We start from the raw sequence: 40,944 nt of genomic DNA on the forward strand, positions 1-40,944 counted from the left end.
GGTTCAGCAGGTGCCCGCTCCTGCAGCTTCTGGGGCTGCTGAACGCACCCCGCGAGCAGCGCAAGCGGTAAAGCGGCAAAGACGGCGTTAAATTTCATCTGAAAAGTTCCTGAACAGTGAGAACAGGCTTCACTGTGCGCAACTCTTCAGCAGGCTTCTATCAACAACTCTTTTTGCGATTTCAAAAAAAAACGCCGACCGGAGTCATAATGCCGATCAGTTAAGACAAAAATGATCGGTTGAACGATCCGGCAGTTCTGCAAAAATCCGTAATCTCTCAGGGATTACGGATTTTTTTATGCTTCTCAGTCAGGCTCTCGATATCGTTCATCACTTTACGCCTCAGGAATTCTCGGCGCTTTCTGATCTCCTTTCTCCTGAGCTCATTGATGAGTGTCTTGCTGATACCGGCACAGTGACGTTACGGAAGCGCCGGTTATCGATGGAAATGATGGTCTGGGCTGTGACCGGCATGGCACTTTTTCGCTCCCATTCGATGACCCAGCTCGTCTCACACCTGGATATCCTTCTGCCGGGGAAAAAGGCCCTTTGTTGCGCCCAGCGCGGTTGTGCAGGCCCGACAGCGATTTGGAGAAGATGTTATCCGGTTAATGTTTGAGAAAACGCAGCGCCTGTGGTTTGAAAAGACACCGCTGTCGCACTGGAACGGACTGACTCTGATGGCGGTGGATGGCACCGTATGGCGCACCCCTGACACACCAGAGAATGATGCCGCCTTCGGGCGAACGGCCAATATTAATAAGTGCTCTGAGTGGCCGCAGGTGCGAATGGTCTGTCAGATGGAAGTCACCAGTCACCTGCTGTCAGCAGTAGCGTTCGACAGCGTCTCAGCTGTCGGCGAAGCCGATCTTGCCGCTCAGCTTATCCCACAGACCCCCGACCACTCTTTGACTCTCTTTGATAAAGGTTTTTATGCGCTGGGTCTGCTGCACGCCTGGCACTCAGCGGGAACGGAAAGACACTGGATGCTGCCGCTGCGCAAAGGAGCACAGTACCGTGTAGTCCGTAGCTTAGGAGCCGGGCAGGAGTTGGTGGAATTACAGCTGTCGCCGCAGGCGAAGAAAAAATGGCAGGGTGCTGGAGACACGCTGACGGCAAGGCTTATCAGCAAAGAACTCAACGGAAAAACGGTTCAAATCCTGACATCTATGTGCGACCCCCTGAGGTATCCCAAAGCAGATGTCGTGGATTTATACAGCCATCGCTGGGAAATAGAGCATGGGTTCCGCGAGATGAAACAACACCTGCTGAATAATGAGCTGACGCTGAGAAGCAAAAAGCCAGAACTTGTGCGTCAGGAGCTGTGGGGCGTGGTCCTGGCCTATAACCTTCTGAGGTTCATGATGGCGCAAATGGCGTACAGTCTGAAAGGCGTGGAACCTTATCAGATGAGTTTTAAGCAGTCCGCACTGTATCTGAGAAGTCATCTGAGCCTGCTACCGGGCATCTCACCGGGAAAAATACCGCGGATAATGGAAGAGATAATGGCGATGGCGCCAGGGCTGGTGTTGCCGGAAAGAAGAGTGCGGCATTACCCAAGGGCGGTAAAAAAGAAGCCGCAACGTTATCCGTTGCGGCCTCCATTAAGATCTTAACTGACAAGCATTACGACCGGAGTCAGCGTTTTTTAATCAGCACCTTCAGGCGACCTGATGAGGCGGGTGCGTTACATCACCGCGCCCCTGTAACAGGCCATCGATTGAGATATCTTCGTCCAGTGCGTCCCAGTGGATACCACGGGGAGACAGTTCGTAATCTTTCAGCTGTTCGGCAGACGCGTTGCGAAGCCGGGGAAACCATGAAAGCGGTACGCCGATTATCCGCTCGTCCGAGAGTTCGACCCACATAATGTGATGATCGAACCGAACGTTCTTAGCTGAAATAATCATTCCAGGCCTCCAGAAGCATGGGTTGGTGTTGCCTTATCACTGTCATCAGCTCTTTTAACGTCCGGGAGTCAAATCCATCGTTACTTGCCAGTTTTACAACCGGCTCCAGCCAGAATTTTGCTTCTGTACCGGCCTTTATCACATGAATATGAGCAGGTTCGCGCGGATTGCCTTCGTTGGAGTAGAAAAAGAACCGAAAACCGTTCAGCCGTAGTATGGCAGGCATCGTCAGTAACCTTTAAAGGATTATGGTGAAATTTAGTGCAGCAGTCAAAACACAGCGGAGGGTCAGAGAGAGGATGAAGCGTGTTTCGCCATGCCGTAACCGTGTCCGAGGAACGGTATGTCATCATCCCATTCTCCAGCAGGCTGCGACTGTGGCGCAGGCTGCTGGGGCGCGGGCTGAGCGGCATTGTTACGCTGCGAACCACGATTACCTTTCCCGTTATTTCCACTGTTTTTCTGTTGCGGAGCGGGATCAGGCTGTGACGGCGGCTGCTGAGGCTGCCCCCGGTTACCACTGTACTGCTGCTGATCGCTGTTTTGTGTACGGCCACCCAGCATCTGCAGGGTGCCGCCAACATTCACGACGACTTCCGTCGAGTATTTGTCCTGTCCGCTCTGATCCTGCCACTTGCGGGTGCGCAGCTGACCCTCAATATAGACCTGAGAACCTTTGCGAAGGTATTCGCCGGCGACTTCTGCAAGCTTGCCAAACAGCACAACGCGATGCCATTCGGTAATTTCACGATTTTCGCCGGCCTGCTTATCTCGCCATGACTCCGACGTTGCCAGTGAAATGTTAGCGACAGCGCTGCCGTTAGGCATGTAGCGGATTTCCGGATCCTGACCGAGATTGCCAACGAGAATGACTTTGTTTACGCCACGTGAGGACATAAGAATGCTCCTTATGAGGGGGACGCCTGCTCAGAAGAGAGCAGGCTATGGTAAACAATCAGAATGAGTTTTCTGCGTAGGATTGCTGCTGGGAAGCGGCGCTCTGCGCATGCTGCGGTTCGGCGCGTTCAGTCTTAAAGACCATGTCCTGGCCTATTTTGATCCAGTCCACCCTGATCAGGCGGGCTTTCAGACTGACGCGGCTTTCACCTGCGTGCTCACCATTTTTCAGCTGAAAAATGTCCGTTGATGGGTTGCTCAGAACAAAGCCAATCAGCACTTTCTTATCCTCATCCACCGCTTTCTGACAGCGGTTTATGAGACTGCTGGCTTCTTTGCCGGCAACGGTGACGTCAAAACGCACATAAGAAGGGCTGTCGCTCGGACCTGACAGTGCGTTGATAACGCAGCTGATAAAGGTGCCGGACTGAGCATTAACCTGGCGAACGTTGCTGAGATAGCCCAGTCCGTTGATGGTCAGGTTGAAGTAGTCTTTAGATTTACCGGTGTTACTGGCATTAGAGGTGTTGTTTACAGACATGATGTTTTCTCCATGGAGGTCAAATTTGGTTCGACGGAGAAAACTTCTGCCCGGACGGGAGAAGTATTCCCGTCGGGGAGTCAGAATCAGCTAAATTCTGACTGTCTTGATAGTTGAATGTACCTTCATCGCCAGGCAGTAGGAGCCGTAATTGACGATATCTGCTTCCAAAGGCGGGCAGATTTACCACACTGATGTGTTCTCCCTTGCAGGCTACAGGAGTGTTATGTTCAGCCACCCGAAGGCGATTCTCTCAGGCCGGTGAATCATTGGTGGTCGTCAGAGACGACGGACAAGCGCGTTTATTTTTAAGCCAAATGTAACTACTGTCAACCTTTCTGGCTCTGCAGATTGAGGGCAGCCGGCGCAGAAGCTGGGCTTTTCCGGCCCTTAACTGAGCCCCGTTTTTTCCCCGCAGTCTGGCGTCGTGTTTTACGGTTTGTTTCACCAACGATCCCCTTACAGTCAGGATACTTCACGCAGCCCCAGAATTTCCCTTCCTTACCCTTGCGCTGATGGGTCTGTCCGCCACACAAAGGACAGTCAGGGCCGACCGGAACCGTGACCGTAAAGGCAGTGTCCCGCCCTTTTTCGACCAGATGCCGGGTCCACTGGCTTTGCTTTTGCATAAACTCGCTGAGCCCGCTTTTTCCCTGTGCAATATCATCCAGCGCCTGCTCCCACAGAGCCGTCATGCCCGGACTGGTCAGCGTCTCTGGCAAGGCAGCGATCAGTTCCTGCGCCATCTGCGTGGCAACGATGAATTTTCCTTTTTTCTCCAGGAAGCCCCGTTTAAACAGCGTTTCAAGTACGCCGCTGCGCGTCGCTTCCGTACCGAGCCCCGCGTTATCACGCAGCACCTTCCTGAGCTGGGGATCCGTTACCAGGCTGGCGGCGTTTTTCATGGCGGCAATAAGCGATCCTTCCGTGTGGTGCGGCGGCGCTTTTGTGACATTATCTTTGACGTCTGCACCGGTGACGCTGCAGACATTACCCTGTTCCAGCAAGGGCAGCTGCGCGGTGGACTCCTTATCACCCTCTTCCTCTTCAGCCAGCTCCCCCCTGAACAGTGATTTCCACCCGGCATGAACCATTACGCGGCCACGCGTGCGGAAAAGCTGATTACCAATATTGAAGGTGGCATCCGTCACGTCGGATTCCTGCAGCGGCATAAACTGAGCCAGATAGTGAAGGCGGATAAGAGAGTAGACTTTGAGCTCTTTCGCGTTCAGCTTTGCTATGTCGAATGGCTGTCGCGTCGGAATAATGGCGTGGTGCGCAGTAATTTTCCTGTCGTTCCAGACGCGTGAGGTAAATGCGGTATCAAGTCGGGAAAGCTCGCTGCCGATAGCAGGATCCGAATGCTGTACAGCCTGGAGAACGTCTTTGACCTCTTCCCGCATCGATACTGGCAGATAACCGCAGTCTGTTCGCGGATAGGTCGTCGCTTTATGCGTTTCATACAGCGACTGGGCTATAGACAGCACCTCATTAGCGCCAAGCCCCCATTTCTGATTGCAGACTTCCTGAAGATCGCCGAGGGAAAAACAGAGCGGTGCCGGCGTTTTAGCCCGCTTTTTCTCAACGGAAATCACGCTGCCGTTCCCGGCTTTCAGGCAGAGCTGCTGTACAGCCTGTGCAATCTGCTGATTTACACACCGTTTTTCATCATCACAGTATTGCTCCGCAGCAACCCATTCAGCCTCAAAACGGACACCGTCTTTTTCAAGCTGCGCTCTGACTTTCCACCAGGGCTTTGGTGTGAAGCCGTCAATTTCAAGATCCCGGTTAACCACTATAGCGAGCGTGGGCGTCTGCACCCTCCCCACGGAAAACACCTCCGATAACCCGGCTTCACCGGCCTTAAGGGTATAAAGCCTCGTCAGGTTCATTCCGATAAGCCAGTCCGCCCGCGAGCGGCCAATACCCGCCTGATACAGTTTTTCGGTCTTGTCGCCTGACAGCATTTCACTGAGGGCTTTTTTGATGCTGGCCTCATCCAGCGCGGAAAGCCACAGCCGGCGCACGGCACCGGTGTAATTGCAGTAATCCATCAGCTCACGCGCGATCACCTCACCTTCGCGATCGGCATCGGTGGCTATGACTACCTCACTGGCCTGTTTCAGCAGTTTTTTGATAACGACAAACTGATCGGCAGTGTCTTTCTTGACGGTCATCTGCCAGCGGTCCGGGATGATTGGCAGCACCTCAGTGCGCCACGGGCGACCAAACTGCTCGCCATAGGTTTCGGGCGTGGCCGTTTCCAGTAAATGGCCTATTGCCCACGTGACCGTAATATTACCGCCGGTAATACTCCCCTGGCCGCGCTGGCTGACGCCCAGCACGCGGGCAATATCTTTGGCCTGAGAGGGTTTTTCACATAGATAAAGCTGCATGCCGGCCTCCGGTTTTAGCGTGCCTGACCAGAAGCAACCTGGCGCACCTGAGACATAACGTTGTTGAACGCGCTACCGGTAAGGTGCGATGCGACGGGTGATTTGTATGTCACATATATCCGCGTACCGGAACCGTTCTTTTCAAGCTCAATATCCATATGGTCGTTGTCACCCACGTCGCTACCCATACGATAGGCGCTCCCCGGAACGGCTTCCCACACTGGATGGGCATCTTCAATGGCAGCGGCACTCCAGCGGCTGTTACGATCTCTGGAGCGAATACGTTCAATTTCATCCGCACTCACATAGCCATAGTGGCGCTTTAATCGCGCGGCAGCCGTATCGATATCTACCGGCACGCTGAACTGTTTACTGGCACTTTTCCCGCCAGATCCTGATGCTTTTGTCAGTACCGGCATACCGTTGCCGGAATCCATGGAATCCGCATCACTGCCGCGCAGGGTTTTACTGATACTGAAAGCGGTATCGCTGATATTTTTGTTGATGCTGGCAAAGTCAGTACCTGCACAGCCGCTGAGAAGGGCGCAGATAACACCCGAAGTCATCATCCGGTTCACATTAATCGTCCTCTGAGGTAACAGCAGAAAGTGGAGAGAATGAAGAACGTTTTTTACCCGACATAACGGCAGGATCGGGTTCACCCAGACGCTCTATAGCAGCCAGACCCCGCGCCGTTTTATGACGGATATCCTCATATGTCACCGGCACGGTCCGGTAGTTCTGAATCACCCCGTAGACGACACGTATCGCTTTACTCCCTTTTTCTAGGAAATCATCGCGTTGTGAACGTGAGATCAGGCCGTAATGGAATGCCCGGAAGGCTTTAAGCGCCAGCTGATCGTAATGCACTAACAGCCAGACACAGCGATAGCCGAGGGGGGAACGGCTGAACACATCAAGGTTCAGCGGCTCGGAAGATGTAACTTCAGATAGGGTGATACCTGCCGGAATGGCGGCGGTGATGGTTGCTATCTTTTTGACTTGCCCTTCCACCTTCTCAGTCGCCAGCTTAATGGCCTCTTCAAGATTGACCAGCAACTCATCACCATAGGGATTGCCGGCCGCAGCATCACGTCCGGCGAAACCTGCCCGCGAAATCGCTTCCGGCATCCCCAGAATTTTGGGGCGTTTTTCAGCCTTTGATCTCTCATCTGATCGATTGCGCCCTTCCCAGAGCCTGATTGCATAATGCGAATGCAGCTCGACAGTCAGCGTGGATACTAATCCGCCAGATCGCCGGGGCGCTGTTTGAGAGGTTGTCTGTTCGGCCATAGCTGTCTCCTGATTGGCAAAGGCTTTCGTAAGTTAAGTGGCGATCCTCATTCCTGAGAGGACCGTAAACAATTCGAAATCAGATATTCGAAAAGTAAAATTTGTTCGCTGCCTGTAACGCTTATTTAATGCCCCCTGTTGCACGGTGCATTACTGCTCGTTTTTTAGCCTCTGTTGCACCGCGCAACACTGCTCACTTTTTAACCGCTGTTGCGCGGTGCAACAGCGCTCACTTTTTGAACATGCATTGACCGGCTAATCATTTTTTTGAGTTCCAACAGACACCCGCAGGCTCTGAACAATTTCTTTTACGCGCTCTTCACTGCACGTCTGCCGGCTTTCAGGACGATAAGGCTTAAAGGGGCGCAGTTCAGGGCGTGATGACGGGCCCATGTGATCAGGTACTTTTCGACCGTTTTCTGCAGGATAAAGCTCACCCTGCCGGGCCTTTTTGAGCACCGTCAGCAACCAGCCAAGCGGGTTTTGCAGGCTGCCTTCACGCTGTGCACGCATAACATTCGACAGCACCAGGGCGGATCGCTCAGGCGACAGCGCCTGCAGCTGGCGGTTAACCATGTCCCGGTCTTCTGGTTTCAGCAGTGAGCCGAAATCATCTGGCAGGGAAACCGAACCGATTACGTATGTTTTATCTGTATTGTTAGTAAAACTACGTACGTAACTGTTCGGATTCCGAACCCGGCTGTTATTCCCGGTACTCTCACTGTGTTCGGAATCCGAACCGGGCTGCTGATCAGGCATGTTTAAGCTGAGTTCGGATTCCGAACCCGGTGAGCGCCCTGTCTGGCCGGGTGCGGCTCGGCAGGTCAGTTCTTCAGGACTTTGGGCCGAGCCCAGACGGGCTTCAATCATCTGGAGATGACTGCGATGATGAAGCATTGTGGGATCAAGCCGGATTTCACTGATGATTGTTTTTGCGGTAGCGCTGATGGTGCGGTTACTGCTCAGGCAGGATTCAGCCACCGTTTTAAGCCAGTGTGGGTCGAACATTTCTGCATCAGCAAATGACAATGGCTCATCATGCTGCGCATAAATATTTCCTCTTACCCTTCCCTTTTCATCCCTGACGCGTTTGCAGAGACTGAGCCAGCCCGTGATGCGTAACATCAGAAGTATCCGGCTGATGGTCTCTTTTGATGCCCTGTCTTTTCCCGGCGTTGCCAGCTGCAGCTGCAATTCTTCATAAGAAGGAAAAACAGCACCATCGTTGCTCAAAGCGTGCAGGCGGATAATTATCCAGCCCATTTTATCAAGCGGAGAGAGGCGCTGATCGAGAAGCAACCGACGCGGCATGGAATCGTGTATGTTACCCGTGAACAACAGACCACCACGGACATAGCTGTTCTGTTCATCCGGTAAACGAGCGGTCAGCCGATCAGTTAATTTTGTGACTGCCTGATGGATAAGGCTGTCATCCGGTAATGTCATTCTTCACCTTCTGAATACAAAAAAAATGCTGAGCAATGTGCCGCTAAAGGCTCATCGCTCAGCATTCTGACTACGATTCAGTTTCGCATAGCCGTGTTGTAACGCTCATGGTTCATCATCTCCCAGGTGCGCCCTTCATCACGGCTGAGCAGTCGCCAGAACGGGCCAAGATCAATCTTGTAATAGCCCGTCCGGTTTTCATTCAGACGCTTATAATTACGCTCTCCGTGCCAGAATCGTCGTACCGCGCCGGCCGCTTTTTTAGCCAAGGACGCAGGAACAGTCGTTGGAGCTTTCAGACCCGGAATGATCTCTTTAAATCGCATTCTGCCCCCTTCTGATTACAGTGAACGATCTCTGCAGATTAATAATCATGCTCTTCTCCGGGTGGCCACTGTCAGATTTTCACTTTCCCACCTGAGAACAGTGTTCCAGACTGCAGTGAGAGAAATATCCATTTGTTCGGCAGCGAGCAGCATCAAATCCAGCCCCTCATCGGTTTCGCTGCGAAGTGTTTTACTGTCATTTGCTGCCCAGATTTCCCACAGTTCGGTACTCTGCTCATCGCTAAGAACGCTTCCACGACCTGCACGAATTTTTATGCCGGCGATCCTGCGACGCGCCGCTACGTCATTACTCATCAGCCCGAAAAAATGCTCCATGAGTTTGATTGAGCCGCCCAAAGCAAGCGCCCGGTCGATGCGCTGTTTTCGTGTTTGCTCAAGTCGCGCCTGTATGACCAGCCGGGAAAGGTTGTCCTGGTTTATGGCAAACGTCAGCACGGATACTTCGCTGTTGATGATGTAGTGAATGTCTTCCACGGTCATGTCCCTGAGCATGGCAATGTCGTCGGAATTCAGGCCCATTTTGTCGCAGCGGCGTATAAAACCGTTCTTCAGCTCCATAACCAGATCGAGCAGGAAACCGTTAGCGGCGCGTGAGAGGTTGGTGTTCATCATTTACCCTTCATTGACAGGAACAACAGGCGCAGCATTTAAACGCTGCAGTTCTCGTAGGCGACGAAGGATCCTGATAAGTCGGAAGAGGGTCAGGGTCTGCTCGTCATTAAACAGCGGTGAGTCTGATTCGGATGACCCGATCAGCAAAACCGTCGAAAGCCTTACGTCTTCGGCGTGATGAGTTGCTCCGGTAAGCGAGTCCAGAAAGATGGCCACATCAGATGCGTGACTGGCAGAAACCATCCGGAAACCCGGTGAAGTTTCACTGTCACAGGCAGGCTCAAGATCATCGCCGCAACCATGGGCGCTGGCAATTTCCCAGCTCAGGCGCCATGAGAGGTTCTGAAGATGGTCGATGTCGTCCTGGAGAGCATTAACGTGCCACAGCGAGTCAGTTACGGCGTGTTCCTGTGGCTCAGAAACTTCAGCCGGGTCTTTTACGAGGGATGGCTGTATATCTGGTTGAGCACAGAAATAATCCGGGATGACGCTGGCCTGGTCAGAAGGCTCCTGACAACTGCTTCGCTTTTCGGTGCGTGCCTCCTGGTCATCCGGATTTTGAAAATCGGGTGAATTATTGTCAGAACTCTGGTGAGGCTCAGACTGCTGAAGTTCAGTCTCGATTGAAATATCCCGGCCACCTTCCTGTAACTCTGCTTCCGGCACTGTTTGTTCCACTGTAGCAAACGATATGCCGTTTTCCGGCTCCATGGCGTCAGGTATGGAGTTACCTTTTAACTCAAGCAGCCAACCATCGTAGTTGAGACCTTCACAGGGAAACGCTTGCGTGAGATCGCCGATTAACTCATCCCTGAACATCTCAAAAGACCACAGCTCAGGATCGTCAAATTTGCTGCAGCACGCGCCAAATACCGGAGTAAAATCTGTATCAGTTTCAATAAACTTTTCTGCCTGATACTTTTCCCAGATTGATTCAGCGCTTTTACGAAGCTTGAGCAGCTGTCGAAGTTCCTGCCCGCCAAACCCTGAGCACAGAAGTTCAGGCATCCACGGATAGATGTGCCTGACGACATCCTCCATACGGCAGACGCTGGAAAAATGGACGGGTAACCCATTTTTTGTCAGCGCGGTCGCCAGCTCTCTTAACGATACTTTCTTACCTATTTCCTCTTCCAGCAGCCGTCTGGCTTCCTGAACTGAAAGGGCTTTATCAATGAATGTCAGCTGGCCGTGCGTTTCATTTTCTGCCAGATGGCCCGTCAGGCAATCGAAGCGTCCCGCCCATGGTTTCACCACGCAGGTCATCCGGTAAAAACGCTCATCTCCGGTTTCGTCCCACAGTTCACGCATAATGGCATAACGGGTGTTTCCGCCATCGCTGAAGGTCCATACACCTTCAGGAAGTCGCGGGTCGCGGGTGACCAGTGGAACGGAGTCGAGACCACGCGCGCGGATTGACGATTTAATGTCATCGTAGCGGGGGTTACGGGTTTTGCGTGGATTATCGGGATTGGCGCACAGCTGGTCCAATGTGAACTCATGGGCGATGTTTACTTCCTCAGGCACTGCGCGTTTACCTGGCTGATCCTTTTTCACTGTGCAGGCCTCCGGTAATCATAACCGAGGTCATATCCCCCTTCCGGGTATTCACTGAAGAGAGTAAATTTACCCTCAAACTGCGTTTTGATGGTGCCTGTTGGCCCCTGCCGCTGTTTACTGATGATGATTTCGGCCTGGCCGGGATGTGCCGTATCGGCGTGATAAACCTCATCACGATAAATAAAAGTAATCAGATCGGCATCCTGTTCGAGTGCCCCTGAATCACGAAGGTCACCATTATTAGGACGCTTGTCCGCACGCTGTTCTACCTGGCGGTTGAGCTGTGACAGTGCAAGAACGGGACACCCCAGTTCCTTCCCTAATGCTTTGAGCGAACGGGATATCTCTGCAATTTCCTGCGTGCGATTTTCCATGTCCGGACAGCGCATCAGCTGAAGATAATCCACCATAATGAGAGACGGCTTACCGTATTTACGGACATATCTGCGGGCACGGGTGCGAAGGGTAGCTGGCGTTTGGCTGCTGTTATCATCAATAATCAGCCTTTGCCGCCACTGCGCCATTTCCTGTGCGCCCATACTGATCCGGCCCCAGTCTTCGTCACTGAGATTTCCACTTCGCAGGCTGTTGAGTTCTACTCTGCTGCGCATCGACAGCATCCGCATGGTCAACTGGTCGGTGGGCATTTCGATACTGAAGATGATCACGTTCTCTTCCGGTCGGCTCAGCAAAGCACCGATGCCCCAGCTGAGTGCCAGCGAGGTTTTACCCATGGAGGGACGCGCGGCGAGTATGATCAAATCGCCGGGCTGCAGTCCACACGTCATGAAATCAAACTCAGCCATTCCGGTCGGCGTTCCCGTAATTCCATTGTCTGCAGCTGTGGCCACTTCCAGCTTGCTCAGCAGCTGATCCAGCGCGTGCATGATTTCCGTTTCGCACTCGCTAGCATGCTGTCCCTGCTCACTTAACCGGAAAAGCGCATCTTCTGCGAGGACGGCAACACTAAGGGAATTCAGCCTGCTACTGCCAATATCTGCCAGAAGAGAGTTGCCAATGATCTGTAGTTGTCTGAGCCGGCTCTTTTCGAGAACGATCCCGGCATAGGAGAGGATATTTGCCGCCGAAGGGGTGTTCTTGCTGAGTTCTGCAAGATAAGCAAAGCCGCCAGCCGTTTCGAGCCGCCCTTCTCTTTCCAGCGTTTCACTGAGGGTGATAAGGTCAAAAGGCTGTAATCGCGACGACAGCCCACTCATGGCTCGAAATATCGCCCGATGGGCGCCAACGAAGAAATCGTCTCCGGTAAGCAGGAGATTGATATCGTCCCATCGTTCATTATCGAGCATCAGCGCACCCAACACGCACTGCTCGGCGTCGGTATGGTAAGGAATACTTTCTGTTACTAATGGTTTTTCAGGCATGAGATGATCCCTCCACAAATTAACGTGGATTAGCATTCGTTTGATGAATGAGGTGCTAGCTGTTAACTGACTGAGCCGCTAACTCTTCTGTATAAATGTCCAGATAACGATCAATGAGACCCTGTACAATTTTTGATGCGCTCACCACCCGGCCTGAAGACTGAGTGAGCCTGACGGCACAGCTTTCAGTTTTCATACGTCTGACTGGACCTATGTAAACGATGGGTGCAGGGTTTTGGGCATCAGTTACTGAGGGCATAGTCTCTCCGGCTTAAGTCAAAGTGTGGATTTCTTCTTAACTCAAATTATTACTTTCAGGCCCCACTGTTCTGGCGCCCTCATTGATCCCGAATGCTCAGCAGCAACACTCATCATGCAAGTAGCGAAAATTTGACCCGACTTATGAAAACCATGCCAGCGCTGATGAAAGAGTATGAAATTCTTTAACGTTTTATTTATAAAGTCTTTAAATATTACCATCACTTAAGACTTTGGTGCAAATATTTCCCATTTAATGGTATTTATTCCCACATCGAAAGCTAATTTTTCCTTTAGAATCATGTGTATTGTTTTCGCCCAGGACGTGCACATGCTTGACACAATTGAGAAGAGGCTGAAATGTTGCCGCGCGGCAACCGGAACGTCGCCTCAGGAAGTGGTAAACTACGTTCAGCAGAAGAACACAGACCTCTCCTACACGACTTACACTCGCTGGGAGTCTGGCGGTACCGTACCGCCACGACGCATTGATGTGATCAATCTGATTGCAGGCTTTTTCAGCGAGAGCGGTCTGAAGGTTGAAGGTGACTGGATCATGACGGGTGCGGGATTTCCGCCGCAGTTCACTGAATACACCAAGCTCGATGAAGATACCCTTTTCATACTGGCCAGCCGCCAGTTACCCGACGTTGAACTCATACAGGTTGGCGGCACATACGGCGAGCCTTATATAAGTTTCGGAGAGTTCTGTATTGTATCCAATGAGCGAACTCTGGACCCTAATAACAACAAGCTATGCCATGTAAGGCACAAAAACGGCTTGGTAATTGGGGTGGTCAAAATAGTTGACGAGGATAACGTCACTATTGAAGGTGTAAAAAGCACGGCCATTAAGAAAGAAGATATTCTCGAGTGCCGGAGAGTGAAGTGGATCCAAAAGAGGTAAAGCTAAATTTTCATCGCTGCAGTACTGAGGTCATAAACTTCCTTAACAAGCTGGAAAAAACGACCTATATATCCACGTTGCTGATTGAAAAAAACACTATTTCAGCCCATCAGAGCAATGGTTATGCGGACTGGGATAACAAGTTTTATTACGATGGGAAATACAAAGACAGCCTTCTCATTAAAATTGGTATTGAGCTGACGAAAATCAAAAAAGGGGACGTCAGTACAGTGGTCTGGGATGACGCTCTCCGCAATGACAAAAATAATGTCATTGATGAACAACGTCGACAACACAACATTTATCACGGCATCAGCTTTATCTATGGAATTGAAAATGAGTTGAGTATGGCACTCAACATCTGTACCGGGGCTGACACCTCGCAAAAGGAATTTGAAAATCTGATACTGCCTATGCGGTTTGCGCTACTGAACTATTTTAAGGACTTATGATGTTTACCAAAACCTATTCCGTAGACGAAAATCACGTTGATTTTCAGGGTGTTGTGGATGGACTGTACTATCCCTTCTACATGGAGTGGACGCGCCACGCTTTTATGAAAGAAGAACTTGGACTGGATCTCGAACAGGAGTTTGCTGAAGGACGCCTTCACATGATCCTGGAATACACGATGCGCTTTAAAAAGAGCCTGCAGAAAGGAGATGAAATGCAGGTAACATGTGTCCTCCAGGCAAACGAGAAACGCAGCCGCGTCAATTTTGTTCAACAAATACTGGTTAACGATGTTGTGTATGCGGAAGCAGTATTCACCGCTACGTGTATCGCAAACGGCAGACCTTGTGTTCCTGATGCAGTTAAAAATGCTATTCCGGCATAAGTTGTCTGAGGGAACCCTGCCGGGTTCCCTCGTCAGTTCTCAATAAGAAGATATCGGCTGTCTTTCACCTTATCCTTTCCTGTCTGATAAAATAAAGAGAGACGGACTAAATACCCACTCCGCTTCTGATATTTACCTTCCAGATCTTCAGATTCATATATGCGCACTCTGAAAAAACGTTTATCGTTGCGCATATGCAACACGCCGTTCTTTTCAAATGACGCCTGCACAGCCCTGCGATCATTATCAATACCTGTGGCCTCGATGAATTTAAAGGCCGCGCCCGGCAGGGAAATAAACATAAACCCACTCACTGCATGAAGCAGACTATCTTTCTCATTTACGCTGAGAAACTTATTATTAACCGACTCTTTGAGCCACAATAAAAATTCCTCTCCGAGATTATTTACATCTTTGCTTTCAGGTGCAGAGAGAACAACGGGATTTTCCAACGCAACTTTTTCTTTATTGGTTTGTTCCAGCATTGAATCAATGACAGGCAATGTCTCCTGCGCCTTTTCATCGGGAATAAGTTCCAGGCTTTCATCCGGGACCGCAAATTCCTGTTCATTCATATCCTGTACAGTTAAACACCCATCTGCTGTAGCCGTAACTGCTCTCTCCGCCTGTTCATCCACATTACTGTCCGCCGGTTCAGCTACAGTAAACATGCTGAGAAGGACGGTTGTATCGTCATCAGCCGCTTTTTCAGCCACTGACTGCTCAGTTACTGCGCCGCAGTTTTCTGAAAGTGCTGAGGGTAAAGACCCGGCTTCATCATCCGCAGTTAACGGAGGTTCATCGTTCACTGGTGCAAGACCGGAGGCCAGATCCACTGCACTTTCCGACCCGATACCGGCGAGTGCAGAGGCAGCACTGATGATATCGCCAGGGAAAATCGTCGCCGGCAGCCCCGGATCCGCTATCGGCACTGCAGCGGCCATTTCAGGCAAGCCTGCTGGCGGAGAACCGGCGGGCGAACCGCTGATGCCTCGCGCTTTTTCGAGAATTTCTTCGATAAGCGGCATGGCCGCCATATCCCCGCCGGCCAGAGAAGCCATCACCCGCATGGCCTGGCGATCGCCACAAAGCCAGGTGACCCCGTCATCAGGCAACAGCCTGGCGGCCATTATTGCCGCCGTACCGGCATCAGCTGCATTGCTTATCCGGAATCGATAGGGTGCACCCGGCGATGACATACCGGGGATCCAGCATTGCCCGTCCAGTAATTCACCTTCAATCTTGGTCAGTTGTGGCAAATGCGCGGTAAGCGCTGACCAGAAAACAATCGCATTCCAGAGCGTGTTTTTAGCGGCCTGTTCCTCAGGTGTCGCGCCCGGAGGAAACATATGCCCTTTCGCCAGCCTGACGCTGCAGGCGGTAAATTTCAGGGTGAGATCGATGTATCCGCCCTCTTCACTCCATTCGCCTTCCGCGCTGGCCGGCACGTTCTGTACGCCTTCAGCGAGTCTTTTCAGCGGCGCCAGGTAAAGCCGGTTATAAATCTCCTCAGGCAAGGACGTGTTGTCCCAGATTTGCCTGAGAAGGAGCTTACGATGCGGGGAAGAAAACAGCTCTGCGGCTTGCTGCGGCGCGAAATATCCCGGCGGAACCTTACCGCCAGCCTGCGCTGGCTTAGCCGCGGTTTGCCCCCCGGATATCATGGTTATGAGCTTACTGAACATTCTGGCTCCCTGATAATTCAGCTTCATTGCTGATATTAAGCGCAGCCTCTGCGCTCTCTGAGTCCTTTCGGCCCGGCGTTTCAGAGTCTTCGTTCAGTGCATCGAGGCAGCCGGTCACGATACCGACCAGCTCATTCGGCAACAGAATTTTGCGCGCGCGCGTCACCGATACGTACAGAAGATTCAGCTCATCTTCTTTTTCGCGCGGGTTTAAAAGGGGATCGGTAATATCAACAAAATCGTCGCTGATTTTGACCGCGTTCCACTCAAGCCCTTTACTGCGGTGCGCCGTCACGACCGTCACATCAGCATCGCTTTCGCGCGTCACCGCCTGCTTTTTTAACACGGCCAGCAGCATTGGCAGTGGGAAGTACATGTCCAGCAATCGTACACCCTGCCCCATTTCCGGATCTTTTGTGGCTTTGGCAATGGTTCGATATTCTTCAAAGTCGCGATAATCGCGCGTCAGCTGCGGCGACTGAATGCGATCGGGCATATCGACCGAAAGCCAGTACAAATCTTCCAGTTCACCAATGCGGTATCCTTCCATGCCGCCCACCCAGTACACCTTTTTACCCGTCAGGCTCTCTATGAGGGCTGAGCCAATCACGCCCGCTACCGTCCGGCTGATAACGCAGCAGTGCGCGGTTCCGGCGGGCAGTTCGGGTACAACCTGGTCCTTACCGCCAAGGCCACAGACCCGGCGGGTTTCCCCCGCCTCGGCAAGCAGGGCATTCGCAACGTCTGCAATCGCCGGACCAAACCGGAAGCTGTTCGTCAGCCACAGCCTGTCTGCAGCCTCCAGCTGCGGCGAAACGAGGGCGTTTTCCGCCCCCCTGAAGCGATATATCTGCTGATAACGATCGCCGACAAGGATGATGCGACAGGGCTGGCTGAGAACAAACTGACTGGTCACCGGATTCGCATCCTGCGCCTCATCGAAAAGGATCACGTCCCATTTCATGTTCAGCTCCGGCACTGACAGCTGATAAAGTTTAAGATAGGTGTCATGCGTCACCGGAAAATGTGAATCCATCCGGGTCATTTCGTGCCATACGACCTGTGCAGCGCCGAGTATTTTGCCCGCGTCCAGTCCGCCCCGATCGCTCTCATCGGGCAGATGCAGAAATGAGATTTCCCCGTCGGCTCTGTACAGAAAGGTGTTAAGCGTATTCAGCGCAGTCCGTGCCAGCAGCCAGTGACGGGTGTTGAGCAGCCGCGCAATATCCGTTACGCGCAGAGACGTGGTAAGCCGTGCCTGGAAGTGCCGTCCGAACGTCGGCCATGCAAGCTGATGAAACGTCCTGCATTCCACGTTAAAAGGAAAACGACGCTCGGACTCCTCCCTGATCGCGCGATTGTAGGCGAGATAAAGCATCCGCTCCTTGGGGTTTGCCAGCGCGTAGGCTTCAAGCGTGGACGTTTTGCCCGTGCCGGCAAACGCCGTAACGACAAGTTTTCTGCCTTTCCAGGCGATGATCTGTGCCTGCTCCTGCGTGGGTTGCATGTAATCAGTACCTCCGTCAGCGTCAAGCCATGAACCATGCCCTGCCTTGGAGGCGGTATCCACCGCAAACTCTATACTGGCCCGCAAAAAAAAACGCCTCCGGAGAGGCGTTATGGTCAGGCTGCGCGTTGCTCTGCGCGGCTGAGTTTTGCTGCCCACCTGGCGGTGTGGTGCAGCGGGGTGTAAAGCGTGCGACGCCGCTCAGGCGTCAGCGCGTTTCCGGTCACAACCTCTGCCGCAATGCCGCAGAGCGAGATCCATAAAAACGCTGCCGAGAAAATCACAACGTTCCTGATCGAGCGCCATCACGACATGACCCAGTAATTCAGCCATCCGGGTGACGTCTTCCTTCTCGTAGCCGGCAATTATGCTCAGATACTGCTTTTCCAGCTCTGCATCGTGCGCAACGCCATTGTGCAGCGCAATGACCGCGCAGCTGACGAAGTCCTCAAACACCTTGTGCCGGTGATGATAACGGGCCGTGGTGTTGAAAATCTTCAGGAATGCGCTGCGATGGTTGATAAAAGTCATGCGTGTTCTCCATAAAAAAGGGGAACACGCCCCCTAAGGAAGTGTTCCCCTCAGGGTGTGAGGCAAGCCTTACGGCCCGCCTTTTTTGGTTACCAGCTGTACGTGGTGAATCCTTCCGTTTCCGGAGCCCCTGATTCAAAAATCAGGATTTCCACAGCATCCGAACGCATCATAGAAGCGATCACGCGGCGGGCTTCTTTCGATAGCCCGGCTTCTTTCAGCCGCAGAACCGGCGCGGTACACGCGGTTAACCGCAGAAGATAGCCCCCGCCGATATAGTGGATCCACTCACCGTTACCGACTTCACGGGTCGTGATTTCATCCAGCAGCGCATTGTCTTCTGCGCTGAGGTGAGCCGTCGAAATAACGCGGCAGCGAAGGTACTCACTGTTGCCGCTCATACCTGTACCGCCTGCTGAACGGATGTTGCACCTTCTGGTTCATGAGGTTCAACGACCGGCACCAGATGAAGCCCGGGCCTGCCGTCGTCCAGCTCGTCAATAATCGCCTCAGCACTGCAGACGTGCTCGCCCCGATCGTAACAGTCATAACCATCCAGATCGTGAACCGGCTCGCTGTACCAGTGCCGAATTTCACAGTCAAAGGTAGATGACAGTGCCGCGATGACCTCTGCTGCCGGCGGGAACCAGGCGGAATCAAACGCAAGTTTTATGCTGCTGACGCCATCACGTTCCCAGCTGACGTTGTGACCTGCCGGCCACTCCATACCGTACTGCCGGCAATAGAGGCTGCAGGACGTAGACGCCCCGGACAGGAGTCCGCCACTTCCGTTCAGTTCGGCAGCCAGCCGGCTCGGGATTATCTGCAGCATATCGCAGGGTTGCGCCCTGTCAGGCAGCTGACTCAGTCGTTCCCAGCACTGACCCGGATCGATTTCCCGGGAAAGCGTGGCAATACCAAACCAGTCTGCATAGCGTTCCTCAATGAGTCGCGCGATATGTCTGCGTGAAACGTCCGGAATACTGTCCCAGCGGATCGCGTCGATACCCGACTGATGGTAAAGCCGCTCAATTTTGCGCAGATGCTCCCCGTCAAGCGGTACGTCATTGCGCAGTAAACCGAGCCACTGATCAAACGCCAGGTTGGCTGGCGTGCCCTGTCCCGTTCCGCTCTGCATTAACCCGGGAAACGGCGGAAAAGACTCCGTTTTAACCGGGCGTAGCAGGCCACCACACCCCGCCAGAAACAGCTTTATGCTGCGCATGACGGCGTGACGGTAAAGCGGTACGGCTTCACCGCTGATCCACTCCTCCATGATGCTGATGAGCGCTGATTTTCCGATGATTTCTAAACGGTTATGGCACCAGTCTGACATGGTTAATTCCTCTTCTTTCAAAAAGAAGAGGGCACTGTCCCGTGAGGAACAATGCCCTCACGGGACGGCAACGTGTTTACTTAACGATGCCGGGTTGGTGTGTTATGCAGCTTCAGCCGCACGTTGATCTAACTGCAGTAAAAACTCTGACGCTTCTCTCGCGTGCCGGCAGGCACGAAAGAGTGCTTTTTTGTCCGACTTCAGTACCTCAAGCCACGATTTTATGTAGCTGTCGTGCTGAACATCGCCAAACACACCGAGCTGGGCGCAGAGAAACGCGCTGCCCATCTCCGCTATCAGCTCCTCAAACGCATACACCGGATCGCCGAACGTTTTCGACGGTTTGGTTATGCCTTCGCGGTTCAGTCGTGACTCATGGCCGGTGGCGTGTACAACTTCATGCAGCAGCGTGCTGAAGTAGTCGGCGTGGGTAAAAAACTGTTCAGCCTTCGGCATCAGTATGGAATCAGTTTGTCTGGCGTAACAGGCCCGGTTCTGTAATCTGAACTCAACCTTAACGCCCGCCATATGCACAATCTCACATATCCGTTTTTCCGTCGGCCAGTCGATCGTGCCGGGGTATTCAGCTACGGGAGATTCATGCGGTACAGCCGCAACACTGTCCGGTAAACCGTCACACTGCCCGACGTTAAACAGGAAGTTAGGCTTGATCATGGCCCGCGATTCCATCAGCGGCTTACCGTCGGAATCAAACAGCTTGTTTCCGCTGGCATCCTCAGCCTGCTTTTCAAAAGGTCTGAAGATGATGGCCTCTGATGACGTTTCACCTTTGCGAACCTGACCACCCAGCTCCTGCGCCTGACGATACGTTACCCAGCGATCGGTGCTGTATCCTTTTTCCTCTGCGGCCAGCCATAACAGCAGCACGTTTACGCCGCTGTAAGGTCTACCGGTTAAAGCATTAACCGGTAACGGACCCGCTGCGGCGTAACGGCCGGCAGTGCGCCACGGTTTTTTCCATGGCGCCACGCCGTTCTCCAGTGCCTCAACGATACGGTCAGTGACCTTCTGGTACAGATCGACGCTCTCAGTTTTCTTCGTGCGACGGGTTTTGGTTGGTTTGGTCATGGGATGTTCCTTAAATGAAAAAAGGGCGCATCCCTCCCCTGACGGGCGAGAAATACGCCCGTCAGGGAAAGTGGTTAACGCACCGGAGAAATAATCTTTCCGTCGGCGGTTATGCTGTTCAGCCGCAACCGAAGTTGCCGCCTTGAATGATAGAAAGCGTGGCGGTCATGCCGCTTACTGTCAGTAAACATTGCTTCTTCAAGCATTGAAGCTGCCGAACCGAACCACCGGGCCCGCTCTTCGTCGCAGCTGCAGTCACAAAAATCCGAAGTCCTCATCAGGTCGATCCGTTCACAGAACAGCGCGAGTTTACGCTGACTGAGCCAGCTGATGGTTTTGCGCTTCAGCTGATAGAGTGAACGGACAGACAGAACAACCACCCTGTCTGCCGGCGTTATGGGATTGAAAAAGGCCGGGTCATCTACAGTCAGATCGAACGTCTCAGAGATCTGACCAAAATTCAGTTCTACCTGCACGCCCGGGTCTGTACTCCCGCCGCTGTATTCAAGGGCATAAATGCGCTCTTTGCGGTAGAAAAGCTGACCGGGTAATCCGTTCCTGAACTCCAGGAACAAACCTTCCTGCGAACAGATAACAAGCCTGGCTGACATAGCCTGATGGTAAGTTTCATGAAACAGCTGCGCGAGCGCGTCACTGTTGAAAGTAAACATAGGATCACCTGCTGTAATAGCGGGATCTGTCTCCTTCCGGAGAGCAAATCCCGGAAGGATGGGTATACAGGTCAGCTGTTGTGCTGCTGAGCAAGCCAGAACTCAATGCCTGATATGGCTTCCCACTCTTCAGTGGTGACCTGCTTGCCGGGACCGGAGGTTTTTACCAGCAGCAGGTGTTCAATTGCACCGGGTATAACAAACGATGCCGGTATGGTTTCAGGTGCTCTGGTAAACATATCCATATTCCATGCCAGCCATCGCTGCGCGAAACGCCAGCTTTGCGGACAGGAACTGGTTATGTAATAGCTTTCGGGGCATAGGTTATGCAGAAGAACCAGCACGATGCGCACGAATAAATCCTGTCTGCATCGCTGGCTTTCCACTTTGCGGTATGGCCGAAAATTATCCGAAAGCGTCTGCCTGAGATAGAACGGATTGAGGCAGTAGCCTTCGCCGTCCTTATGGTTGAACGTGACCGAACCCTCTTCGTCAAAAAGCTCTGAAGCGCGGTTCATGTTAAAACCCAGCTGCTTATAAGGCCGGAGCTGAGCGGGAAGAAGCCAGAAGGCTTCTTTAACTGCGTCGGTAAATCTGAACCACTGTTCATCATTTATGGACGCTCCCTGCTCAAACTGGTAAACGCCCGGAAGGACCAGAGGTTCGGTTGGTGTATGTGTCATGGTAAATCTCCATTAAAAAGGGGATCTACCGCCCACAGGGAGGTAAATCCCCGTTGGGTTAAGTTAGATCGATTGCCGGATCAGCGTTTGCCGGTTTTCAGTTCTTCGAGCGCGAACTCAAGTTCTGAAATCAGCCCCCAGTCAGCCGTCGTAAACGGACGTTCCCCCCCGGAAACGCTTCTGATGAGCAGTTCATCAGCTGCGCCGGTAATGAAACCTTCCGTGCTGAAAGGCTGAGGAGTATCACTGTCCGCAATCAGTTGGTGCCGTATTGCCCAGCGAACCGGAAGCGCCCAGCTGAGGCCGCCGGCTGATGACGTTATCTCAAAGCAGCCTGAACAATGGTGATACAGCATCAGCAGCGCAATCCGCGTGAAGAAGTCGATGGGCTGACCTTCCGTTTCAATACGCAAATCAGGGTTCATATCCAGGGTAAACATCACGCTACTGGAAATGTAATTCCCTTCGTCTTTTCCACCGAATTCAAATGCCTCGGGGTGAGGAAACATCATGGAAGCGCGTTCCAGACGAGTACCGTCAATTGGCGAGCACGGGCGGAGATGTACCGGTAACACCCAGAATGCTTCAGTGACTGCCAGAGTAAAACTGTGCCACTGGCTAGGGGATATCCATCCGCTCTGCTTCACGGTATAGGTCACATGTTGGGGCGGTACGGAGATTGGTGTCATGATAAATCCTCAAAAAAGGGGATTTATCCCCCTTATGGGGAATAAATCCCCACAGGGTTACGTCAGATTAGAGAGATTCTAATCTGGCAATTTCCAGATCTCCCAGACCGTCATTATGACCATCTGAAGAAATCCGTTCATGCAAAGTGCGGTCGAGCCTGATGCTCATGGCACGGATGGAGTCAACCAGGTCAGCACAGCCAGGACTGATAAAGCGGTCCTGAACCATACCGAACTCAAGATTGTAAATAACGTTAATCTGAACAGCAATCGTGACGGGCAGCTCACCGTAGAGGTGCACCTGCTCGTCAAGGTCGTCCAGACCAAATCGCTGATAGGCTAATGCCGTAAGCATGTCGCCCTCGTATTTAGCTAACTGCAGCATATCTGCCAGGTTCGTTGAAACAGTCATATTCGACTTTCCCTTACTGATATGCATAACGCAGGTTTGCCATCTGATCCGCCAGCTTCAGTGCAAAGCGGCGAGCCTGACGGTAAGAGCGGAATACCTCATCCGGCTTTTTCAGAGAACCAAACCGGTGATTACCGTGAAACGTGCCGGAACGTGTAAGTATGCCAGCCGTCCATTTTCCTGAAGGTAACTGATGAACCTGAACCTTAAAGCTGAGTGAGCCAGCCCGGTTCATAATCCACTCTTCTTTTCTTTTACCGGCAGCGGCGAGATCCCGCAGGGATGACGCCGCAGCAGAGGCTGCTGAAAAGATGCCTTTTATGGAAAAGGAGGTTGGTAATAAAAGGGTATGCATGGTGTTTCTCCTGTTGAGCGGGAAACACCTGCCCTGTCGGGAAGATGTTTCCCGAGGGGCATTCGCATAGCGAATGTATGGTTCAGACGACTGTGCTGTTACTTCTGAGCGGTGAACACCCTGAAAGTTGCAGCATCAGATGCGGCATGCTGAGCGGCTTTCGCTGCAGCTTTGTGTGTAAAATGCTTACCGTGCCGGCTGAAAACGAACTCATCGCCTGGCTGGCCTGCAATCGACGTTCTTGCCATAACAATGGCGTGATAACGTTGATCGTCAAACCAGACGCGGGAACAAAATTCATAATGACCGGAAGGTGAAGCAAGCCACGGTGTTCCCCTGAGTGCAGCCTTAAGGTCAGGACATTCAGATGCAACACGGGTTGCAACGGAAAGGACCAGATCGAATGGCGTACGCAACTCATTCAGAAACGAGCGGGTTATGGACATAGTTTCTCCAGAAAACAGAGAAACATTTGCCCTGTCGGGAATGTTTCCCCGAAGGACGAAGGCCGGAGCCGGATGGTTGAATGTACCTTCATCGCCAGGCAGTAGGAGCCGTGATTGACGATATCTGCTTCCAAAGGCGGGCAGATGTACCACACTGATGTGTTCTCCCTTTCAGGCAACAGGAGTGTTGTTTGCAGCTACCCGAAGGCGGTCATCTCAAGCTACAGACCATTGGTGGTTGTCCGAAGACAACGTAAGAAACGTTTTAATAATAGCGTCTGCTTAAGGCAAATTACAAGAGCCCGTTATTCATCAGACTCATCAAGCCGGTTATAAACCCGTGCAACATAAGCTCCTCGCCCGTCACCATGTCCAAGATCCATTGAAACTAGAGCCTCAGCCTCTTTGCGACTCATGCCATTTTCTAAATGATGATTTACGGCATCCTTAGAATAGGCATACCTGAGACTATGTGGCGCATGGATTCCGGTCATTCCACTTTCACGTAATACGTTATGATAACGATCAAGCGCCTGATGAAGCGTTGGCTTATCGATTAACTTGCCGTTATTTTTTTCTATGTACTGAATAGCTTCATTTAACAGGTTAACAACCTTCTCTTTATCAAAAACGGTGGCATCACGTGGACGCCCTCCTTTAGAGCCAAACACAACGCGTACATTATTATTTCCGGATTCCAGACTTTTTCGCCAGGTATTTAATGACTTTGCCGACTGAACCGTTTCCTCCGCGCGCAACCCGATATATCTGGCAAGCTGCACACCTAAAGCAACCCCCCTGTCTTTCTCTGAAACCGTCAGGACAATTTCTTTAAGACGTTCGTCAGAAATGGCAACTTTAGTGCCTTCGCGGCTGGATCCGGAAATATTCAGTGCCTGATTACTCAATTTATCATGCGCGGGATTAGCCAGAACGTTACGTCCGCCTTGTGACATGATTGAACGTAATGCGGCCATTTCATTTTGCAGCGTCCGGGACGAAATATTTTCATCCTGACGACTACGAATATAGTTCTCGATATGTTTGGTTTTAATATGGCTTACGTCCCGAATCTGAATATTAAGGGTTGCCAGTCGCTCCGAGAAGCGACTGGCAATCTTTGAACGATCAGAAACCGTTTTAAAACTTCCTCCGCCCTGACGTGCGAGCGTGACGAGCTGCTTACCTAATTTACCAGACAATTTTTATCTCCTTCAGAACCTACAGCTGTAAGCCCATAAACCCACAGCTGTATGACTCTGAATCTGTACTTCTCTTCCCCGATGACATGGTTGCTTTTGCGCTTCCTGCGTCTCGACTGGTATCTGTGCATCGGGGCGGCGAAATGTTGAGTTCTTGCGAGGCTCCCCAGGTCTCTGACCTGTTTGCGGCTTGCGCCGTGCTGACGTTAGTCAGTCTGCCTCCGTACACCAGTTTCCTGATGTCGCCATCGATACCGAGTCGATCATTCTCCTTCTAATAAAACGCCCTTAACGGGTTGTTCGTTAACGTCGCGTCATGGTTGATAAATAGCCAGTTGTGCATCTGAAAACACGTTATACGTGCACGTCAGAATGTACCGGCATGCTGAAAACCGCACTGTACGTGGGTTTGGTCGTTATGCGCTGCGCGCGTCACTTTGTTCTCGTTTCACTCGAACCAAAGTGACGCCGCGCAGCTTCATGCTCCTAATGCGTCTTCCGCAAGCGCCCAAATGTTCCAAATGGGCTTATGCGTCATAGCAAAAGTCGTATGCAGCACAGGGCGTATCCCTGCAAATATTCATAACGTTAGTGAAGAAAAGCATCATTGTGGATGCCTGTCTGAGGGCGTGAGGCGTATGTAAAAGCCATGCTTTGGTGTGATTAATGTACCCCCATCGTCGCGTCGTAGGTGCGCTTGTTTTGACGATATCTGCTTCCAGGAGCGAGCAGATTTACCACACTGATGTGTTCTCCCTTTCAGGCTACAGGAGTGTTTTCGTAGCTACCCGAAGGCGATCCTCTCAAGCTACCGGACCATTGGTGGTTGCCATAAGGCAACTTATTGCCAATGAACCTTATCAATACATGAATGTTATTGTCAAAATCAAACTATCATATTTTGTTGATACTAGGCTTGATCAGCTTACTAACATGGAGAGAGAGATGGAAAGTATCAGTAATGCCACTATTCTAACCTTAGCAGTGACAATATGTTTAGCTGCTCTTAATTTTTTCTTTGGTATTCACGGAAGGTTGAAGAAATTTACTAACGAGAGAATTTCAGTTTATAAAGAGATATTGTCTCTTGAAGATAGCAATGAGGAGTTATCTGATGCTAGAAAGATTGCAAAGAAAAAATTAAAGGAGCAAGTTTTTTATGAGCTTACTAAAATAAAATGCACCCTGCATGCCACGTTAATGCTGGAAATCATGAAAAATAACCCCTACCTAGACACTAAGAAAGAAGCTTCTGTCAGAACAATAATTGACTGCCTCGATAAGAAAGTCGTTAATCTGAGCCCATCAATAACTAAAACAACATTATCACTGAACCGTGCAAGATTTCGAAGCAAACAGAATAGAGGGATATTTTGCGTAGTTTTTTATATCATTCTTGCAATCATTTTTTCTCAAGCTTCATTTTCTTTATCTGAAAATAAAGAACACATCCCGCTGGCTGTAGTTACAGGATGCATATCGATATTTATGCTAATAAGATACACTTTTAACTTAATATATTACCCTGTACTGGGCAGCTTTAAACATTACAAAAAATTGATTTCGATACTTAAGGTTTGAATGTCAGTGATATATTTTTACCATGACTCATCATAGTTATTATACCTTATCCTTTGCGATAACCGTGACTTCAATAATTCACATTTAACATTGGGAGTGAATGGTGAGCATTAATTAGGGAGGTGAGACACATAATTAATGAGTAGCTTTAGGTTTGAATTTCGTGCTGAGTTATATTATTGGATAGGTCTTTTTGTACAAAAAAACCTGTAGAAGTTGCCATCATAAAGTTTGCCACCGTACCCCATTATATGCAGAGATTTGGTGCTGATTAAAAATAGATTACCAGGAACAGATAATTTACCCTCCGTTAAATCATAATTTATATTCTAAAGTGTGTGCTGCTCCCTCTTTGAAGCGATGAGTTTAGAGAGACGTGTTGTTGACGTTTTGTGTGAATCGGCTGGTTCTTTACTCCGGTTTAAACATCACCCTTTAGAGAACCTTTGCAGCGAGGACATAAACAAACCCTGGTAACGGCAGACTTCCGGGTTGGATGGGGATATTTTCAGGTCTAACGCAGTGGTCAGAAATCAATATCCCCGACGTTCAAATACCTTTAGAAGACCAGGGAGCCTGTGCTTGTCTCAACCCCGGTGAAAGTGCTTTGACGCACATTGTGGGAAAGATTGGCATGATGACGCCGCAGAGGCAGCGAAACGGCGATATGCTCAAGAGTGCCCGGCAGTTTAGACGCTATTCATGCGTCGGCAACGCCATCTGCAAATGTAAAGTTGAGGTCTAGAACTGTTACTGACAACTGTGTTTCTTTGTCATCAACCGTCTCCCGCTGGTTAACAGAGCCCGGATCAAAGGTCCTTAGCGAAAGGAATAATTGTCCACAATGTGGGTGCACAGACCTTCCAAAACCCTGTGGACAATTTACCGCACGGCGTGTCAGTCAAGGAATTGATAGTGGGAGGTCATTAAATGAGCACATGACGCCGATTAAATGAAGTAGCAGCGTTGCGGGCTAGTAAGTCGGCGTCCGATAAATACCAAAAATATTTCATTGTTCTTCATAGCCCTGAGCACGAGCAGGACGGTTCCCTAAGAAAACTGACTTGTCATCAAATCCCGGCTCATTAATACTGTACATATAAACAGCATTATCAGAGGGGGATTTATGTGTCATACCATGTTTTTTTCAGCCGGTAAGTTGTTTTTTATCACGGAGTGGCAGTCATGAAGCCCGTGGCCTACAGTCCCGGCCTGACGATCCTCTGGCCGCCAATATTCACGTCCCGTATACTTGTTCCGTTATTTGCAGATCCTTGCGCGGCGGGCTTCCCTTCCCCCGCTCAGGATTACGTGGAGTCCGAGCTTGATCTCAACGAGCTTTGCATACGCCGGCGCGCCTCGACATTTTTTGTTCGCGCCAGCGGCAGCAGCATGCAGGAGCTGGGACTTTACGACGGAGATGTCATGGTTGTGGATCGTGCCGAAGAGGCATCTCACGGAGATATCGTCATAGCCGAGGTTAACGGTGAGTTCACAGTTAAGCGCCTGCAACTGCAACCACGTCTTGCTCTGCTGCCCATGAATCCAGCCTACTCAACCATTTATCCTGACGAGCTGCAGCTGCTCGGCGTGGTGACCTGGTTTTTCAACAGCACGCGCGCGCGACGGAGATAATCATGCCCATGTTTGGCCTTGCCGACGTTAACTCTTTCTATGCTAGCTGCGAGACACTTTTTCGTCCCGATCTGCGCGGCAAGCCCGTTGTGGTGCTCAGTAACAATGACGGCTGCGTTATTGCACGCTCAGCAGGTTATGTGGAATTTCAATACTGGTTTATTTATCTGGTGTCGCAACATCTTTTAACTTATTAATCAGGGCAGCCACTGCCGCAGCGTCGTTTTCTACAGCAGCCTGCTCGTCATCAGTTAAAGGAATTTCCTGCATCATTCGTATCAGGCTCTGCTGACTTTCCAGATATTGGGTTGAAGAGGATGATTTCGGCATGTAAAACGCGCATTTTGCACAGGCCATGCGATGCGGACACTGGTCAAAAAAATCATAGCTACATAATCCGTGACCAAGATCATAATAACGCCAGGGCTTACCTTCGGCAGACTGTCCTGATGCGATCACGTTCTGATCGATCAGAACTGTAACCATGCGGCGATTCCTTTCAAAATAGCCTGCATTCTCCAGTGAACCCGCCAGCCTGGTTGGCGTAATATCGACATAATGGCGCGTAGACTCTGGCGAAGCGTGTCCCAGCCATTTTTGAAGTTCAAAAATATCCAGCGGCTCCCGGGCGTTATAAAGCTGACTGGCGATGGTCGCTCTTGCCCGGTGGCTGGTGATCCTGCCTCTGGCATCATGCTCCGGCAGGCCAGCCTTTTTGCATAATAAAGGGATAAGAGATTTATTGATGTAGCCCGGATTAACGCATTTTCCCCGGTGCATAAACAGAAAATGCACGCTTTCGCCGGTTTTGAGATCTTCCTGCGCCGGTTGCGCCCTTCGAACCTGCTCCCACCGTTCGATCGATTTTCCTACAGCCGGATCTACCGGTTTGGTAAATGCCGCCCAGGTCTTGCTGACCGGCACGTCCAGCAGGCAGATACGGGGTGAATTATTGTCTTCCGGCAGCTGCCAGCTGATACAGCCGCAGCGCATACGAAGGATTTCATCCCGCCTCAGCCCCCCAAAAAGCCAGAGAACACTGATCGCAGAGACCATTTCCAGCGGATAATAGTAGGGCGAGGTTGCACTGACCGACAGATCTGATTCATGAAGATTAAGGCCGGCGTGAAGCAATTTACACCAGATGTCGTCGGCCACGGGGCGAGGCGCAGGGCCGATTAAAGATGTCAGGCTGCGCGGAGCGCGGAACACCCTCTCCGGGCTAAATTTAACGGGGATCCAGCCCCATTCCTGCAGGTCATGGAAGAATGTCTGTACGTGCCTGATCAGTCCTTTCCGGGCGGCGGGCATCATCAGCATCCCCTGGCGTTCCTTATACATCCCACCAGGATTTGACCAGTCACCAATCTTCATGCCGCATGCTGCTGTCACCCAGCCAATGGCGGTGTCACGCGTCCAGTCTGCAGGTGAAAGTAAAGCCGGATGGCGTGCCGCCAGCCAGCGGCCGCATTTCAGTAAAACATACCAGCAGCTCAGAACGGTAGAAGGACGCAGTACTGAGGTGGCTTTCCACCGTTCGCACCATGACAGCCATTCAGCGGGAACGTCAGCGACCGCTACGTACTCAAGAGGCGGGCGGCGGCGTGGCCTGATGCGGTGGTCAAAGCCCTGCGCAATGATGCCCGAGGCAGCCAGTATGCGCGACAGCGTGGCAGAGGCTGACCGGATATAAGCCGGTCCCGTTGCAGAAATGCGCTGTAAAGTCTCCACCGTAAGTTTGTCCGGGCGGGGTTCATGCTGGATTAGCATGGCCATACACAGGGCATTTCTGATACGACTGTCGCTGCACTCCCGCTCAGCATACCCCAGCTGACAGGCCATATCATCAAACAGGGTAACGGCAGCCTCCGTGGTCTGTCGGCCAAACACCTTCAGGCAGAGGCGATACTGGAAAAACGCGCCGCAGTGCTCCAGCCGGTCAAAACCGCATAACAGCCAGGCGATCGCCATCACATACTGCCGGCAGTTGCCGCTCGCACCAAAACGCCGGCGAAATTCACCTTCAGTACTGCCGATGACCGCAGACCATTCTTCCGCAGACCAGGCCCAGTACGTTTTCCGGGTACGCTGCATCTCAAGGACTATATCATGAATGGCTGAATTATAAGGCGCGCTGGCCGTATGCATCCTGGTCAGTATGTGACGTAACGGCAGTGTAAGGCGGGAAAGCGGCTCCAGCGCACAAGGTGGCCAGTTTTTTCCACCTTGCCGAAAGTGATCGATTAGCATATCCAGAGCTTCAGGTTCGCCTGACAAAAAATCAGATCGCGCATCCCACCGCGGGTCAGGAAAGACAAACGACTCTGCCGGGCAGGGAGCCCGCTTATCGGAGCGCATCACTGTGTAGATTCACGTAGTGCGGCGAGCGTATTGGTACGCAGGGATGCTACCGTGCGCCCGAAGCGTTGGCTCAGGTCACGGGCGCTGAGATGAATATACAGCAGCGTTGACTGGATGCGGCGATGGCCGGCGAACATGGCAATCTCATGGATGTCCCAGCCGGCACGGGCCAGTTCCGTCAGGCAGAGATGCCGGAAGGTGTGGGTGCTGATGGATGGCTGGCCTGCCTTAAGCGCAAGACTGCGTACGATCTTGGACCAGGTCCAGCCGCTGACGGGTTCCGCCCGGTTACGCGGTGATCTCGACAGAAAAAGCGGGCCTCGGGATGTGCTGAGCTGGCGACGTTCAGCCAGCCAGTCCATAAAGAGTTCTCCGGTAACTGACGAATAAGGCACCACGCGGCCACAGCGGTTTTTGGTGTTCTCAGCGCGTACAGTAAGCAGCCGCCGGGCCGGATCGATATCGTCTGTGGCAATTTTACAGAGCTCTTCTCTGCGCAGCGCACAATCGTAGGCCAGCGCCAGCATAAAACGGGTCCGGATATCAGCCCGTCCCGCCACCTCCAGAAAATGCACCCAGTCCTCATCATCGGGGATCCACGGCAGCCGCCGCTGCACCGGTACGATGCCCGGTCTTCCCTTCCCGTTGTTTTTCCACATGCCCCGTCTGACCGGATTTTTCTCCCGCAACCCCTCCTCACAGAGCCAGTCACAGTAAAGTCGTACCACCGTCAGCCGGTGACGGATAGTGGCAGCCGCGAGCTGGCGACTGAGGTGCAGACTACGCACATAGAGTGCGACCGTGTCACGCCCAGCGGCAACAGCAGTCTGAGCAACGGAGTGGCAGAAAGCGAGCCAGTCATTGATGCCACGGGCATAGGCATCAACAGTGTTTGGGGCACGCAGCAGGTCTTCCTGCAGGCATACCCACCGGAGTGCTGAAGGATCGGCTGCCAGAAAAGGCAGTGTATCCAGCCGTTTTTTCTGCACAGTGCCCCCTTACTAAAATCAGCATGTGTTGTATGAAATATAGTCAATTCCAAATAACATAGATGCAAAAGCACTGGGTATTAAAATGGGGGCGCCATGGTTTCAGATAAAATCGGAAACTTATCCTGAAAAGGTCTTTATTTTCAGTTCGAACTACGGGCTTTACCATGATCTCAGCCAGCGTGTCATGACCGCTTTGGAGGAGCTGACGCCCCGCGTTGAGCAGTACAGCATTGTACGAAATGTTTCTGGACCTGACTGGCATTGACGGTTGTGAAGACTTTGAGCATTTTGGCCGTCGACTGAGAACCCATGTTTTGAATACAACAGGTCTAACTGCAGGTGTGGGAATGGGACCCACCAAAACACTGGCAAAATCAGCGCAGTGGGCAAGCAAGGAGTGGAAGCAGTTTCGGGGCGTTCTTGCACTGACAGCTGGCAATACTAAGCGAACCGCTACCCTTCTGGAAAACCAGCCGGTGGAGGAAATTTGGGGGGTGGGTCGGCGCATTGGCAAACGTCTCAACCTGATGGGCATCAATAATGCCCTTCAGCTGGCACGTACCCACCCTGCCCTCATACGTAAGAACTTTAACGTGGTGCTGGAGCGAACCGTACGTGAGCTGAACGGCGAATCTTGCATCCCGATAGAGGAGCTACCTCCTGCTAAACAGCAGAATTGCTGCTCAAGGTCATTTGGTGAGCGCATTGCTTCAAAAGTGTTCATGCAGCAGGCGCTTTGTCAGTACACAACGAGGGCCGCCGAAAAGCTCAGGGGCGAGCGTCAGTTTTGCAGGCGTATCTGCGTGTTTGTTCGAACCTCCCCCCATGCAGTCAAGAATGTCTTTTACGGTAACAGCGCTGGCGAAAAGCTAAACCTTCCCACACAGGATACGCGGTACATCATCGAAGCGGCCATGCGATCGCTTGACCGTATATGGCTGGAAGGTCGCCGGTACATGAAGGCGGGCATCATGCTTGATGACTTTACACCGAATGGCGTCAGCCAGTTTAATCTCCTTGATGATACTCAGCCACGGAAGAACAGTACGCAACTGATGAAAGTGCTCGACGGGACCAACCAGTCAAGGCTGGGGAACTTGTGGTTCGCTGGACAGGGAATTAATACGGAATGGAAAATGAAACGGGAGATGCTCAGCCCGTCATGGACGACACGCTGGTCTGATATTCCTGTTGGACGCGTACTTTAATCAGACGAAAGGGTCTCAGTCTGAAGTTGTTTTAGTATTCCACATAAATCATTCCATGAGCAACAGGGTTATGTACTGTATTGAGGAGATGGTTCCCCGCCTTGAAGTGTACTCGGTGGACGAGGGATTTTGCGATTGCAGGGGAATGGAACTGACCATGCCTTATGAAGATTTCGGACGGAGGACCCGGGAACATGTTCTGCAATGCACCGGCCTGATGGTGGGTTGTGGCCTGGCGCCAACGAAAACGCTGGTAAAATTGGCTCAGTGGGCAAGCAAAGAGTGACCTCAGTTTCGTGGTGCGCTGGCGCTGACGGCTGATAATCCCGGGCGCATTGAGAAAATATTGTCACGGCAGCCCGTCGAAGAACTGTGGGGAGTGGGTTCAAGGATCGGCAAAAGGCTTAATCTGTTAGGCATCAAAACGGCGCTCGAACTGGCTCGCACCTCCCCTGTGTTTATCCGTCAGAATTTCAGTGTCGTTCTGGAACGAACCGTGCGCGAGCTCAACGGTGAGTCCTGCATTGAAATGGAGGATGCCCCTCCCTCAAGCAGGAGATTGTGGCAGCCGGGGTTTCGGCGAGCGTATTACAACTTATGAGGCCATGCGTCAGGCAATATGTGCTTACGCCGAAAGTGTGGTTGAAAAACTACGAGAAGACCGTCAGTTCTGCCATCAGGTTTCCGTCTTTATTCGCACATCCCTTTTGATACAGGTCAGCCGGGTTATGGCAACACGGCATTTGTGAGATTACGCGTTGGTACGCAGGATACACGCAGTATCATTGAAGCGGCGGTGAAGTCCCTGGACACAATATGACGCCCAGGCTTCTGCTACGCCAAAGCAGGCATCATGCTTAATGAGCTAAGACCAAATGGCGTTGCACAATTGAACCTCTACGATAATGAAGTTCCCCGCCCAGGAAGTGAAGCGCTGATGATCCTGATGGACGAAATGAACAGTCAGGTCGCTACAGCATAGGTTTTGCTGGAAAAGGCATACCGCCGGAATGGAGGATGAAACGAGAGATGCTAAGTAAAGCGTGGATAACAAACTTGAAGGAGCTGCCCATTGCCAGAATATGCTGATAAGCAACCGTCTGCTTTGCCACGACATCTGCTTAATTAAGCTTTCGCATTTGATGAACGTTAGTATTCGATAGAGGGTGGCCTATCTGACTGCCTACAGGAACTCAAGCTAAGTGATCTGCACAATTTCCATTTTGGCGGCGGTCTAGGACGTGTCAGTCAACACTCCTGTGTCTTGGCTAAGAGAACTAATCCCAATAGGTAAATGTGCTCTCTACGTTCACATCATTCTCTTCAATTTTGTTCTTGCCTCCAGCAATACCTGGAATAATTACGGTGACGTGGTCAAGCGCCTTGGTGCACTGTTCACATTTATCCCACTCACTGCAGTGTGTTTTCGTTTTCTCAATAGTGGAGAATGTCTTAATACTGACTTCTGCTGCAAGTCTGCCTGATTTGTCATAACTGTATTCTGTTGTTCTCGAAGTAGATTGCATGCCAGTTAACTGGCCAGCATTGTTGTATCCGAATTGGGTAAATGATTGGTCGGACTTTGAAGAGCTTCTTCTTTTAAACTGATTAAGTGACCATCAGAGCTATGATGATAATGGGTCATTGCTATCCTTGTTAGCGGTAAAGAGTCATACACTTTTTCAGTAATATCACCGGACTTCTCAATGATTCCCTTTGGGTTAACCAGGTAAATCCCCTTGATATGAGAATCGACAAAAAGGGTGTTTTTTGCGTCAAAGTTTCCGTCAGAGAATTATGGAAGGCTATATTTGTATCCCACCCATAGACCAGCCGGCTAACGTGCAAGGTAAAGAACGTTGCCAGAATGTCTCTTAGTGATTTTTCATTTCTCTCAAGAGCAATATCGGCCTGTAGCAAACCGCCGCAATGGTCAAATGAGAAAGTACCGGTTCCCCGCATAAATACATCATCACTTTCGAACTGCATATTCATGTTTTTCAGAACCGCATTGGATGGTATCTGGTCTATAAGGATTAATGAGTTAATCTGATTGGCAGCTTTTTGTTCGGAAGAATAGGTTGCCGCAACAGCCAAGGAAGAGCAGGGCAGTGCAAGACATACGAGCACAGCTTTGGTCACGAAATCAATTTTCGTCCTGGAGTGCAATGAATGCTGCAGAATCTTAGGGCAAGATGATAAGCAGAAGCTTTAGGGATGATGTTCACATCAAGCATTTTTATAGGAGAACATTCATTTGTTATTTTATTTGGAACAATTTCGCATTGATTATGGCTCAAACTAGTCAAAAAAATACGGGAATTTCAGGTTGAAATTAAAATAATTTACTCATAATAATCATATAGTTAAGCATGAAACTTCCGCGGGAAAAAATTGAAATTTTGGCTTACAAAACGAGCCTAACTGGAAATAGGGAGGGGAGGGCATACAGACACTGAACAGTATCGCATTCTGATTTTCTTCTATTTTATCAGCAATTTGCGAACTTGGTGATCTAACCATTGTCAGCCGTACAAACATTTAATGAATTTACATTAAATGTTGCACATACAATTATATTGCGTACAATCACATCATTGATTGCCATCGGAGCGGACGAATGAAGAGTAATTACGGCGGATTAGACGAGACGGCACGCAGAGCAAATGCAATGCTGAGGAGCATGAGTGACGACATTACTGTGAGACGTAATGAGTTTGGTCTTGATCAGTACTATCAGACTTTCACTCGTAATTCGGTTGCCAATCTTCCTAAGCTAAGTCGTCGTGCCGTTGAGCAGGCAATAGATGAAATGGAAGAGAAGGGCCATGTTTTCGGGAAAAAGGATGCGGGTAATGCAAAGCATTATGCGCTGACCATTCAGGACGTGGTGGACATCTATGCCCATCGTAAGGTTCCCAAGTATCGCGATCTGCACGCTGGGGAAGGTCCCTTTGTTGTGTTTGTCGTAAATCTGAAAGGCGGCGTCTCTAAAACAGTCAGTACCGTTACCCTTGCTCATGGCCTGCGTGTCCATCAGGATCTGCTGCAACATGACTTACGTATTTTGGTGATTGACCTCGACCCACAGGCTTCCAGCACGATGTTTCTGAATCATGCCAACAGCATCGGTTCCATTATGGAAACGGCTGCGCAGGCAATGCTGAACGACCTGGACGCGGAACAACTCAAAGATGACATCATTAAGCCCACCATAATCCCTGGCGTGGATGTGATCCCAGCCTCCATCGATGATGGTTTTATTGCAAGTCAGTGGAATGACCTGGTCAGACAGCATCTTCCTGACATGCTGCCTTCGGATGTTCTTCGCCAGACCATCATTAACCGTGTTGGTAAAGACTACGACTTCATTTTCATCGATACGGGTCCGCACCTTGATGCATTTATGCTTAATGCACTGGCTGCAAGCGATCTGCTGCTGACGCCAACGCCGCCGGCTCAGGTTGATTTTCACTCAACGCTCAAATATCTCACTCGTTTACCGGAAATGATCGAGCAGTTAGAAGAAGAGGGCATCACACCGCAGATTAAGGGCAACATTGGTTTTATGTCCAAGATGACTTCAAAGCGCGATCATGAAATGACACATGGCCTGGCACGGGATGTCTTCACCTCTCATATTCTCGACGCCACCTTGCCACGTCTGGATGGGTTTGAACGCTGTGGAGAGAGCTTCGATACCATCGTCAGCGCCGACCCCAGCTCATATCCGGGGAGTTCTGAGGCCCTGAAAAATGCAAAACGTGAAGCAGAGCGGTTTACGCAGGCGGTGTTTAAACGAATTGAGTTTGTAAGGGGAATCAAATGAAAAAGGAAATGGTCAAACTGGGCCGCCAATTGGGAAACTCAAGCTTCTCAAAAATGATGAGCGAATCAGAGAACGAACGCGTCTTTACCCTCAAATCTGGTACAGAGGCGCGCTTTACGCTCACAAAAATATTGCATGATGATATTGAAGCACAGACCTTTGTGGATGGGTCCGTAAATGGCCGTGACCAGAGTTTGCTGACGCAGGAGTCGGTCAGCGATATTGCACGCACGATTAAGCTCCAGCAGTTCTTCCCGGCGATTGGTCGTGAGGTGGACGGGCGGATTGAGATACTGGATGGCTCGCGCCGCCGTGCAGCCTGTATCTTCAATGACACGCCATTTGAAGTGCTGGTGACCCGTGATGCCTTGTCACTTGCTGATGCACGTCAGCTAGCAGTCGATATCCAGACAGCCAGAGAACATACCCTGCGCGAGTTGGGTAAACGGCTTAAACTGATGTACCCAAGTGACATGAAGCAAGCTGAAATCGCGTCAGCTGAAGGACTGTCTGCTGCTAAAGTTACGCGTGCATTTCAGGCGGCTGCTGTACCAGATGTAATGATCGCCGTTTTTCCCTCAGTGAATGAGCTGTCAATCAGTGACTACCAGGCCCTGCTTGATGCCGCTGAAAAGGCCAGCGCGAAACACATTAGCTATGAAGATCTGGCCGCCGGGGTGCGTGGCCGTATGGCCAGTGATTCCTTTATCGCACTCGACGAACCCGCTATTAAAGCAAAAATTCTTGGCTATTTCCGTGTGGAAAGCGCCGATGCAAAACTGAGTCGTGGTTCTAAAAAAATCATTACTGAGAAGATGGCTGAGTTTGCAGATAAAAAGCAGTTTGCTCGCAAGAAAACAGATGCAGATAAACGCCTTGTAACCTATGAGTTTTCCCGTTTGCCGGCTGCATATCAGGCGGAGCTGGATGAAGCTGTAAAAGCCGTTCTTGAACGTATGCAGGCTGACTCGAAAGCCAATTAAAGTCCATCCATCCCCCTGTGTATGAGGCATCTCCCTCGTATACAGGGGCACACCTGTGAATATAGGAGAAATTTACCCAGCCTGATTCATAGTTAACTTACTATTTTAATTGAAAAAGTTGTTAAAATTTCAAACTGAAATTCCCATTTTTATGAAGTAAATCCTCCTGTTAGTAATCACCTATTGAAGTATTGTTCCCAACGAATTACTGTTTCAACTGAATGGTATATGCTTGTTCTTCTAATAGATTCTCTTATCAGGTGTCTTAAACGACACATCAGGTTTTCTATTTTCGTCATACTTAACACATAGCATTGAGAAGCTTTCCTCAGGCTAATATATAGGTTTAAAAGTATAGAGAGCCATAATGAGTAGCGACTGCCCTTCACCATCCTATAGCTTGCAGGAACTTATTAGTCTCAACGTGTTTCGCAAAGAATACGGGACATTTGGTTTTGACACGTTTGCTACAGACGTCACTGCGTGGGCAGAAAACCAAGTCATGGCGGGGTCACAATCTGAAACCTTATTGATTCTGGCTTCGCTAAATCTTGAACATTTTCCTGATCGTGATGAAGTGGAATTATATTTAGCTCGGTATCAACAGGAAAATGGTATGGCGAACCCAGACAAAATTATAAGTACATTGATATGGCTCAGAATAAGACTTCTACAAATTTCAGACGCAGTCAATGTGATTGAAGTCGAATACCGGTTGGCTTTCTTCACTCAATGGTGTCTGGATTTCAGTCCAAGGGCTTTTGGAAAAATTACGGGCGCATTATCCAGCCTGTACTGGGAATTGTATGACGAAGCCCTACCTGTGTTTCAATCAAGAGCATCTGAAATGAGCGAAGAAGAACTATTTTGTTATGTCAGGGAGCGCATTAATCCATGGCTTCGTATACTCAGAAACGACGACTGGATTTGGGTTTTAGTGAGATAAACGCCCGGTATTGACCACTGTTAAATTATCTCTTGCGATCAATTCCCCTGAAATTAGTAGAGACCAAACTACGACGCCTTTTCAGTGTGACACATTAATGGAGCGTAGTGATCTTCAAGTTGTACAAAGAACATTGGTACCATTTCAACAGCTAATGGGCTTTAACCTAATCTCATCAAATCAGAGTGGCTTCAAACCCCCTATTACCACAAGGGAGTGCCCAAATTTCTTTTTAATCATGTCTGTAAGAAATATTGGATTTGAGGAAATCTAAGGTCTCGCTCTAAAATATAATCTTTTCAATTAGTTAGTAGTTTAGTGTTACTTAGATGGTTAAGGGATAATATGTCTCATTAGCCAGGACGTCGCTACGTGAAAATTAAGATATAAGCAGCACTATTCCCCTTCAGAATTCACCAAAACGCGCCACTTTCATTGCTTTCAGTTGTAATAGCCCCCGTTTAAACCGGACACTTCACCAGTAAGACATAGGCATAGAGCTATGTTTAAGGAGTGTCCTGTGCAAAGAATCGAAGTGATCACTGGCGAGCAAAAACGCCGTCGTTATACTCCTGAAGAGAAAGCCCGTTTTGTTGCGCTCGCCATGCAGCCTGGCTACACCGTCTCACTCGTTGCCCGGCAATATGGCATCACACCCAGTCTTCTTTTTAAGTGGAAACGGCTCATGAACGAGGGTGGAAAGTCTGCGATCTCCGCTGGCGACGAGGTGGTCAGCGTCTCCGAGGTCAAAGCGCTGGAGAAAAAAGTCAAACAGCCTGAACAAATGCTGGGCCGCAAAACGATGGAAGCCGAAATCCTTCGGGATGCGCTTGAGATAGCCCAGGCAAAAAAGTTGATATCGCGCATGCCATTGCTGCCACCGGACGATACCCCCTAATCCGAATAGCAGAAGTGCTCTGCGTATCGCGTTCGAATCTTTATGAACGGCGGCTAAAGAAGCGCCAGCAGCGGCCAACCCGCTATAGCAAAGATGATGACGCCCGACTGTTACCGCTTATCCGCCAGATATGCAGCGAGCGGGCGACAAACGGCTATCGTCGCGTGACGGCACACCTCAATCGTGCGCTGAAGGAACAAAACTGGCGGGTTAACCCCAAACGCATTTACCGGATCATGCAGGCGAATAACCTGTTGCTGGCAAAATCTGGTCATAGAAAGCCAGAGCGCAGTCATACCGGCAACGTCGTGACACTCAAGCCAGATACGCGCTGGTGTTCAGATGGCTTTGAAATCCGCTGCTGGAATCGGGAAGTCGTGCGGGTAGTGTTCAGCCTTGACTGCTGTGATCGCGAAGCCATCTGCTGGTCGGCGACAACAGGTGGAATAAACAGCATTATGGTGCAGGATCTGCTGACAGAGAGTGTGGAAAAGCGCTTTGGCAATACGCTTTACCTGCCACATGCCGTTGAGTGGCTGACCGATAATGGCAGTTGCTACATAGCGGACTCAACAAGAACGTTCGCCGCCTCACTCGGGTTCATCGTGTGTACGACGCCAGTGCGCAGTCCGGAGAGCAATGGGATGGCTGAATCGTTCGTTAAAACGTTCAAGCGTGACTACGTGCATGTGAATGATCTGCCGGATGCGATGACAGTGATGGGAAAACTGACGGAATGGATGGAAGACTATAATAACTGGCATCCCCATAAAGGGCTGAAAATGCAGTCACCAAGGGAATACAGAAGTTCGCTGCTAGCTATAAATTAACCGTGTCCGTTTTAGCGGGGGCAACTCCATCAGTATCGTGAATGGCCATATCAAACAGAGTCAGATTTTTGAGTTAAAGTTTAAGTAGGTTGTTCATCTAAGGAGATGATCATAGTCAAACAGGCACATACCCGGGGTTTGATATCGAGCTTAACAGGATGGTATTGGCCACGTCGGTGAGCGCGGTGACGCTGTGATAAGGACTGCTCCGGGCTGAGGGGATATCTGAACAACAGAAACGTAAACGAATTCGCAAGCGTAATAGGCATTTGATTAGAATATAAATAATCGGGTGTCCAACTAGCGCTGAGAATAGTTCCAGCCAGTAGTGACAAAATCCTAATGAACTTTTGTTGAGGGCTGAAGATCCATCTTAAACAGGACAACACGTCAACAACGGTGCACATTTATCAACCGTGAGTTAAGACAGTAAAGTCCAGGAGGCTCTGCCAGGTTGATAATGATTGCCTACTCAATCTTGCTACACGCTTAGCTTCAATGATTGATGTAAGGGCAAGTTATCTTTCACTTATGCAGACATAAGCCAAACGGCAGGGGGGGTTTATTTAAATCGAACCAAATAGACCAATCGCTAGACTGGTCGGGGCCGTTTGTCAGCATGATAATATTGATTTAAGTGTATTAGTCGCGACTTGATCTGACATATGGCCTTGAAAGGTTGAGAGTT

Annotated in this window: 42 protein-coding genes and 4 pseudogenes (1 of these 46 cut by a window edge); 16 read left to right on the plus strand and 30 right to left on the minus strand. The window is 50.7% G+C overall.

The annotated features are described in order from the left end of the window. Positions 1–98: the 5' portion of a PilL N-terminal domain-containing protein gene (locus IBT46_RS22130; protein WP_200547436.1), read on the minus strand. Its footprint begins 550 nt before the window's first position; 98 of the gene's 648 nt are visible here — the first part of the coding sequence; it begins with the start codon at positions 96–98; its stop codon lies beyond the left edge, outside the window. Positions 99–298: 200 nt separating this feature from the next. On the opposite strand from IBT46_RS22130, the pseudogene IBT46_RS22135 reads away from it, so the two are divergent. Continuing rightward, positions 299–1,616: pseudogene (locus IBT46_RS22135) on the plus strand (IS4 family transposase). Between the two features lie 45 nt (positions 1,617–1,661). On the opposite strand, the gene IBT46_RS22140 reads toward IBT46_RS22135, so the two are convergent. The 12 genes from IBT46_RS22140 to dnaB-PI form a co-directional block, all read right to left on the minus strand. After that, on the minus strand, positions 1,662–1,910 hold the full coding sequence (locus IBT46_RS22140) for a DUF2442 domain-containing protein (protein WP_007885438.1): 249 nt from the start codon (positions 1,908–1,910) through the stop codon (positions 1,662–1,664). Then, entirely contained in the window at positions 1,894–2,136 is a 243-nt protein-coding gene (locus tag IBT46_RS22145) for a DUF4160 domain-containing protein (protein ID WP_200547437.1), read from the minus strand. Before IBT46_RS22145 ends, IBT46_RS22140 begins: the two co-directional genes overlap by 17 nt. Before the next feature lie 62 nt (positions 2,137–2,198). Then, positions 2,199–2,807, minus strand: a complete 609-nt coding sequence (locus IBT46_RS22150) for a single-stranded DNA-binding protein (protein ID WP_200547438.1) — start codon at positions 2,805–2,807, stop codon at positions 2,199–2,201. Between the two features lie 58 nt (positions 2,808–2,865). After that, a complete protein-coding gene (locus tag IBT46_RS22155; RefSeq protein ID WP_200547439.1) occupies positions 2,866–3,348 on the minus strand; it encodes an STY4534 family ICE replication protein in 483 nt (160 codons plus the stop codon). 329 nt (positions 3,349–3,677) lie between these two features. After that, positions 3,678–5,744 carry a DNA topoisomerase III gene (locus IBT46_RS22160; protein WP_200547440.1) on the minus strand — a complete coding sequence of 689 codons (2,067 nt, stop codon included), beginning with the start codon at positions 5,742–5,744 and terminating at the stop codon, positions 3,678–3,680. A 14-nt stretch (positions 5,745–5,758) separates the two neighbouring features. Then, positions 5,759–6,322 (minus strand): hypothetical protein, encoded by a 564-nt coding sequence (locus tag IBT46_RS22165; RefSeq protein ID WP_200547441.1) that lies wholly within the window; start codon positions 6,320–6,322, stop codon positions 5,759–5,761. A 1-nt stretch (position 6,323) separates the two neighbouring features. Then, the gene (locus IBT46_RS22170; RefSeq protein ID WP_200547442.1) at positions 6,324–7,037 is read right to left on the minus strand and encodes a PFL_4669 family integrating conjugative element protein; all 714 of its coding nucleotides are present in this window, start codon (positions 7,035–7,037) and stop codon (positions 6,324–6,326) included. 255 nt (positions 7,038–7,292) lie between these two features. Further along, positions 7,293–8,483: an STY4528 family pathogenicity island replication protein gene (locus IBT46_RS22175; RefSeq protein WP_200547443.1), complete on the minus strand. Its 1,191-nt coding sequence runs from the start codon at positions 8,481–8,483 to the stop codon at positions 7,293–7,295. Between the two features lie 77 nt (positions 8,484–8,560). Further along, positions 8,561–8,809, minus strand: coding sequence for a hypothetical protein (locus IBT46_RS22180; protein WP_200539318.1), 249 nt, complete (start codon positions 8,807–8,809; stop codon positions 8,561–8,563). 45 nt (positions 8,810–8,854) lie between these two features. Further along, positions 8,855–9,439, minus strand: a complete 585-nt coding sequence (locus tag IBT46_RS22185; RefSeq protein ID WP_200539334.1) for a DUF2857 domain-containing protein — start codon at positions 9,437–9,439, stop codon at positions 8,855–8,857. 3 nt (positions 9,440–9,442) lie between these two features. Then, entirely contained in the window at positions 9,443–10,999 is a 1,557-nt protein-coding gene (locus IBT46_RS22190) for a ParB family protein (protein ID WP_200547444.1), read from the minus strand. Further along, positions 10,996–12,384, minus strand: a complete 1,389-nt coding sequence (gene dnaB-PI, locus IBT46_RS22195) for an SPI-7-type island replicative DNA helicase (protein ID WP_200547445.1) — start codon at positions 12,382–12,384, stop codon at positions 10,996–10,998. The genes IBT46_RS22190 and dnaB-PI overlap by 4 nt, the downstream gene beginning before the upstream one ends. Before the next feature lie 589 nt (positions 12,385–12,973). Here dnaB-PI and IBT46_RS22200 point away from each other — a divergent pair. From IBT46_RS22200 to IBT46_RS22210, 3 genes are read left to right on the plus strand one after another with little or no spacing between them, the layout of a single operon-like run. Further along, positions 12,974–13,549, plus strand: a complete 576-nt coding sequence (locus IBT46_RS22200) for a hypothetical protein (protein ID WP_200547446.1) — start codon at positions 12,974–12,976, stop codon at positions 13,547–13,549. Then, entirely contained in the window at positions 13,531–14,001 is a 471-nt protein-coding gene (locus IBT46_RS22205) for a hypothetical protein (RefSeq protein WP_200547447.1), read from the plus strand. Before IBT46_RS22200 ends, IBT46_RS22205 begins: the two co-directional genes overlap by 19 nt. Next, a complete protein-coding gene (locus IBT46_RS22210; RefSeq protein WP_200547459.1) occupies positions 14,001–14,387 on the plus strand; it encodes a thioesterase family protein in 387 nt (128 codons plus the stop codon). The genes IBT46_RS22205 and IBT46_RS22210 overlap by 1 nt, the downstream gene beginning before the upstream one ends. Before the next feature lie 32 nt (positions 14,388–14,419). Here IBT46_RS22210 and IBT46_RS22215 read toward each other — a convergent pair whose 3' ends face one another. The 13 genes from IBT46_RS22215 to IBT46_RS22275 form a co-directional block, all read right to left on the minus strand. Continuing rightward, positions 14,420–16,072: a TraI domain-containing protein gene (locus tag IBT46_RS22215; protein ID WP_200547448.1), complete on the minus strand. Its 1,653-nt coding sequence runs from the start codon at positions 16,070–16,072 to the stop codon at positions 14,420–14,422. Continuing rightward, positions 16,062–17,579: a UvrD-helicase domain-containing protein gene (locus tag IBT46_RS22220; protein WP_200547449.1), complete on the minus strand. Its 1,518-nt coding sequence runs from the start codon at positions 17,577–17,579 to the stop codon at positions 16,062–16,064. The genes IBT46_RS22215 and IBT46_RS22220 overlap by 11 nt, the downstream gene beginning before the upstream one ends. Positions 17,580–17,780: 201 nt before the next feature. After that, positions 17,781–18,110 (minus strand): hypothetical protein, encoded by a 330-nt coding sequence (locus tag IBT46_RS22225; RefSeq protein WP_370569514.1) that lies wholly within the window; start codon positions 18,108–18,110, stop codon positions 17,781–17,783. A gap of 89 nt (positions 18,111–18,199) precedes the next feature. Then, entirely contained in the window at positions 18,200–18,511 is a 312-nt protein-coding gene (locus tag IBT46_RS22230) for a DUF5983 family protein (RefSeq protein WP_200547450.1), read from the minus strand. Further along, on the minus strand, positions 18,508–19,446 hold the full coding sequence (locus tag IBT46_RS22235) for a DUF1281 domain-containing protein (protein ID WP_200547451.1): 939 nt from the start codon (positions 19,444–19,446) through the stop codon (positions 18,508–18,510). The genes IBT46_RS22230 and IBT46_RS22235 overlap by 4 nt, the downstream gene beginning before the upstream one ends. A 102-nt stretch (positions 19,447–19,548) precedes the next feature. Continuing rightward, on the minus strand, positions 19,549–20,535 hold the full coding sequence (locus IBT46_RS22240) for an ArdC family protein (RefSeq protein WP_200547452.1): 987 nt from the start codon (positions 20,533–20,535) through the stop codon (positions 19,549–19,551). A 74-nt stretch (positions 20,536–20,609) separates the two neighbouring features. Further along, positions 20,610–21,206, minus strand: a complete 597-nt coding sequence (locus tag IBT46_RS22245; protein WP_200547453.1) for a hypothetical protein — start codon at positions 21,204–21,206, stop codon at positions 20,610–20,612. 71 nt (positions 21,207–21,277) lie between these two features. Next, positions 21,278–21,889, minus strand: coding sequence for a hypothetical protein (locus tag IBT46_RS22250; protein ID WP_200539306.1), 612 nt, complete (start codon positions 21,887–21,889; stop codon positions 21,278–21,280). 80 nt (positions 21,890–21,969) lie between these two features. After that, complete coding sequence (locus IBT46_RS22255) at positions 21,970–22,578, minus strand: hypothetical protein (protein WP_200539305.1); 609 nt, start codon at positions 22,576–22,578, stop codon at positions 21,970–21,972. A 67-nt stretch (positions 22,579–22,645) separates the two neighbouring features. Next, on the minus strand, positions 22,646–22,990 hold the full coding sequence (locus IBT46_RS22260; RefSeq protein ID WP_200539304.1) for a hypothetical protein: 345 nt from the start codon (positions 22,988–22,990) through the stop codon (positions 22,646–22,648). A 13-nt stretch (positions 22,991–23,003) separates the two neighbouring features. Then, on the minus strand, positions 23,004–23,345 hold the full coding sequence (locus tag IBT46_RS22265) for a hypothetical protein (RefSeq protein WP_200539303.1): 342 nt from the start codon (positions 23,343–23,345) through the stop codon (positions 23,004–23,006). A gap of 98 nt (positions 23,346–23,443) precedes the next feature. Then, the gene (locus IBT46_RS22270; RefSeq protein ID WP_200539302.1) at positions 23,444–23,791 is read right to left on the minus strand and encodes a hypothetical protein; all 348 of its coding nucleotides are present in this window, start codon (positions 23,789–23,791) and stop codon (positions 23,444–23,446) included. Between the two features lie 305 nt (positions 23,792–24,096). Beyond that, entirely contained in the window at positions 24,097–24,993 is an 897-nt protein-coding gene (locus tag IBT46_RS22275; protein WP_200547454.1) for an integrase domain-containing protein, read from the minus strand. A gap of 945 nt (positions 24,994–25,938) precedes the next feature. On the opposite strand from IBT46_RS22275, the gene IBT46_RS22280 reads away from it, so the two are divergent. The 3 genes and pseudogenes from IBT46_RS22280 to IBT46_RS22290 all read left to right on the plus strand — a co-directional run. After that, entirely contained in the window at positions 25,939–26,574 is a 636-nt protein-coding gene (locus tag IBT46_RS22280) for a hypothetical protein (RefSeq protein WP_200547455.1), read from the plus strand. 1,185 nt (positions 26,575–27,759) lie between these two features. After that, complete coding sequence (gene umuD, locus IBT46_RS22285; RefSeq protein ID WP_200539299.1) at positions 27,760–28,209, plus strand: translesion error-prone DNA polymerase V autoproteolytic subunit; 450 nt, start codon at positions 27,760–27,762, stop codon at positions 28,207–28,209. 8 nt (positions 28,210–28,217) lie between these two features. Continuing rightward, positions 28,218–28,343 (plus strand): annotated as a pseudogene (locus tag IBT46_RS22290) (DNA polymerase V subunit UmuC); the annotation flags it as partial. A 25-nt stretch (positions 28,344–28,368) separates the two neighbouring features. Here the strand turns inward: IBT46_RS22290 and IBT46_RS22295 are convergent. Both IBT46_RS22295 and IBT46_RS22300 read right to left on the minus strand, forming a co-directional pair. Further along, positions 28,369–29,985, minus strand: a complete 1,617-nt coding sequence (locus IBT46_RS22295; RefSeq protein WP_234480243.1) for a tyrosine-type recombinase/integrase — start codon at positions 29,983–29,985, stop codon at positions 28,369–28,371. Positions 29,986–30,566: 581 nt separating this feature from the next. Further along, a complete protein-coding gene (locus tag IBT46_RS22300; RefSeq protein WP_200539298.1) occupies positions 30,567–31,559 on the minus strand; it encodes a site-specific integrase in 993 nt (330 codons plus the stop codon). 64 nt (positions 31,560–31,623) lie between these two features. Between IBT46_RS22300 and umuC the strand changes: the two are divergent. The 5 genes and pseudogenes from umuC to IBT46_RS27435 form a co-directional block, all read left to right on the plus strand. Beyond that, a pseudogene (gene umuC / locus IBT46_RS22305) lies at positions 31,624–32,770 on the plus strand (translesion error-prone DNA polymerase V subunit UmuC); the annotation flags it as partial. Between the two features lie 88 nt (positions 32,771–32,858). After that, a complete protein-coding gene (locus tag IBT46_RS27420) occupies positions 32,859–33,056 on the plus strand; it encodes a hypothetical protein (RefSeq protein ID WP_234465579.1) in 198 nt (65 codons plus the stop codon). Positions 33,057–33,116: 60 nt separating this feature from the next. Then, positions 33,117–33,371, plus strand: coding sequence for a hypothetical protein (locus IBT46_RS27425; protein WP_234465574.1), 255 nt, complete (start codon positions 33,117–33,119; stop codon positions 33,369–33,371). Positions 33,372–33,375: 4 nt separating this feature from the next. Beyond that, positions 33,376–33,519 carry a hypothetical protein gene (locus IBT46_RS27430; protein ID WP_234465573.1) on the plus strand — a complete coding sequence of 48 codons (144 nt, stop codon included), beginning with the start codon at positions 33,376–33,378 and terminating at the stop codon, positions 33,517–33,519. A gap of 250 nt (positions 33,520–33,769) precedes the next feature. Further along, entirely contained in the window at positions 33,770–33,859 is a 90-nt protein-coding gene (locus IBT46_RS27435) for a DUF4113 domain-containing protein (protein ID WP_370569516.1), read from the plus strand. Between the two features lie 188 nt (positions 33,860–34,047). Here IBT46_RS27435 and IBT46_RS27770 read toward each other — a convergent pair. Beyond that, a pseudogene (locus IBT46_RS27770) lies at positions 34,048–34,311 on the minus strand (hypothetical protein); the annotation flags it as partial. Between the two features lie 115 nt (positions 34,312–34,426). After that, positions 34,427–34,912 carry a hypothetical protein gene (locus IBT46_RS22320; protein WP_200539296.1) on the minus strand — a complete coding sequence of 162 codons (486 nt, stop codon included), beginning with the start codon at positions 34,910–34,912 and terminating at the stop codon, positions 34,427–34,429. A gap of 478 nt (positions 34,913–35,390) precedes the next feature. On the opposite strand from IBT46_RS22320, the gene IBT46_RS22325 reads away from it, so the two are divergent. The 4 genes from IBT46_RS22325 to IBT46_RS22340 all read left to right on the plus strand — a co-directional run bounded on the left by IBT46_RS22325 (position 35,391) and on the right by IBT46_RS22340 (position 40,256). Next, the gene (locus tag IBT46_RS22325; protein ID WP_200539295.1) at positions 35,391–36,599 is read left to right on the plus strand and encodes an AAA family ATPase; all 1,209 of its coding nucleotides are present in this window, start codon (positions 35,391–35,393) and stop codon (positions 36,597–36,599) included. Next, on the plus strand, positions 36,596–37,582 hold the full coding sequence (locus tag IBT46_RS22330) for a ParB/RepB/Spo0J family partition protein (protein WP_200539294.1): 987 nt from the start codon (positions 36,596–36,598) through the stop codon (positions 37,580–37,582). Before IBT46_RS22325 ends, IBT46_RS22330 begins: the two co-directional genes overlap by 4 nt. Before the next feature lie 367 nt (positions 37,583–37,949). Continuing rightward, positions 37,950–38,528 carry a hypothetical protein gene (locus IBT46_RS22335; RefSeq protein WP_200539293.1) on the plus strand — a complete coding sequence of 193 codons (579 nt, stop codon included), beginning with the start codon at positions 37,950–37,952 and terminating at the stop codon, positions 38,526–38,528. A gap of 502 nt (positions 38,529–39,030) precedes the next feature. Next, positions 39,031–40,256, plus strand: a protein-coding gene (locus IBT46_RS22340) for an IS3 family transposase (RefSeq protein WP_370569515.1) whose coding sequence is annotated in 2 segments (ribosomal slippage) — positions 39,031–39,373 and positions 39,373–40,256 — 1,227 coding nt in all. Because the reading frame shifts where the segments join, the coding sequence is not laid out codon by codon here. Positions 40,257–40,944 lie beyond the last annotated feature (688 nt).

Source organism: Erwinia sp. S38, assembly GCF_016624545.1.
GTDB lineage: Bacteria > Pseudomonadota > Gammaproteobacteria > Enterobacterales > Enterobacteriaceae > Erwinia > Erwinia coffeiphila.

Excerpts from the sequence above, each read along its gene's own strand:
- IBT46_RS22215 (WP_200547448.1), bottom strand. The coding sequence starts at position 16,072 with ATGTTCAGTAAGCTCATAACCATGATATCCGGGGGGCAAACCGCGGCT.
- dnaB-PI (WP_200547445.1), bottom strand. The coding sequence starts at position 12,384 with ATGCCTGAAAAACCATTAGTAACAGAAAGTATTCCTTACCATACCGAC.
- IBT46_RS22270 (WP_200539302.1), bottom strand. The coding sequence starts at position 23,791 with ATGTCCATAACCCGCTCGTTTCTGAATGAGTTGCGTACGCCATTCGAT.
- umuD (WP_200539299.1), top strand. The coding sequence starts at position 27,760 with ATGAAGCCCGTGGCCTACAGTCCCGGCCTGACGATCCTCTGGCCGCCA.
- IBT46_RS22240 (WP_200547452.1), bottom strand. The coding sequence starts at position 20,535 with ATGACCAAACCAACCAAAACCCGTCGCACGAAGAAAACTGAGAGCGTC.
- IBT46_RS22295 (WP_234480243.1), bottom strand. The coding sequence starts at position 29,985 with ATGGCCATGCTAATCCAGCATGAACCCCGCCCGGACAAACTTACGGTG.
- IBT46_RS22265 (WP_200539303.1), bottom strand. The coding sequence starts at position 23,345 with ATGCATACCCTTTTATTACCAACCTCCTTTTCCATAAAAGGCATCTTT.
- IBT46_RS22160 (WP_200547440.1), bottom strand. The coding sequence starts at position 5,744 with ATGCAGCTTTATCTATGTGAAAAACCCTCTCAGGCCAAAGATATTGCC.
- IBT46_RS22245 (WP_200547453.1), bottom strand. The coding sequence starts at position 21,206 with ATGTTTACTTTCAACAGTGACGCGCTCGCGCAGCTGTTTCATGAAACT.
- IBT46_RS22230 (WP_200547450.1), bottom strand. The coding sequence starts at position 18,511 with ATGAGCGGCAACAGTGAGTACCTTCGCTGCCGCGTTATTTCGACGGCT.
- IBT46_RS22235 (WP_200547451.1), bottom strand. The coding sequence starts at position 19,446 with ATGTCAGACTGGTGCCATAACCGTTTAGAAATCATCGGAAAATCAGCG.
- IBT46_RS22210 (WP_200547459.1), top strand. The coding sequence starts at position 14,001 with ATGTTTACCAAAACCTATTCCGTAGACGAAAATCACGTTGATTTTCAG.
- IBT46_RS22260 (WP_200539304.1), bottom strand. The coding sequence starts at position 22,990 with ATGACTGTTTCAACGAACCTGGCAGATATGCTGCAGTTAGCTAAATAC.
- IBT46_RS22325 (WP_200539295.1), top strand. The coding sequence starts at position 35,391 with ATGAAGAGTAATTACGGCGGATTAGACGAGACGGCACGCAGAGCAAAT.
- IBT46_RS22280 (WP_200547455.1), top strand. The coding sequence starts at position 25,939 with ATGGAAAGTATCAGTAATGCCACTATTCTAACCTTAGCAGTGACAATA.
- IBT46_RS22180 (WP_200539318.1), bottom strand. The coding sequence starts at position 8,809 with ATGCGATTTAAAGAGATCATTCCGGGTCTGAAAGCTCCAACGACTGTT.
- IBT46_RS22175 (WP_200547443.1), bottom strand. The coding sequence starts at position 8,483 with ATGACATTACCGGATGACAGCCTTATCCATCAGGCAGTCACAAAATTA.
- IBT46_RS22170 (WP_200547442.1), bottom strand. The coding sequence starts at position 7,037 with ATGGCCGAACAGACAACCTCTCAAACAGCGCCCCGGCGATCTGGCGGA.
- IBT46_RS22220 (WP_200547449.1), bottom strand. The coding sequence starts at position 17,579 with ATGCAACCCACGCAGGAGCAGGCACAGATCATCGCCTGGAAAGGCAGA.
- IBT46_RS22145 (WP_200547437.1), bottom strand. The coding sequence starts at position 2,136 with ATGCCTGCCATACTACGGCTGAACGGTTTTCGGTTCTTTTTCTACTCC.
- IBT46_RS27420 (WP_234465579.1), top strand. The coding sequence starts at position 32,859 with ATGGTTCCCCGCCTTGAAGTGTACTCGGTGGACGAGGGATTTTGCGAT.
- IBT46_RS22335 (WP_200539293.1), top strand. The coding sequence starts at position 37,950 with ATGAGTAGCGACTGCCCTTCACCATCCTATAGCTTGCAGGAACTTATT.
- IBT46_RS22255 (WP_200539305.1), bottom strand. The coding sequence starts at position 22,578 with ATGACACCAATCTCCGTACCGCCCCAACATGTGACCTATACCGTGAAG.
- IBT46_RS22330 (WP_200539294.1), top strand. The coding sequence starts at position 36,596 with ATGAAAAAGGAAATGGTCAAACTGGGCCGCCAATTGGGAAACTCAAGC.
- IBT46_RS22140 (WP_007885438.1), bottom strand. The coding sequence starts at position 1,910 with ATGATTATTTCAGCTAAGAACGTTCGGTTCGATCATCACATTATGTGG.
- IBT46_RS22155 (WP_200547439.1), bottom strand. The coding sequence starts at position 3,348 with ATGTCTGTAAACAACACCTCTAATGCCAGTAACACCGGTAAATCTAAA.
- IBT46_RS22200 (WP_200547446.1), top strand. The coding sequence starts at position 12,974 with ATGCTTGACACAATTGAGAAGAGGCTGAAATGTTGCCGCGCGGCAACC.
- IBT46_RS22250 (WP_200539306.1), bottom strand. The coding sequence starts at position 21,889 with ATGACACATACACCAACCGAACCTCTGGTCCTTCCGGGCGTTTACCAG.
- IBT46_RS22225 (WP_370569514.1), bottom strand. The coding sequence starts at position 18,110 with ATGACTTTTATCAACCATCGCAGCGCATTCCTGAAGATTTTCAACACC.
- IBT46_RS27430 (WP_234465573.1), top strand. The coding sequence starts at position 33,376 with ATGCGTCAGGCAATATGTGCTTACGCCGAAAGTGTGGTTGAAAAACTA.
- IBT46_RS22185 (WP_200539334.1), bottom strand. The coding sequence starts at position 9,439 with ATGAACACCAACCTCTCACGCGCCGCTAACGGTTTCCTGCTCGATCTG.
- IBT46_RS22150 (WP_200547438.1), bottom strand. The coding sequence starts at position 2,807 with ATGTCCTCACGTGGCGTAAACAAAGTCATTCTCGTTGGCAATCTCGGT.